Origin of the sequence: Pseudoalteromonas sp. Cn5-37, from assembly GCF_021532495.1 — a bacterium.
Taxonomy (GTDB): domain Bacteria; phylum Pseudomonadota; class Gammaproteobacteria; order Enterobacterales; family Alteromonadaceae; genus Pseudoalteromonas; species Pseudoalteromonas simplex.
The window spans coordinates 1-44,430 of the sequence record NZ_JAKGBA010000027.1; the positions used below are offsets into that span (position 1 = coordinate 1).

Below are 44,430 nucleotides of genomic sequence, written 5' to 3' on the forward strand. Positions count from 1 at the left end.
ACAATCGCCAACTGGTTGAAGCGATGATCAAAGTGAAGGCGCTAAATAAGATCAACACCCTTGGTCTGCCTAAATATCAGTAAGTTAAGTGAGTTTATTAGAGAGCTGCATTTGATCAACAAGGCCCACAGGTACGTGAATCGTGGCCGTATGGGCTCTCAAATTAGTAGCCAAGATATGCTCAATAAATTTGACAGCCAAGATAACTAACCGTGAGTTTTAAACATGATAGACACCAACCATCAAGAGATTGCTAAACCACTCGCGCAAAAGATTATGTTATTCGCTAATAAAGCGGGTGATATTACCTCTCATACGCCAGAGCTCACATTGCACATTCGTAACGCACCAACCGACCCCTTGCATTGTATTTACACATTAAGCCTTGCAGTGGTGCTACAAGGTGCAAAAATGCTTTCAGTCGAAAACAGTGTACTGCCCTGCTCTGGTGGGCAAACCATGTTAACAACTTTCGACTTACCTGTGGTATCCCATGTGACCGAAGCAACACGCCACCAGCCATTTGTTGCCATGGTGCTAAAGCTTGATTACAACTTAATTTTGCAAACGGCCGCAGAACTTAAGCTGCCAAAACAATCACGCAACGAAACGTTTGCGCCGATTTCTATTCATAATATCGATGCAGGACTCACTGATGCACTCACTCGGTTATTTGAGCTTGAATATAACCCTGCACTTCGCGACGGCTTACAGCCATTACTCATGAAAGAAATTGTTATTCGCCTTTTACAGGGACCTCACGGGCCTCACCTTAGAAAACTGGCATCAGAGGGGTCACCAAGTAGTCATATTGTCAGAGTTGTGAGCTGGCTTAAAACCAACTTTATGCGCCCAGTACAAATTGACGAGTTAGCAAAACAAGCGCATATGAGCTCATCAACATTTCGCCAGCACTTTAAAACCATTACTGGCACCAGCCCATTGCAGTATTTAAAAACCTTACGCTTACAAGAGGCTCGCGATCAAATGCTGATCAATGGTCTTGATGCTGGTCAAGCAAGTGGTGTGGTTGGTTACGAAAGCCCTTCGCAATTTAGTCGCGAGTACAGCCGTTTATTTGGCCTGCCACCGCAAAAAGATATGCAAAGGCTAAGGCAACAACAGTTATAAGAGATAATTGCGCTAAGTATGACTTAGCGCATCTTCAATTAAGCTTTATTAAATGGATTACGGGTATCTTGGTCGGCATCTAGATTACGCATTAAGATTGCGTGATCTAAATCGATATCTTCTGGCAGAGGGATTTTAACAATATGGCCCGAACCTTTTGCATCGCTAATGGCTTCGCCTTTTTTGTTTTCCATAAAATCTAGCTTGAAGTTAATATTCCCTTTTGGCGTCATAAGCTCAAGTGAATGACCAGTACAGAACTTATTCTTCACATCAATTTCAACTAAGCCATTATCGTTGCGGCCTAATACTTCACCCACAAACTGCTGTTTATCTGACACCGAATGACCATACTCATAGTTTTGATAGTCTTGATGTGCGTGGCGCTTTAAAAATCCTTCTGTATAGCCTCGGTGCGCTAAGTTTTCGAGGGTTTTAAATAAGTTTGCGTCAAATGGACGACCAGCAACGGCATCATCAATGGCTTTACGATACACTTGCGCAGTACGTGCAACATAGTAGAAAGACTTAGTGCGGCCTTCAATTTTTAAACTATGCACGCCCATTTTCGTTAGTTGATCAACATATTGAACTGCACGTAAATCTTTTGAGTTCATTATGTAAGTACCATGCTCGTCTTCAAAAGCAGGCATATACTCACCAGGACGGCCCTGCTCTTCAAGCATAAATACTTCGTTACTTGGGGCACCATCTCCTAGAGTTGGGATCACCGCTTTAGGGTCGATTTTATGTACCATTTCGCCGGTTTCATTTTCAGTGCCCGGTTTCACATCGTAGTTCCACCGACATGCATTAGTGCACGTTCCTTGGTTTGGATCGCGTTTATTAATATAACCCGATAACAAACAACGGCCAGAATACGCCATGCAAAGCGCACCGTGAACAAACACTTCAAGTTCTGTATTTGGGCATAGCCCACGAATTTCAGCGATTTCTTCAAGGGATAATTCGCGCGATAAAATGACTCGTTCAATACCCTGCTGAGCCCAAAAGTTCACTGTGGCATAGTTCACCGCATTGGCCTGCACAGATAAGTGAATTGGCATATCTGGCCATTTTTCACGCACTAACATGATAAGCCCAGGATCAGACATGATCAGGGCATCTGGCTGCATCTCAATAACTGGCTCAATGTCGCGTAAGTACGATTTTACCTTGGCATTGTGAGGAGCAATGTTCGACACCACATACAATTTTTTATTTTGCGCATGGGCTTCGTTAATACCGATTTGCAGGTTATCTAGGTCAAACTCATTGTTACGAACACGAAGGCTATAACGAGGTTGGCCAGCGTAAACGGCATCTGCACCATAAGCAAAGGCATAACGCATATTCTTTAAACTACCCGCAGGTGATAACAACTCAGGCGTAAAAGGACGAGGGGTCAAAATAGGTGACGACATGAAAGCTCCACACATCGAACCGAGTACAAGTCGGTTGCATGAATTAATACGATAATGAAGCGCGGCAGTATAATAACCTGCCCAGTAATTTTATTGATCTAGATCATGCTTGATAGAAACTTAGCAAACCAACTGTGAGCCTATAAAAAGAAAAAAGGTGACCAATCCAATGGCCACCTTTTTAGATCAAACTCAATTAACTATCCAGGGTAATTGGTTTGGAATTGCTAATGTTAACAGCCCAAAAAGCTACAACATATATTCTTTAATAATTATGTAGTTATATTATATGCTAAATGTGATTTTTTGATTACAAAAACTACAACAACAGCACTTCTTCAGTTTCAAGCGCAAAGGTTTTGCCGTTTGCAAAACGAATAGCGATTTAAAAAATATGACTACTTCCAACTTCAGGAGCTTGGTTAGGTTTAGTTCAATAAATATAGGGGCTGTAATGGGTAATACGCTTGCGAAGTCCTCTACACAGGCATAGTTGCCATCACTGTAATAATCAAAATCATTAACAAACACTTCTGTGATATCACACACGCTATGTATACTCGTAACCACGCTGAGTTCATTGTGGAAACAAGTGCTTAACTGTAAAAGGTGTTCGCATTTCATACTCATTTCGCTGAACATTTTTAGATTCATGAAAATGCCATCAAATGACTATTTAATTAAATTAGGAATTTTCACGTAAAGCGCGTATAATTCGCGCCCGTTAATATTTAACCTTTTAAATTTAAAATTATTGGAGCATAAAGATGGCTTTAGAGCGTACTTTTTCAATCGTAAAACCTGATGCAGTTGCTAAAAACCACATCGGTGCTATCTACAACCGTTTCGAAACTGCTGGTCTTAAAATCGTTGCAGCTAAAATGGTTCACCTTTCAAAAGAAAAAGCTGAAGGTTTCTACGCTGAGCACAGCGAGCGTCCTTTCTTCGGTGCTTTAGTTGAGTTCATGACATCTGGTCCAGTAATGGTTACTGTTCTTGAAGGTGAGAACGCAGTACTTAAAAACCGTGAAATCATGGGTGCTACTAACCCTGCTGAAGCACTAGCTGGTACTTTACGTGCTGACTACGCAGACAGCATCGACGAAAATGCTGTTCACGGTTCTGACGCTGTTGAATCAGCTGCACGTGAAATCGCATACTTCTTCGCTGACGAAGAAATCTGCCCACGTACTCGTTAATTTCGAGTTCACAGCTAAGTCTGTGATGCAGAAGAAAAAGGGCTTTCGGGCCCTTTTTTAGTCATTAGCTAAGCTTATTGTAAATATGTTTAGCTAATGACTAAGTCGATTAAATAATGTACAATCGCGCACCCGAACTACTTACCACCGTCACTGATTGAGGTTGTTTCATGACCACTGAAAAAAAGATTAATTTATTAGATTTAAACCGAGATGCAATGCGTGAGCTTTTTGTATCATTCGGTGAAAAGCCATTCCGTGGCGATCAGGTGATGAAATGGATTTATCATTTTGGTGTAGACAATTTTGACGACATGACAAACGTCAACAAAAAGCTAAAAGAAAAACTAAAAGCTGAATGTGAAATTGTTGCTCCTGAAATCTCAGTTAAACAAGTAGCGACTGATGGCACTATTAAATACGCCCTGATGCTACAAGGTGGCCAAGAAGTAGAAGCTGTTTGGATCCCAGAAAAAGACCGTGCAACTTTATGTGTTTCATCACAGGTAGGTTGTGCCCTTGAATGTACCTTCTGCTCTACGGCTCAACAAGGCTTTAACCGTAACTTAGCGGTGTCTGAGATCATCGGCCAAGTTTGGCGTGTCGCGAAAGATATTGGTTTAGACGGCGACAGTACTAAGCGCCCTGTAACTAACGTTGTAATGATGGGTATGGGTGAGCCATTACTTAACCTTAAAAACGTCGTACCAGCAATGGAACTTATGATGGACGATTGGGGTTTTGGTTTATCAAAACGTCGCGTTACATTAAGTACCTCAGGTGTGGTTCCTGCGCTTGATCTATTAAAAGAGAAGATTGACGTAGCATTGGCTATTTCACTGCATGCGCCAAACAATGAGCTGCGAGATGTACTAGTACCAATTAATAAAAAGTACCCAATTGAAGAGTTTTTAGCCGCATGTCGTCGATATATCGATGGTTCTAAAGCAAACAAAGATGTGACTATCGAATACGTTATGCTACAAGGTGTGAACGACAGTACCGATCAAGCCCACGAATTGGTTAAAACACTTAAAGGTACACCTTCAAAAGTGAACCTGATCCCGTTTAATCCATTCCCGGGTAATGAATATGGCCGTTCGAGTAACAGCCGTATCGACCGCTTCTCTAAAGTATTACAAGCAGCAGGTATTACCTGTATCGTTCGCCGTACTCGTGGTGATGATATTGATGCAGCTTGTGGTCAATTAGTGGGTGATGTCGTTGACCGTACTAAACGTTTAGCGAAAAAGAAAATGCGCGAAGATAACGCAATTGCGGTAAACATTCACCAAGCATAAGCGTAACTTTTGAAGTTAAGCCTTTGTGGCAAACTCGTTATTTTTAAAATAATAGATGCAACACAAAGGCTTTTCGGTAAGATAGGCATACGGAATCAAAGAAGAGATTAGGTAATGCGTTCTATACTTGCCATTACTGTTAGTGCATTTGCATTAACAGGGTGTGTTACAGAAAACAGCTACGAAGGTAGCGACAGACCCGTTGTTGAAAAACAAGTTAACAATACCGGTGCTGCCCGTACCCGTATCGCCCTTGCGTTACAGTACTTAAAAACAGGCAATAACTCACAAGCAAAATATAATTTAGAACGCGCTGCAGATTTTGCACCTGACCTCCCTGAAGTTCATTACTCTTTAGCTTATTACTATCAACAAGTTGATGAACCAGAACTTGCCGATAAAGCCTATCAGCGCGCATTAAAAATTGCCCCTAATGATCCAAACACCTTAAACAATTATGGTGTATTTTTGTGTGGCATTGGTGAGTATGACCGCGCTGCAGAAGAGCTTCTTAAAGCGATTTCAATTCCTAGCTATATCCGTGTAGCTGAAAGTTACGAAAACTTAGCTTTATGTGCGATTGAATTTGATGACTTCGAAAATGCGGAAAAATACCTAAAATCAGCACTTAATCACAGCTCGCAGCGCCCTTCTTCAATGATAAGCTTGGCTGGTTTGTATTACGCAAAAAGCGATCTACATAAAGCTGAAGATATTATTGAAAAATACGAATCAACAGGCCGCGTAACACCTCGTGCACTTATGCTCAGCTATCTTATCCAGCAACGTATGGGACACATAGAAAAAGCCGAAGCAACTGCAGGTATCATTTTACAAACTTACCCCGGCTCAAACGAAGCTAAAGCCATTTCTTCTGGGCAGGTTAAACGTTCAGAGTTTGAAATATTACGAGAAAAATATCGTCAAGCTCAACTCGAAGAGCTCCAGATTTCAAGCGATAACTCATCGGTTAGCAAGGACCAACCAAAGATCCGAATCGTAAAAAGAAAAGCCCCAACAAAGGCGAATGAAACAGTAATTGTAGATAAGACAGATGTACAAACTTCTAATGCAAAAGAAGTATATGCTACGAATCAGCAAAAGTCAGAAGTGCCTGCAATTAATGAACAAGAAACTGTCGAATCAACCCAATCTGTTGCAAACATGCCAGCCCTAGTTGTAGAGCAAGCAAAGATTCAGCCCGAAGCTTCGGGTTTTAAGACTGAATCGTCAAAAAAAATAGCATCAACTGCAACTAAGCCTGTCGATACTGAAGCTGTTGTTAATGCGCTTGCGATAAAAACACCAGAACAAAAGAAAAGTATATCAACACCTAAAGCTGCTAACGATGAAGTCACTATTGTATCTTTTGGGGCACCCACATCTCCTGAGATTAAGCAACAAACTTCAACTTCTGCAAAAGCTGTCAGCAAAAATGAAAGCACAGTGATATTTTATCAGCCTGAAAAAGATGAAAATGTCTTTAGCGAAGAATCCAACTATGCAGGCCAAACGAGTCAAACCTCGTACTCAGTGACTTCTGAACAAATACAATTACCCATGCTCAACCCACGTGTACCTGCGCTGAATATCCCCTACCATATTATTGAAAATGGTGAAAACCTATTTAGCATTTCAGTGCGATACAATGTTAAACTACAGAAGATTTTGCTGTGGAATGGCTTAAAAGAATCGGATCGCGTACAAAACGGTACTCGCATCTATTTAAATGATCCGAATATTTATCACGACATTAATGCTGGTGATACTTTGTACGACATTGCCACGCAGCATAGCGTATTAATCGATCAATTAATGCGCTGGAACAAATTGAGCCCAGATGTTGCCCTTAAGCCTGGGCATAGACTTTTATTGGTAGATCCAGACTCATACGCATTATGAATGAAGAAAACAATTTAGAACAACCACAAGAAACGCTCGGCCAGGCGCTAAAAAAACGCCGCGAAGATGCAGGAATGAGCCTTGAGCAGCTTGCTGGTGCATTAAAATTATCAGTTTTACAATTACAACGATTAGAAAACGACGAACATGAGTTACTAGGCCCTGCAACCTTCGTAAAAGGTTATATCAGAAGCTATTGTCGCGAGCTAAAAATAGATAGCCAAGCCATGCTTGAATTGTTACCTGAGCATGTTGAGCCAGCTAAAAAATCTAATATGCAGAGCTTCTCTCGTCGCACCGAAAAAGAAGCAAACGATAGCCGTTTAATGCTGTTCAGTTATTTTATTTTAGCTGTCATTATAGGCTCATCGGTCGTTTGGTGGTGGCAAAATAGTAATCAAAGTATCGAAGAGCCGGTAACAACGACGATGCCAAATCAGCTTGAAAGTAATGAGCTAACCACTAATATGGCAGACGAAGCGCCAGTTGAAGAAACAGTTCAATTGCCTACAGAAGACAAAGAAGTTATTGAGCCACAAGAAACTGTGCCAATAACTAACAACGAAGCAGCAAATCAGGCTGCATCACAAAGCCAATTAACTGCTCAGCCGCAAACCAAAAAAGCTGATCCTGAGCACAGCGAAGTGGTGATGCACTTCAATGAAGATAGCTGGGTAGAAATTCACGATGGCAACGGCGATCGTATTGCTTTTGGTGTTAAAAAAGCAGGTTACGTGATGACAGTAACCGGCCCACAGCCATTTAGTGTGGTACTCGGCAAACACCAAGTAGTCGATATTACTTTTCAAGGTCAAGCTGTCGATACCTCACATTTTGCCAAAAATCGCTTAGCTAAATTTACTTTACCGTTATCAGAGTAACCGCAATGTTTTCAGAATCTCCTATTAAACGTAGAAAATCGACCCGTATTAACGTAGGTAATGTGCCAATTGGTGATGGTGCACCAATTGCCGTTCAGTCGATGACTAACACCAACACCCTAGATATCGATGCAACGGTTGCACAAATTCAAGCTATTCAAGATGCCGGCGCCGACATTGTGCGTGTGTCTGTACCAACCATGGAAGCAGCTGAAGCATTTAAAAGCATTAAAGAACAAGTCACAATTCCACTAGTAACAGATATTCACTTTGATTACCGTATTGCGTTAAAAGTGGCTCAGTATGGTGCGGATTGTTTGCGTATTAACCCGGGTAACATCGGTAGCGAAGAGCGTATTCGTGCCGTTGTAGACTCAGCCCGTGAGCATAACATCCCTATTCGTATTGGTGTTAATGGCGGTTCATTAGAGCGCGACTTACAAGAAAAATACGGTGAACCAACGCCAGAAGCTTTACTTGAATCAGCTATGCGCCACGTTGAGATCTTACAACGTTTAGACTTTGACCAATTTAAAGTATCCGTTAAAGCGTCAGATGTATTTTTAGCGGTTGGTGCATATCGTTTACTTGCCAAAGAAATCGACCAGCCTCTGCATTTAGGTATTACCGAAGCAGGCGGCATGCGCTCAGGTTCTGTTAAATCGGCTGTTGGTTTAGGTATGCTACTTGCCGAAGGCATTGGTGACACATTACGCGTATCACTTGCTGCCGATCCGGTACAAGAGATCAAAGTGGGTTTTGATATTTTAAAATCATTACGCATTCGCTCACGCGGCATTAACTTTATTGCCTGCCCTAGCTGCTCACGCCAAGAGTTTGATGTGGTAAGCACCATGAACCAACTTGAAGAGCGCCTTGAAGACGTGGTTGAGCCTATGTCAGTGTCGGTGATTGGTTGTGTAGTAAATGGTCCTGGCGAAGCGCTGGTTAGTGATATCGGCCTTGCTGGTGCGAACCGTCGCTCTGGCTTATATATCAATGGTGAGCGCCAAAAAGCACGTATCGATAACGATAATATTGTTGACCAACTTGAAGGCTATGTGCGTGACTTTATCGCTAAAAAAGAGAAAGAAACGCCAATCGACATCAAAATCGTTGAATAATTCGCATATACTCGGCAAACCCTTGGGTTTGCCGTTTACCTTTAGAGCCCAAACGGTATAATAGCGGGTCAATTTTTAGTTTTTCTTGAGGCGCGATTTTTTCAGCGCACGTACAGTATTTAGGATTTATCAGTGGCAAAACAAATTCAGGCAGTTCGTGGTATGAACGATTGTCTGCCAGGCGATACGCAAATTTGGCAGAAAGTAGAAGACATTTTACGTGAAACAGTTTCATCGTTTGGTTATCAAGAAATTCGTTTTCCAATTGTTGAATCAACCGACCTATTCAAACGCTCTATCGGTGAAGTAACCGATATCGTCGAAAAAGAAATGTACACCTTTGCAGACCGTAATGGCGATAACTTAACTCTTCGCCCTGAAGGTACCGCAGTGTGTGTACGTGCAGGTAATCAAAACGGTTTACTGTATAACCAAGAACAACGTTTATGGTACATGGGCCCGATGTTCCGTCACGAGCGTCCACAAAAAGGCCGTTACCGTCAATTCCACCAATTTGGTTTAGAAACATTCGGCATTGCCACTGCTGATATTGATGCAGAAGTTATTTTGCTGACAGCCCAATTATGGAAAGAGTTTGGTATCAGTGAGCACGTTCGTCTTGAGCTTAACTCATTGGGTTCAAATGAAGCGCGTGCAGACTACCGTGATGCACTTGTTGCTTACTTAGAGCAACACGTCGATGTACTTGATGAAGACTCTAAGCGTCGTATGCACACCAACCCTTTACGTGTGTTAGATAGCAAAAACCCTGATGTACAAGCCATTTTAACTGATGCGCCTAAACTATCTGAGCACTTAGATGCTGAATCAAAAGAACATTTTGAAAATTTATGTGAACGTTTAGACGCTGCTGGCGTCGAATACACGGTAAATGAAAAGCTTGTACGTGGCCTTGACTATTACAACCGCACCGTTTTTGAGTGGGTAACCGATAGCCTAGGCGCACAAGGAACCGTTTGTGCCGGTGGTCGTTACGATGGCCTAGTTGAACAACTTGGCGGTAAAGCAACACCAGCGGTAGGTTTTGCAATGGGTCTTGAGCGTTTAGTGTTATTACTTCAAGCACTAGAAAGTGTAGGTGACATCCGCCGTAGTGCTGATGTATATTTGGCAGCCATGGGCGATAAAGCCAGCATTCAAGCGCCTATCATTGCCGCTCAGTTACGTAAAGATGTTGCAGGTCTTCGTGTTATGGTGCACGCAGGCGGTGGCAACTTTAAAAAGCAATTAAAACGCGCAGATAAAAGCGATGCGCTAGTCGCAGTTATTATCGGCGAAGATGAATTAGAACAAGGCGTTGTGACTATTAAGTACTTACGTGAGCGTAAAGAACAAGTCACCTTAAAACTAGAAGAAGCGAAAACGCTACTAGCTGAACTTATTTAAGCCCAGCTAGCAACAGAGGTAAGCATGGAAATTTATTCAACAGAAGAACAACAAGAAGAAGCGATCAAACGCTTTTTCCGTGAAAATGGTTTAGCACTTGCAATTGGTATTGTTGCAGGTTTAGGTGGTTTATATGGTTGGAAAGCTTATAACCAAAACCAAATCACCACAGCTGAGAAAGCATCTGACTCTTTCACACAACTTGTTGAAAGCGGTGCCGTGCTAGAAAAAGCGGATACGTTTATTAAAGAAAATAACGAGTCAAGCTACAGCACGCTAACAGCATTTGTTGCGGCAAAAGAAGCCGTAGAAAAGAATGACCTTGATGCGGCAAGCGAAAAGCTTAACTGGATCATCACCAACGAGCAAAACCCTGAGCTTAAAGCAACGGCAACAACGCGCCTTGCTCGTGTTCACCTTGCGCAAAAGCAATATGAGCAAGCGTTAACAACGCTAAACGCCCAGCTTCCAGCATCATTTACTGCTGCAGTCGCTGAATTAAAAGGCGATGTTTATGCTGCACAAGGCGATAAAGCAGAAGCACGCAGCCAATACCAAGCTGCTGCGGATAATGGCGGCCTTGAAAACAACCCGTTATTACAAATTAAACTTGATGACTTAGCACAAACTAGCCCAGCGGCGTAAGGGGTTAAGATGAAGAAGTTAACAGCGGCAACACTTGCTCTGTGTATCGCAACCCTAACTGGGTGTTCGTCAAGTGATGACGAAGAAGAACTGGTACTGCCTGAAATTGTTAATCAGTTTGAGACAGACGTAGTATGGCAAGAATCAATTGGTGACGGTGTTCAGCATTATTTCTCGCGCTTAACGCCGGCTATTCATAACGATGTTGTGTATGTAGCAAACCGCGAAGGTGAAGTTGAAGCCTTATCGCTTGAAAATGGCGATACGCTATGGCAAACCGATGTGCGTGAAAACCCTGCCTTTTGGCCTTGGGAAACCACAGAAAGTGCCAAGTTATCGGGTGGTATATTACAAGCTTACGGCAAAATTTTTGTTGGTTCTGAGCATGGTTACTTAACCGCGCTAGACCGTGAAACAGGTGAAATTGTTTGGCGTAAAACGATGCCTGGCGAAGTACTTGCTAAACCTGCTGCAGGCGACGGCTTAATTTTTGTAAACCTAGGCTCTGGTAAATTATTAGCAGTGCACCCAGATACAGGTGAAGAACGTTGGCGCTTCGAACAAGAAGTACCACCACTGACATTACGTGGTCAAAGTTCACCAACTGTGGCAAACGGCGGTGTATTACTAGGTCTTGAAACAGGTAAACTGAGCGTATTAATTTCAGAAAACGGCTACTCTGCATGGAATGCTGAAATTGCCTCTCCAAAGGGTGCATCTGAGTTTGAACGTTTAGTTGATGTAGATACACAAGCATTAATTAGCGGCCCATACGCCTATGCAATCGCTTATAATGGTAACTTAGCAGCCGTTGATATTCGTTCAGGTAATGTTGTTTGGAAACGTGAATATAGCAGCTACCGTGATTTATCGATGGATAGCCAGTCTATCTATGTTGTTGATAGCGATGGTGTTATTTACGGTCTAGATAAAACATCAGGTATTGAGCGCTGGAGCCAACCAGCACTGCGCGGCTGGTACTTAACAGGCCCGACTGTGGCTGGTAAATATTTAGCACTAGGTGACCAAGAAGGTAACCTACACTGGTTAGACAAAGAAACGGGCGAGCTTGTATCGCGCGAAGACTTTGACAGCTCAGGTTTCTTTATTGAGCCTGTTGTTGCCGGTGACAAATTAATTTTATACACCCGAGATGGTGAAGTTAGCGCGGTTAAAATTCCAAACTAACTTACTAATAGTAAACGTTATTTTTCTAAGGCTTCGCTTGGCGAAGCCTTTTGTTGTTTTTTTAAGAGGTAGTTTATGCTTCCCGTGATCGCTCTTGTTGGGCGACCCAATGTGGGCAAATCCACATTATTTAACCGTTTAACACGTACTCGTGACGCCCTCGTAGCCGACTTTCCAGGCTTAACACGAGATAGAAAATATGGCCAAGCTGATTACGATGGCTATGAATTTATCGTGGTAGACACGGGTGGTATTGACGGTTCTGAGCAAGGTATCGAAACTGAAATGGCTGAGCAATCGCTTCTGGCAATTGAAGAAGCCGATATCGTGTTATTTTTAGTTGATGCCCGCGCAGGTATGACCGCCGCTGACCAAGCAATTGCGAATCACCTTCGTAAACAACAAAAGAAATGTTTTGTTGTGGCAAACAAAGTCGATGGTATTGATGCAGACTCGTACTGTGCTGAGTTCTACCAGTTAAGCTTAGGTGACGTACATCACATTGCAGCGGCTCACGGCCGTGGTATCACGCAGCTACTTGAAACAACTTTACAGCCAGTCATTGCCGAACTTGCAGGCGAAGCTGAAGAGCTTGAAGAAAGTGATGACGAATTAGTTGATCTTTACAGCGAAGATGAAGAAGGCGAAGACAACCAGCAAGCCTTTGCTGATAAGCCAGTAAAGCTTGCAATTATCGGTCGTCCTAACGTTGGTAAGTCAACACTTACAAACCGTATCTTAGGCGAAGAACGTGTAATCGTTTACGATATGCCGGGTACAACCCGTGATTCTATCTATATTCCGATGACACGTAACGACAAAGAGTACATTCTTATTGATACCGCAGGTGTTCGTAAACGTAAGAAAGTAAGCGATGTTGTAGAAAAATTCTCTGTGATCAAAACCCTTAAAGCGATTGAAGATGCTAACGTGGTATTGCTTGTGGTTGATGCGCGCGAAGGTATTTCTGATCAAGATTTGAGCTTACTAGGTTTTGCCTTAAACGCAGGTCGTTCATTGGTTGTGGCTGTTAACAAATGGGACGGCCTAGACGATTACGTTAAAGAACGTATTAAGTCAGAACTTGACCGTCGTTTAGGTTTCATCGATTTCGCACGTTTACACTTTATCTCTGCTTTACATGGCACCGGTGTGGGTCATTTATTTGAATCAGTAGACGAAGCGTACGAATCAGCCACTAAACGTATTAGCACAGCGATGCTGCGTCGTATCATGGATATGGCACAGGCCGATCACCAACCGCCACTTGTTCGCGGTCGTCGTGTAAAACTTAAATATGCTCACGCAGGTGGTTATAACCCTCCACGTATCGTGATCCACGGTAACCAAGTTCATGACTTACCAGATAGCTACAAGCGCTACCTAATGAACTACTACCGTAAAGCATTAGGTATTATGGGCACGCCAATCAAAATTGAATTTAGAGAAGGCGACAACCCGTACGCGGGTCGCACTAATAAAGTGACTTTATCGCAAAAACGTAAGATTCGTGCATTTGCGAAGGAAAACCGCAACAAGTCTTAGTTACTACGACTAAGCTTTAAGTATTGCAAAAACCTTGTAAGTATGACTTACAAGGTTTTTTTATTGCTGAAACTATGCTTTATTTAATAAACGAATAATAAATAGAGCAGCATAAATGGACTTTTTAAGTCAGGTTATTTACGTCGATAACGTAGAAGAAGTACTCGACTTTTACTATCAAGCATTTGGTTTAAATACCAACCATATCAGTGACGATGCCGAATACGGTGAGCTTGTTACAGGTTCCGTTAAACTTGCCTTTGCGACCCACCCGCATGCGCAAGCATATTTCAAGCAAGGGTATATTCGCGCCCACCCTAAGCAGCCTGCTCTTGGTTTTGAGCTAAGATTCAGCTGCCATAATTTAGTCGAAAGTTACGATAAAGCTGTGCTTGCTGGCGCTGAGCCATTGTGCCCGCCAACTAAAAAAGACGCCCAGCATTATGCGTATGTTCGGGCTATTGAGGGCACTTTAGTGTGTTTAGTAGAAGATTAGCTTTTTGTAAGGTCCGTTTTTGTTAGGTCAGTATGCAGCTCAAGGGTTAACTCGCGTAATAACTCGATTCGCTCCAAACTCATATTTGAGCGTGACATTAACTTAGCCGTTAATTCTTCAGCATCAACTTTAAGTTGCACTCAATGTAATGAACGATTACGGCCGTATTCCTGTATGTGGCATGATCTCAGGTTACAATAACGACACTGCACAGCCAGGGCCAAGCAACCTCTTTTATATCAACTCGAAAAAGCTCACCATGCAAGGCTTTATCGTGATTGATTATTTTGATCAGTTCCCTGAGTTTATTGAACAAATGGGCGCGTGGATCGGCGAAGGTAAAGTTAAATCTGAAGAAACGGTATACCACGGCATCGAAAACGCCGTTGATGCATTTCTTGGTCTATTCGAAGGTAGAAATAAAGGAAAAATGCTGGTTAAGCTTTAACGCTTAATAACTAATTAAGCCTGTATCTTATTTGGTACAGGCTTCAAATTAAGCAAGTTTAAAAAATACGATTGCCGATACAAGCACCAACCCCACATAGGAAAGAAACAAAATCCCAGCTTGGCGATGTTTTTTTGCATTCGCTCGCACAGTTTCGTTCTCCGTGGAATTTAAAAGTGCTAAGCCCTTTTTAGATACGAACACCATAGGTACTTTTAAAAATCGCGGCGCACCTAGTTGTTGCCACAGTTCCGGCTCTATAGTTTTAACCGATTGATAGTATTTATACTCAGCTCTTGCAGCATTAACAGCGCCCACACTGAAACCAATATTATTGTTATTAGCATAGGTTACCTGATCAATTTATTTAGTTAGGTTTAAAGTGTATGCCATCAAACAAAATTCACAACCCGCTAATTTACTTACTCTGCCCTGTAAAGCGAACTACCATATTGATTCCTGAGCAAATGACCTTTGCTTAACCCTGCTTCAAATAGTGTCATAATTAAACCAACAAAAGGTACAAACCAAATTAAGCAATTCCAGCCTGACTTTCCAATATCGTGCCAGCGTTTGACTTGAGAAGCCATTAGTGGCCATTGAAATAAAATAAATATGCCAATAAATAAAAATATATCAACTAGAGCAATTATTTGGATCACAAGATAAAACCCATGCACGAACCAAAACTGTTTTCGATTTAGGCGACCATGAAAAGAGAACATCACATCAAAAAACTCTAAATCTCGAGGTTTCGAGAGATAGACAGGTTTGCGAGTGAGCTCAGCTTCAGGCGTTTTATATAAATTATCAGTCATTCAAAATCGATAAATATGCAAGTTCTGCTAGTTTTTCTAAAGGTGACGTTGCATTAGACTCAGGCTTTTTAGCATGGACTGAGTAGCGCCTTTTTGGGATTTTAACTTGAATAAAACCATGGTTATTGGCCATATCAATACGTAGCATTTCACGCTCTTTTGGCGTTAAATGATTTTCATGTATTTTTTCAAGCTCACCGTGATCAAGCCAAATAGCAGCACAGTTTGGACATTCGTCTATTTCAACCACTTTTAGTGGGGTGAAAAAGCGTCGCATCATCACCACGTCTGGGCACTTCGGGCAATTAATTCGCTTTGCTAAATCAACGCATTCTGTTGGCAGTGTTTGTAAATGAGCCACCAGTACTTGCGCTGGTTTTAAACTTGGATCGCTAAAGTGGAATATTTGTCGATTATCAAAAAATACACCACCGCTTTTTGATAAATACACGTTAACATCGCCAATGCTCACTGCTTCAAGTGCTGTTTTAGTACGCGGGCAAAACATAGACCTTCCTTGTTTTAAATTTAACTTAGCGCTTTTGTAATTATCGGTTTAAGCGGCTCAGGTAAGCTGATGTTACCAGCTAACACAAATTCATGTGCTTCGTTTGACATTTTTTGCCAAGTTTTACGAATAATACCCAACCATTTTTGCTCATCGTAATCAGGCTTGCTAGTTGCAAAATCAAGCATGTAATGCTCAATAAATACAAGGCTTGCGATATCTTCAATCAATTGGCTATCAGGGTTTCGCTTTATATTCTTTTTAGCCACGGCTGCGTATACGCGCTCACATTCACCCGTTGAGTAACCAGCGGTTTTCATAAGGGCTGTTACACGCTCGGCATGAAAATCATATAAAGCAGTGCGCCATTGATAATAACCTTGCTTACCCACAGGGAAGTTACTGCGAGGAGAGCGCCAGCGTTCAATATGTTGGCCCCGTGCAGCAATATGCATTAGTTCATCGGCTTGCGGATTAAAACGGTTAAGCATATCGGTCATACGCATTGAATATAAAGATTCTTTAGCTAACGCTTGCCCAGCATGCTTAACACGATTGGGATCTGCAGCATTCGCTGCATCTATGGCTTCTATAACAGTTTGAGACATATAACATTCTCTAAGTGGTTTATAGCCATGATTATAATGAGCAACAACTACTTTAGCTACTTTGCTCAAGCAAACAACTCTATTACAAACGAGTAAGGTCCATCGCGATGCTGTGCTTAGGCTTTTCAATCATTCGAAGTAACTCTTTGCCGTTAGAGCTTACAATAAACGTTGGGGTATAACGAAGGTCGTACTGCTTAGCTAAACCATCAGGGTCAAGCTTATCGTAACCAACCGCAATTAATTGGAGTGATTTCAGCTTTACACCCGAACCATCAAGTAACTTTAGTAAACGAGGCACTTCACGCTTAGAGTCATGACACCACGTACCTAAAAATACTAATACTTGTTTACCACTGAGCGTTTTAATCGTGTTTAAATCATCCTCAGATGGTGAATAGTTTTTATACTCTTTAGCAAAAGCAGGATACTGTGCGAGTAAATCCTCAGCGGTAATTTCCCCACTGTACGGCGACGTCGTTGCAAATGTGAATGATGAGAATAATAAGGTAACGAAATAAATAACTTTTTTCATTGTGAGTGCTCTTTGTTCTAATTAACTCACAATAACCAAATTATCGAAAACACTCCAGCATTACAATTGCGAGTTTGCACATACTTACTTTCTATGAGGTGCTTTAGATAAACTCGCAATGCTGTGAATAAGCCATTAAAATACGCTTTTATAATTAACCATGGTGCCATTTATGTCTTTTCCTCCTTGCCCACAATGTAACTCTGAATACGTGTATGAAGATCAAAACAGTTTAGTTTGCCCAGAGTGTGCTCACGAGTGGGACCCCAATGCGGTTGATACCGATGATGTGATCAATGTGAAAGATGCTAATGGCACTTTATTGGCTGATGGCGACAAAGTGACTGTTGCGAAAGATTTAAAAATTAAAGGCAGCTCGCAAGTTATTAAAATTGGCACCAAAGCCGTGATCCGCCGTGTGCTAGATAAAAAAGACCACGAATTAGACTGTAAAGTCGATGGCGTTGGTGAAATGATGGTAACCGCTAAGTTTGTTAAAAAAGCTTAAAGAAGTATAGTAAGTAAATCGACTAACCAGATTTACTTACTAACATTAGTAAAGTTACTTCTTTGTCACCACGCCTTCAGGTATGTGTAAAGTACGTTGTGGGAAAGGAATTGTCAGGCCAGCTTTCTCGATTGACTCTTTGACACGTTTGTTTAAATCCCAATAGGTTTGCCAATAGTCTTCATTTTTAGCCCATGCTCTTAGCTGAATATTCACCGAGCTCTCAGCCATGGCTGTCACCATCACTTGCGCCGCCGGTTCACTAAGTAAACGGCTTTCGTTCGCGGCAATATCTTTTAGCACCGCAAAGCCATCATCGATTGAATCGGCATATGAAATACCCACAACAATATCCATTCGGCGTTTGCCATTTCGGGTGAAATTTTTAATATTGTTACCCCACACTATGCCATTAGGTGACGCAATATAAAGACCATCAATCGTTTGAAAAACACTGGTGAATAGGTTTACCTCAGAGACAGTACCTTGCATCGAGCCTATCTCAACAAAGTCACCAACTTTAAATGGCCTTAATATAAGCAACATCATGCCCGCTGCAATATTACTTAAGGTGTCTTTAAGGGCTAAACCTATCGCCAAACCTGCTGCCCCCATTAGGGCAATAAGGCTTGCCGTATTCACGCCAAAGATATCTAAAATAAATACCCCGCCAATAATATACACCACATAGCCTGCCACAGACGACAAAATAGGCAGCAAGGTATTATCAACTTTTTTAAGCGTCGCGTTGGAGTTTTTTATAGCCTTTTTCACTGACTTAGCAAGCACTGCACTGGCAATTAAAATAACAATTGCGAGTATCAATTTATACCCTAGCGCTATGATTGTTTCTGAGTTATTGAGCCAAAATTCATTGAGGGTTTGTTTCATAAAAATCCTTGATTTTTTTTAAATTCGAAATTGCATTTATTGATAAATTGAAAATAAAAGCCATGCGTTATAGGCAATAAAAATCAGTAATAAACCAATACCTTCAGCGCGATTTACCCTGCCAATACCTCGGTGCCCATAAGCAAAAATTAATAAAAAAATTGAAAGAGAGAGCATCGCCAGCCAATCTCGCGATAATAGATCCGGTGAAAGGTTAACAGCTGGCGCTATCATCCCTGCAATACCTGTGACGGCCAAGATATTAAATATGTTTGAGCCAATCACATTACCAATGGCAATGTCGTGTTCACCTTTTCTGGCTGCGGCAATTGAAGCTGCAAGTTCAGGGAGCGAAGTGCCAAGTGCCACAATTGTGAGACCGATAATGAGGTCGCTAATACCCATAATCTCAGCAATACTGACTGCCCCCCATACCAATAGCCTTGAGCTAATAATGAGTACAACAAGCCCAACTACCAGCCAAACAATAGCTGCTTTAAGTGACATTGTTTGCACGTTAAGTTCTTGCTCAACATCTGTTGCTAAGCTGTCATTTTTGCTTTTAAGGCCAGAATAAATACTCCACCCCATAAAACTAAAAAATCCAAGTAACAATACACCTGCGTCAAAACGTGATAAGCCACCATCAACAATCAGTAATGCAAATAGCACACTCACCACAAGCAATAATGGGAGTTCTTTTTTAACGATATTAGAGTGAACAGCAATCGGGGCAATCAGCGCTGTTATCCCTAGTATAAGCCCAATATTGACAATGTTTGACCCCAGCGCATTACCTAAAGCAAGCTCTGGGCTGCCATCAGCAGCAGCCATGGCCGATACCAACATCTCAGGAGCTGACGTACCAAACCCAACCACAATCATACCAATGAGTAAACTAGGCATACCTGCATATTTTGCGCTTACAGCTGCACCATCAACAAAGCGATCGGCGCTCCAAATCAGCAATACAAAACCAACTAAAATGGCAAGGATAAATAAGGTCATAGTGCTCTCCAACAGAAGGGTTGCAAAGCAAAATGTGATAAATAAACCGATTTAAGAGGACAGAAATAACCATATAAATGGTCTAGAAATGTAACAAGCACGAGACGGTTCCTTAGGGCGAAGAACTATAAGACACGCATCAAGGTCGCCCATTGAACCCAATACGTGCCTTAGGTCTTGTCAATCCGGCTTGCGGACATGAACGCCACGAACATTGGTTCGGAGACTGTTGACGTTCATCTTAATCTAAGAGACTACTCCCCTAAGGTTAGGTAAAGACTATATAACTAAAAGTCATACAATTAAAGCTCTATTTGTTCCTTTTTTACTTGTTATTTAGAAGCTCAAATGTTCTACAACAATCCCTGTAACTTCACAATGTTCACAGCTCTTCAAGAGTGTAACTTGCATAGTTTGGTTCAAACATCATTGCCATCCTTGCTTTGGGTTATTAATTCTTTGGGTACTCAGTGCTTTAGATATAATGTACCATTTTGCTTTATTTGCAAAAGCCATTGATCAAACAAATTGTTCGCGATACTCAGCTCTTCATCTGAAAGTGTCGGGTATTGTCTTTGCTCAAACCACGCATAACGATTATACACATCGTTATTTTGCGTGATTTCCATGATGAGTCGATTTATAGCGTAGGCTTTTGCTGCACTATGCTCACCAACTTGTTCGCTGTAATACATGCTCGCTAAACTCATCAGCGCTTGTTCACTGCCCTGCTTCGCAGCTTGCTCTAAAAATACGGTTTTACGCTCTTTAAAACCATCACGATTTTTGATGAACTCGGCACGTGACAACTTCTCAGGAAATTGCGACTTCATGTAAAATTCGGGAGTTAGCCCAGCAAACGTTTGCTGCGCAAAGGCAGAGCCCTGTTCTGCTGCCATTGCCAAATAACGGTAAAAAGACCGCCGCGTTGCTAAATCAACCCCTTCGCAATACTCATATTTTTCTAAAACACGGTTTTGCGTATCACCAGCATCGCTAAACTCATAGCTTTCGGCTAATGTTGCCTCAAGCGCCTCAGCATCTAAAGGAGCATTAAAACAATACTTAAGATTTTGTGCGATGAGATAGTTAGCCTCAGCATCACCTTGCTTAGCGCGTTGCTTTAGCTCAGTAAAATGGTCAATAAACACACCATCAAAACGCCATTTCGGTGCATTTTTGATAATAAATTCACGGCTATCATTGGCTTCACTCACTTGCTCAGCAGATTCATCAGCTAACAAACTCGTATCAGGCTTTGTGGCTGATATGTTTACTTGTGCCTCAACGTGCTGCGAAGCTGTTGTATCATTTGATGACTCTGAATTGGTTGCAAAGATTGCAGCTTCTCGTGAAGAATATATATAAATAACGAACAACAATACCAAAACCACAATTAAAAATGGCTTTACTCCTTGCCTAACAAAAGCATACCCAGACATAACAACCTACTTATTATTTTTGTTGCTCAGTAAGTTACAAGAAAACAGTGATGAAAGCGAAACTTAACTGCGGTTTCGCTTTGTTTGCATTAAACAAGCAATAACAATAAAACTAATCCCAACTAATTGCTGCCCATTTACCGGGCTATCTAGAATGGTTAACTGAAGAAGGTATGAAAACACCACTGACGTATAAATCAGCGGCGCTAGTTCAGAGCCGGTAGTAACTAGTTTATATGCAGAGCTTCTAAAGTATTGCGTAGCACTACTAAATACCGCTAATAACACTAATAAGCCTAATAATAACCAAGCACTCTCAAACACCAAGCTGCCTGCTGCGAGCTCAGCATTTAGCCCTCCAACAAACAGCGGCAGAATAAAAAATAGCGTACTGAATAGTGCTGCAATTAAAAAGCAAAAACCATTGGCAACCAGAACCGGGGTTTTCTCTTTACTAATTTGAAATAAACACAATTGCGAACAAGCATTAAAAAAGCCAGCCGCCAGACCAATTAATAGCTCCCAACGTAACGTAACCCCTTGGTCGGTCATACTTTGAATGATCAACCCTATCATCATTAACAATATAGTCGGCACGACAAATAAGTCGATTTCTCGCTTATACACCACACTTTCAAGCAGTGGCATAAACAAAGGCCCAGTGCTAAACAACACAACCGCCTCAATTAACGTAAGTTTGTAAAGCCCCAAAATAAAAAAACCTTGGCACAAGGTGATAAAAATAGCGCGTAGCATCACATTTTTTAATGCAGAAAAGCTAACATAATGCCAAAACCGTGCTCGCGCTGTTGCTAACATTAAACAACCAGGTAATAGCAACCTTAAAAATAACAGTAAAATAATTGGCAACATGGGGGTTAACAGCTGGGTAACCAGTCCATTCAGTGCTAGAGTGAGGGTAGACAACAGCATTAAGGCACTAGAGCGATGACTAATATTCATTTACATTGTTTATAAAGCGAGTAGATGACACTCACGATACGCTCTGCTGACATTATAAAAAAGCGAATAAAATCGCATTAATATGTAAGAAAAACTAACATATGAAACACAATATCCCGCTCAAATCCTTATACAGTTTCATTGCTGTTGCAGAGACTGGCAGCATGGTTAAAGCCGCAGATTCAATTCACGTTAGTCACTCGGCTATCAGCCAAGCGATCAAGTCTCTTGAACAACAGCTTGAGGTAAAACTGTTCGATAGGGTTGGCAGACAAGTGTATTTAAATGATGCTGGAAAACTATATTATCAGCGCGTTTCGCCCGCCGTTCAGGCCATTATTTCGGCAAGCGAAGAAGTTAAAAATAAAGACAAAGATCATCATTCTATTTCACTCAACATGGTGAACTCTTTGGCATTACATTGGTGGATACCCCGGGTTGATAAGCTACAAAATAGTTATGCTGAATTAGATATTCGCTTATCAAACTTTGTTGGTGATGTTGACCTCGAAAGGCGCAACATCGACATGGCTATTTTTCAGGGCGATCCGCAAAACTGGCAAAAGTACCACTGTGAGAAATTAGCAGATGATGAGCTTGTTTTAGTTTGCAGCCCGTCATTATTAAAGTCAGAAACTACAAACAACATCAATGAACTATTAAACCGCTTTCCAGCCATCCAGGTACTCAATGCCCGCAGAAACAATAACTGGCAGATTTGGGCAGATCATAACCACATTGCCTGCCCTAAAGCACAAAAAAACCGCTCTTTTGAAACCACAGCTCAAGCATTGCAAGCTGTAACAAGAGAACTTGGCCTACTGGTTACCCATAAGCAATTTGTTTTAGAAAAGCTCGAATATGGCGAATTAGTACAGCTAGGTAGTGCAGTAATCCATCCACAGCAGTCATTTTTCTATGCCTGCAAAGCTGACAAATTAAAACATACCAGCATTCAACAATTGATCGCATGGCTAAAAAATGAATTTGTAGCGAGTTAGCAAGTGAGCAAGTGAGCAAGTGAGCAAGTGAGCAAGTGAGCAAAATTGTAGCAGCGATTTTATATCGCGTAGATATAATTGCTTTTACATTTAATAATTTGTCTACACCAACAATAAAGACCAATTAAAAACTATCTTATTTAAATCTAGTTATATGCCAAAACGTGATTAGCTTAACTTATCTTTATACTCACACATGCCTTTTAAAGCATGGTCGATTAAGGTTTTTATGTTCATAAGCTCAGTGATTTTGGCGTCTATTTCTTTACTTTTTTCAATCAATTTGGTGGCCATGGCTTGCTGAGTTAAGTTGTTTTTGCCAAGTAGCTGCGTGAGATCTTTAATCTCTTTTAAAGTGAAGCCTAGGTTTTTAGCCATTGTGATCATGTTGAGCTGCTCAACTGTTTTCTCACTATAAATACGGTAGCCATTCACATCTCTTGAAGGTGGCGGGATCAACTGCTCTTTTTCATAAAAACGAATGGTGTCTTTTGTGAGGCCGGTTAATTGTGTAACTTGCTTGGTTTTCATAAAAACACGCTTGACTATAGAGTAAGCTCCACAGTTTATGCTCAACGCATTCTTCTATCAATACTAATATAAAAATGAATACATTGATTAGTACTACAACAGCCGATAACGTCACTTTAAATGGCACTCATTTTGCGGCCAACAACCCTAAAGCAACGGTGCTATTAAACCCCGGGACAGCAACAAAAACCACCTACTATTTACCGTTTGCGGAGTTCTTAGTCAGCCAAGGTTTCGATGTGGTTGTTTGGAATTACCGAGGCTTTTGCGAATCGAAAACAAGCCAGTTAAAAGGCTGTAGTTATCAATATTCAGACATTGGCCGCTTTGATATGCCTGCCATGATTGATAAAGCTAAAAGCATCAATTCGACTCTGCCACTTTATTGCGTTGGTCACAGTGCTGGCGGTCAGCAAATAGGTTTAGCTGCCAATTACCAAAAGCTTGATGCCCTTGTTGCTGTTGCTGTTTCTGCCGGATACTTTGGTTATATGCCAACTGGTTACCGTATTAAAGCTAACTTCTTCTTTCGTTTATTTTCACCGATTACGGGGGCATTATTTAAATACGTGCCCGCTAAAAAAATGAATTTTATGGAAGACTTACCCGTTGGGTTTACGCGTGAATGGTCGGCGTGGTGTAGAGAAAAGCAGTTGTTTTTCTCGAATAAGTTTTACGGTAAATCGATTGCCGAAGGTACCTATAAAAACTTTGATATTCCGACCTATGTCTTTACCGCTGACGACGATGAAATATGTACCGAGCAAAACGTACATAACTTTTGGCGCAATGTAACCAGCAAACACCCAATTGCTTTTAAGCGCTATCAATCTGCACAATTACCCGCTAAAAAAGTAGGCCACTTTGGCTATTTCAGAAAACATAATCAAGCAATTTGGCATGACATATTAACCGCGTTAAATGAGACTCATAATGCAAAACAAAGCAGTACTATTTAAACAACATGCTCGTTTACTCTTTATTGTGCTCGCGAACTTTCTCGCCAGTATTTTACATTATGTGCACAATATTATGTATTTTGAGCACTATCCTGAACCTGATTGGCTTGCAGCAAACGTGGTCGACTACTTTTGGTTTATCATGACTTTTGTTGGCTTATATGCGCTGCTCTGTTTAGCTAAACAACGCATTAAACACGCCATGTGGCTGCTCTATCTTTATACTGCGATGAACATGTTATCGGTACTGCATTATGCGGTTGATAGCGATAACGTTATGACAACCGCAATGCATGTATTAATTTGGCTAGAAACCGTTGTTGCTATTTGGCTCATTATTTTCGTTGCAAAAACACGCTTAGCAACAACCAACTAGCGGTCACTCTTGAGTCTTTTTAATTGACCTATTTTGCTTTTGAACAGTATTTACCATTTTTGAAAACGACCTCTGTTTTGTGATGCTCAACCACACGCCCTAAATGGCTGTTTCCAGCTCATCTAAACTCAACTGTTGTTGAAAGAAAGGTCGCATGCCTAATTCTATCAGTGATGGTGTTTGCATAGTGTTTACCAAAGCGTTGGATTATCGAGTGGTTTTAGGCAACTTGGCTTACCCGTTATTGGCAAAATTTCATCATCTAAAACCGGTTTAGTAAGCCAACCTTTTGGGTAAGATAAGTTATGAGGTGCTTGAATAATTTCTTCACTCACAACGGAAAACCCGACTTTTCCATAAAAGTTGATATCACCATAGGTCATCACTAGGCTGACATTTTGTTCAGCTAACTTATCGCAGCCAAATTGTATCAGCTTTTGTCCTATGCCTTGTCCCTGCCAATCCGTTGCCACTGCAACAGGTGAGAGTAAAAACACCTCTTTAGCGTGCGCAAACAGTAAACGCGACAGCACAATCGCGCCCACGATCCGTTGCTCATCTGTCGCGACAAACACATATAAATCAGTTGATGGAAATGGCTCAGCTAAAAAGTCAGTGACTAAACGGGCAACTTGCTCGCCTTCTTGTTTTGACTCTGATGCACTAAATGTTGCCAAGTAAAGCGCAATAATCTCGTTTTTTTGGCTCTGTTCGTAAATTGAAAAGTTCACTTAGACTCCTTAAGTTTTAACTAAATTTGTTTTGGTAATTTAGTCGATATAAGGGCGGTAATTACAATAAATAACAGTGAGATAGCTAAACAAGCTGCTAAGCCATAAAGTTGAAACACTAAGCCCGACAACACAGTGCCAATTAAGCGACCCATGGCATTAGCCATATAGTAAAACCCAACATCAAGTGATACGCCATCGGCGTCAGCCATGCTCACAATCAAGTAGCTGTGCAAAGATGAGTTAATCGCGAATAACACACCAAATAACATCAACCCGCCTATCAGCATTGGTTTTACAGCCCACTCAAAGCCAATAGCAAGGGCAATGGCTAAGGTGACTACAGCAAGCAAGGATGCCCACTTAACTGTTTCTGCGCTTGGTGATGTTTGCTTATTGAGCTTAATGATTTTAGGAGCAAAAGATTGCACAGCCCCATAACCAATGACCCAACTAGCTAAGAAGGCACCCACAGTCCAGTGATCCCAATCAAAGGCTTGTGATAAAAACACCGGAAGTGCAACTACAAACCAAACATCACGCGCACCAAACAAAAACAACCTCGCGGCCGACAAGATATTGATTGAACTACTCTTTGAAAATATCTCGTTAAACTTAGGTTTGTTTTTAGCTTTGCCTAAATCATTTTTAATTGCATAAATACTAAAACACCACACCACCAGCAAGGTGGCAGCCATGGTTAGCATTGCGCCTTTAAACGACATTAATGTCAGTAGTAAGCCACCTAAAAAGAAGCCCACACCTTTTAATGCGTTTTTAGAGCCTGTTAGTATCGCTACCCATTTAAACAAGGTGCCTTCTTGGCCACTAGCAACCAGCATTTTAATTGAGCTTTTAGCGCTCATTTTATTGAGATCTTTTGCAATGCCCGACAGTGCTTGCGCCAGCATCACATAGGTAACACTCAGCCATTCAGGGGGGACTGCCAACATGAACAAGGCTGCAACCTGTATGGCAAGGCCAATGTTCATGGTCTTGTTTAAACCAAGCCTTGCGCCTAAATAGCCGCCCACTAAGTTAGTGACAACACCAAAAATCTCATAAAACAAAAACAGCATGGCAATACTCAAAGGCGAGTAGCCAAGCGCATGAAAATGCAGTACCACCAACATTCTCAATGCGCCATCTGTTAGCGTAAATGCCCAGTAATTCCCGGTGACAATTAAGTACTGCTTTATATCAGCGGGAAGATTAGCCAAACGCGTCATTACTTTTAACCTTGTAGTGATCGCGCAACTTTACGGGCAAGTTCGGCGGTGCGGTTTGCATAACCCCATTCGTTATCGTACCAAACATACAGCTTAACTTGAGTCTCGTTGACAACCATGGTTGATAACGCATCAACAATGCTTGAGCGTGGATCAGTTTTGTAATCGATAGAAACAAGTGGCTTTTCTTCATAGCCCAAAATGCCTTTTAGCTCGCCCTCTGCGGCTTCTTGCATCCATTGGTTAATTTGCTCAGCAGTGGTCGGCTTTTCAACTTCAAACACACAGTCAGTGATTGATGCATTTGCTAATGGCACACGAACTGCGTGGCCGTTTAATTTGCCTTTAAGTTCAGGGAAAATATGTGTAATCGCCGTTGCAGAGCCGGTTGTAGTTGGAATTAAGCTCATGCCACATGCGCGAGCACGGCGTAAATCTTTATGCGGCGCATCTAAGATAGTTTGCGTGTTAGTGATATCGTGAATGGTCGTCATTGAACCATGTTTGATACCAATTTTTTCTTGCAATACTTTAACCACAGGCGCTAAACAGTTGGTAGTGCATGATGCCGCAGTCACAATATCGTGCTGCTGTACATCATATAAATCATCGTTTACACCCATTACAACGTTCAACACGCCGTCTTCTTTTACAGGCGCAGTGACAACAACTTTTTTCACACCTTGATCAAGGTAGGCTTGCAGTAATTCGGTTTTTTTCATTTTACCTGAGGCTTCAATAACGATATCGCAACCAGACCAATCAGTGTCTGCAATCGCTTTATTTTGCGTAACGTTAATTTCGTGGCCATCGATAATCACAGCATTGTCGTTACTTTCAACCTCATGAAGCCAAATACCGTGTACCGAATCATACTTTAGTAAGTGAGCCAGTGTAGCTGCATCACCCGCTGGGTCATTAATTTGCACAAACTCAACGTCGTCCCATGCAAACGCTGCTCTTAGCGATAAACGACCCATACGGCCAAAACCATTAATGCCTACTTTAATTGCCATTGTTAAGCTCCTACTTTTTGAAAATTGTCGAAAAATGAACGTTGTACTGGGTTATGCAAAGATTTAGGGCGAATAGCCTGCACTTGAGTAACTATGTCATTTTTAGCATAGCCAAGCTCATGCATTAATAAACCAATAACTAAGCCTGTACGGCCTGAGCCGCCTTTACAATGTACAGCCACGCTACCACCACTTTTTATGATGGCAAGAATGTCTTTAAGGTGTTTGTTGAAAGCGAGACTAAACGCTTCGTTTGGCGCGTCATCATCCAAAATAGGTAACTGAAACCAGCTAAGGCCGGCTTGCTCACATTCGATTGCAAGCTGCTGCGCCCCATTTTTAACAAGCTCTTCATCGTACATTAGCGTAATAATGGCTTTTGCACCTGCCGCTTTTAACTCAGCAACAGAGTGTGATAAGCCAACGCCTTTTGTGCCAGGGCAAGGGGTAAAAATAAATGCCCCAGTTTCTAGCTGTAAAATATCAAATGGATGTGATTGCATTATGATTCCCCAATTACTCTTTAAACCAATGTGTTGTTTTATTAACGATTGCAACCAACGACAGCATCACAGGTACTTCGACCAACACCCCAACAACGGTTGCTAATGCTGCACCCGAGTGCAAACCAAATAATGAAATAGCCACTGCGACCGCTAACTCAAAAAAATTAGAAGTACCAATTAAACATGCAGGCCCTGCAATGTTGTGCTTAAGCCTGAGCTTTAACGCAATGAAATAAGTGATTACAAAAATACCGTAGGTTTGCAAAACAAGCGGAATGGCAATCAGTACAATGTTAAGCGGTTGGGCTAAAATCGTGTTGGCCTGAAACCCAAATAGCAAGACCACAGTGGCCAGTAAACCAATAACTGAGTAAGGTTTAACTTTCTCTAAAAATGACTGCACAGCAGCTTCATTTTGCGCTGAATTATTAAGAGCTTTTCGTGTTAATACACCAGCAATAAGTGGCAGTAATACATACAACACAACCGAAATCATCAGTGTAAGCCAAGGCACATGAATATCAGATACACCCAGCAATAACCCCGCAATAGGTGCAAAAGCAAAAATCATAATGATGTCGTTCACAGATACTTGCACTAAGGTATAATTTGCATCGCCTTTGGTTAGTTGTGACCACACAAACACCATTGCCGTACAAGGTGCAACACCGAGTAAAATCATCCCTGCAATATATTCTTGCGCCGTTTCAGGGCTAACAAAATCAGCAAATAACCCTTCAAAAAATAACCAACCTAACGCGGCCATTGAAAACGGTTTGATAAGCCAGTTAATGATTAGAGTGAGCATCAGCCCTTTTGGATTCTTACCGACTTCTTTAATCGTTGAAAAATCAACTTGCACCATCATCGGGTAGATCATTACCCAAATAAACAGTGCAACAACAATGTTTACATGCGCCACTTCGGCTTTCGCTATTAGCTCAAATAAAGGCGGAAACATCACCCCTAGCGCCACACCAATGGCGATAGCAGCAGCAACCCATACAGATAAATATCGTTCAAAAACACCCATTTTTAGTCCTTAATTGCAGCAACGAGCAACACGGGTTGGGCGATCATCGCCCATCGCATTTAGCCTTGCTAACTCGTTTTCTATGAAATTTGGTTCGTTTACCACGGTCGAGGTAATTGTTTGTTTCATCCACATAGGTAAAGTCGGGTTTAAAGAGTAAAACACCCACTGCTGGTGTTTTCTATCCGACAAAATGCCCTGCTTTTTAAGTTGCGCTAAATGCCTTGAAACCTTTGGTTGGCTCTGCTCGTTAAGTGCCGTCATTAGTTCGCATACGCAAACCTCTTGCTCAACAGCGATAAGCAATAAGCTTTTTAAACGAATATCATCTGCAAGCGCTTTATAAAATGTAGTTGGCGAAATCGATACTGGTTTTTCTTTGTTATGGGATTGCACAAACTGCTTAATTCGCTCATTGATCTCTTGCAAGGTTTTTTCAAAGGCATGAGGTTCAGGGCGAGTTTTTGGATCAACAAAGTCCCAGCCTAAACAATGTGTGCCATCAACACGATTTGCACATTCTTTAGCTGCCTTGTCGCACAATGTAATGACATAATCAAAATGCAGGTTAGTTACATCATTTAAGTGCTTTGAGTGTAAGTCATCGGTTTTTAGGCCAAAATGCTCAATCGTAGCAAGCGTACGAGGGTCTACCGCATAAGGTTCTGTGCCCGCACTAAATACCTCAAACTCACCTTTACCATGATGTTTAAGCAATGCTTCAGCCATAATTGAACGGGCTGAATTTTCTGTACATAAAAAGAGGACTTTCACGGCTTACTCCATAACAATTTCATTATATAATATTTTTGTTATATACCATTTGCAAGCTGAATTTTATAAATGGCGCGTTTTGCAATAACGATGGCGCGATCTGATGTCATGTGGCACCAAAAGATGGCCTACCATGCATATAACAAAACAACAGCTCAAATTAATGGAGTACAAACATGACATCAACAGCATTGATCACTGGCGCCTCAAACGGGATTGGTTTAGAACTTGCGCATATTCACGCACAGCATGGCGATAATTTAGTGCTGGTAGCTCGTTCAAAAGACAAACTGAATGATCTTAAACAACAGCTTGAATCAAAACACAACGTAAAGGTTACGGTTATTGCTGCCGATTTATCTAAGCCAGATTCAGCTGAGTATGTTTTTACACGTACTGAGGCACTTGGTTTGCACATAGATATTTTGGTGAATAATGCCGGCATTGGCGGACATGGCAAGTTTCATGAGCGTGATCTCAGTGCAGAACAAACGATGATGCAACTTAATATTGTGACATTAACAGACCTAAGCCACTATTACTTACAAGGCATGGTTGAGCGAAATCGTGGCAAAATTTTAAATATTTCGTCTACAGCTTCCTTTATGCCCGGCCCACTGCAAGCGGTATATTATGCAACGAAAGCGTTTGTGACTTCATTCAGTCAAGCAATTGCAGAAGAAGTAAAAGATAAAAACATTACGGTCACCGCGTTATGCCCAGGAACAGTAGCAACAGGCTTTGTTGAAGCAGGTGATCTACAAGGGGTAGATGCTTGGAAGAATGCTAAATCAGCGCATTCTGTGGCACTGTGTGGTTACAAGGCAATGCAAAAAGGTCAGTTAATTGCTTTTAATGAAGCGCCGCTTAAATTTATGCTCAATTGGGTGATCCCTTTATTGCCTCGCAAAACTGTGTTAAAAATTTCTCGTCAGTTTATGGAAAAAAGCGGAAACTAATATGAAACGAGCCAGCAAGTTTTTGATCCCTCCCAACTGGCAAGTATTACTCAATGATTTAGAAATCAACCTAGAAGAGGCACTGGCTTATGCCCAGTTGCCTTCAGGTTTATTCTCTCAAGATAAAGTATACTTAACGCCCGCTCAATACTTCCAATTATGGCAGGGTGTAGAGACAGCAGCAAACGGCATTGAGTTACCCTTAAAACTTGCCGAAGTCATGACAATAGAATCATTTGACGTACCAATTTTTGCCGCGATTTGTAGCCCAAACTTAAATGCTGCTTTAGCGAGGTTACAACAGTACAAACCACTAATTGGCCCTATGGAGCTAGCACTTGAAATTACCAACACTCATACAAAAGCCCAAGTAAGCTGTTATGGTTTTATTGATACGCTGCCCAAGTGCTACAGCTTGGCAGAGCTGGTATTTTTTACACAACTCACTCGCCTTGCTACTCGAAAACAAATTAACCCTGTTACGGTTATTGTGCCAGAGCTACCTGAAAAGCTCATGGAATACGAAGCCTACTTTGGTTGCCCGCTGAGAGTGGGGAATACCCCTAGCGTGACATTTTTAGCAGAAGATGCAAAAGCGCCATTTTTAACTAGTAATCAAGTAATGTTGTCGTGCTTTGAGGGAGATTTAAAACGTAAGCTGCAAGATGTTATCAGCGAACAAAGCCTTACTGACAAGGTATCAAGTATTTTGTTTAAATCCCTACCTCAAGGGCAAAGTAACATTGAACATGTTGCCTCAGAGCTAGCACTCAGCAAACGCTCTCTACAACGAAAACTAACAGCTGAAAAGCAAAGTTATCAAAAAGTCTTACAACAAGTACGAGAAGACCTTGCGCAGCACTACTTAATGCAAACTGAGTTACCAATTATCGAAATCGCCTTTTTACTCGGTTTTAGCGAAACAAATTCGTTTGTTCGCGCTTACATTAGCTGGACGGGCGTTTCTCCCGCCCATAAGCGCACACAAGTGAGACACTAGTTTTTTTGTTAAGCCAACTAAAAGCCTAGCTAAAGGCTGCTTAACAATAGCAGCCTTACTGGACACACCATAACCGATACGTAAAAGCTAATGTTTCTGCTTTAAATCTCTCCCAAATTCAGTTTCTGTTTTAACTGGATTGCAACGCGTTATAACTTCAGTTTTGCCAACTTTTTCAGGTTCATCAGAGCTATAAATCGTGGTGTTATAGCTTCGATCTATTTCCCCTGGGCAGTGATGATCTGCGATTACTACATCCTCAAACTCACCCGTTTGCTGCTGTGAGGCGCAACCAGATAAAAGTAGTGCAATAAAGGTTACTGTGTATTTCATAACAAATCCTCTGTAAAAGTACGGGGCTGATTTTTTGGCACATTGTCTTGGCGTAACATCCATTTTGCTATGTCATCTTTACGCATAAACTTAACCCCTTTGTGCTGCTTTGCATAGGTTATAAAGTCGTCCAACGCTTTCACTCTGGCGGGAGTGCCCGCTAATCTATCGTGAGCACTGATAGACATCATCCTTCTACGTTGTTTGCCTTCTTTGTAGAGCACATCAAACTCGTCTTTAAGCTCTTGTAAATATGCCTTACCAGTCATGGCTGTGCTGCCAGTGTAACGAACTATATCGTTGTTTCTAAACGTGTATGGAACAACAACAATGTCGTCACTTCCAACAGGTGTTAGCGATGGCTCATCACGAGATAAATCGTCTATGTGGTAAATAAAACCTAATTCTTTAAGAATTTTGAGGGTATTTTTTGAATGCCTCATCCAAAAAGCGTTAAAGCCCACAGGCCGCTGCCCTGTTACTTTTTCAATGATATTTGCACTTTTTATGTATGACTGTCGCTCTTGCTCTTCACTCATAGAGTATTGAGGGGTCCATGTTTGTCCGTGCCCTGATGCTTCATGCCCGCGTTGAACCACTTCTTTTGCTAACTCAGGGTTTAACTCAACAGCTCTGCCAACCATGTGAGAGGTGACTTTAATATCATGCTTATCCCATAAATCTAGCAGCCTAGGAATGCCCTCGTTCATGCCGTATTGGTACCAAGAAGGCGAAATGGTGTCAGGATACCCAACCTCTTGCGGTGGAAACGGGCCCGGATCTGATTGGTCTTGCGCTGTGGCCTCAAACTGCATCGAAATAGAGATCACAAGTTGAGCATCATCAGGCCAAAATGCAGATGTTGCCTCCTTAGCCTGAGCAACACCTAAGCAACTTAAAACAAATACCGACGCAATTAAAATTGGCTTTAAAAATTTCATCATTTATTCCCCCTGAAATACTGGATAGTCTGTGTAACCTTGCTCATCACCACCAAATAAAGTAGTAGGATCTGATATTTCATTTAGAGGTAAATTGTGCTCTAAGCGATAAGGTAAATCTGGATTTGCAATAAACTTTCTGCCAAATGCAACATAGTCAACTAAGCCTTCACCAATGAGTTTATCGGCCTTTGCTAATGTGTAGTTTCCTGCCACCACAATTTTTCCATTAAAGATTTCACGTAATTTAACTCTAAACTCATCGGTTACGAGGGGAGCATCATCCCAATCAGCTTCCGCTAAATGCAGATAAGCAATGCCAAGTTCATCAAACTTTTTAGCTAAATATAGAATGACATCGATTGCTTGCGGATCATCCATGCCTCTTTGTGTAATAAAAGGTGCTAATCGAATAGCCGTTTTTTCTGGGCCGATAGCTTGACTAATTGCAGTAATGATTTGCAGCGCGAACTTTGCTCTATTTTCAATATTACCACCGTATTCGTCACTACGTTTATTTGATGTTTGTCTTAGAAATTGATCAATTAAATAGCCATTACCTGCATGTACCTCAACGCCATCAAACCCTGCTTCAATCGCATTTAAAGCAGCTTGTTTATAGTCTTGAACGATGCCCTTTATTTCATTGGTCGATAATTCACGTGGTGTAGGACAATCAAGCATTTGGCCTTCGCCATTTTCATCAACCACCCACACTTGCGCATTTGGGGCAATAGCACTTGGCGCAACCGGCAAGCCGTCTGGATGAAAGACACTATGCGACATTCTGCCAACATGCCATAACTGAGAAAAAATGAGTCCATTGTGCTGATGAACGGCTTGCGTTACTTTGCGCCATCCGTTGATTTGCTCTTCAGTATAAATCCCGGGGGTAAATGAGTAGCCCTTTCCTTGTGCAGAAATTTGCGTCGCCTCTGATACTATAAAACCCGCACTGGCTCGTTGCGCATAATATTCTGCCATTAGACTTGTCGGAATATCACCTGGTTGAGCCGTACGTGAACGGGTCATAGGAGCCATTACTATTTTATTTGCGGTTTTATGATGACCAATTTGGTCTGGATTAAATACTCTATTTTTCATGTGTGTACCTTTTAAATAAGCTCGCTGCGTTTAAATAAAATTTCTATTTTTAAGCCATCAGGCCCTTGAATAAACACTTGATGCTCATTCGCTGCCGGCACTTCCCGCTCAACGAATGGTATTGAAGTTGCTTTTAGCCGTGCTTTAACTTCTTGATAATCAGTTGCAAAGAAAGCAAGGTGGTCAACCGTTGATAAGCCAACTGCTTCTGTTGATACCGAAGCTTGGCTTAAGTAATCAGATTGCGATTCATTTATGCCAAACTTAGCTGCTATATGAATGCATGGCGTATCCAAGTCGTCATATAACCAAACACCATCAAAACCAAATGCTGGCCTTGGCCCCTTTTTAAGGCCTAACGACGACTCTAAAAACTGAGCCATGTGCTGGATATTCGTTGCTAAAAGCAGAGCGTGATTAAGCTGCATTTCTATCTCCTTCAAGTGATGAAATGAGTTTAACTATTTTGACTAAATTTATAATTAGCCTTAGAGTTAAATCAGTATTCATTAAAACTGAAGAATAATGTCAAAAATTGATGATATGGCGCTTTTTGTTCACGTTGTAAAAGCGGGAGGGTTAGCCGCTGCGGGAAGAAAATTGGGGCTTTCGCCTGCAAGCATGACAGCACGAATTAATAAAATTGAGCAAAATTACGATACGCGATTATTAACGCGTAATACGCGCAGTATTGCCTTAACAGATGCAGGCGAACGTTTTTATAGTGGCTGTTTAAGAGTATTAGCAGAAGTCGAAAATACTGAAAACATACTTCAAGAGTCACAGCAAAGCCTAAGAGGCCAGCTAAAACTCTCTGCAACATCTGACTTTGGTCGCCAGTTTGTTGCACCCGCATTAGCAGAATTCATCAATAATCACCCAAATGTTAAACCGCATTTAGTACTGACAGATGGGGTCACCAATATTGTTGAGGAAGGTATTGATCTGGCATTTAGATTCGGCAATTTGCCTGATAGTAACTTGATTAGCCGCCCGCTATGTAATAACCGCCGTGTGCTATGCGCCTCACCTAGCTATATAAAATCGTTTGGCTTGCCAAGGCATCCCGAAGATTTAAAAAATCATCGTTGCCTTGTACTTGAGCGACTTGGGCAACCGCTAAATGACTGGCATTTTGAGGTAGATAACACGCACTTTTCTATTAAAGTAGCTCCCCACCTTTCATGCTCAGACGGTGAGGTGATCAGACGCTGGGCAAATCAAGGCCATGGCATAGCCTTAAAATCATACATTGATATCAAAAATGACCTCAAAACAGGCGACCTTATTTTGATACTAGATGAGTATGTTCGAGGCTTTAGCCACAGCGATAAAAAAAGTGTCGGCCTACAGGTGATATATCCGAGCAGGCAATTTCAACCTCGGCAAGTGAAAGCGTTTATAGAGTTTTTTGAGTGTTGGTTTAAAAATAAGTAAGCCGCCCAACAAAGTATGAGCGGCTTGGGTATTTATTAATTAACCACCAAATTGAATTCGCATGCCTGCATTAACGGTAAAACCGTCATTTCGAGACCATATATCAGTTGTCCAGCGTCCACTTGCAGCTTGCTCAGGCAAGGTGAGCGGATGTTCTTTTGTTTGACGAACGTTAAGTAAGTTCTCTGCGTTTACAAACCAGCTTACGTTACCCGTGGTTATTTGACCTAACAACCCCAAATGCCAATATGGTTTGCTTCGTTCAAGGTAAGGGTTGTCTTCAAGACGCTGAGTACCAGTATAATAGGCTTCAAAACCAACTAGATGACTGCCATGCTCCTCCCACATTACAACAAGTCCAGCCGAGTGCTCTGGTGTTAGTGTGAGTTTTTCGCGACCATCCCCTGCCTGATTTTGCTTCGTTGCATCGGTATATAAATAGCTGCCGGTAAACTTAATATCATGCCAGCGATAGCGCATTAAAAACTCTGCGCCTCTGATTTGTGTTTGCCCTTGGCTGTTTACAAGTCGAACGGCTTTTTCACTGCCAACTTGAGAGGATTCAAGCTCTGTAACATGCTCAATATTTGATGAAAATAACGTTATGCTGGTTTCTAAATCACCAGCAATGTAGCTAATATCGAATGAAGCTGTATCTGCTTGCTCTGCTTGTAAGTCATCAATGGGCTCAAGCTGTGATAAACCGACCTCATCAATCTCTTCAATAAAAGGGGTTGGTGCAAAATACCCTTTACCGTATGCACCTCTAAATAGCCAGTTTTCTGGATTATAGAGTACAGAAAGTCGGGGACTAAATTGATTGCCATACTCACTGTGATCATCTGCACGAGCACTCACTGACATTGATAAATCATCCGTTGCTTGGTAATCAATTTGTGAAAACAGTCCTGGCACCTCATAACGATAATCAAACGCCGAAAATGTCTGTGAGGAAAACTGCTCTGTTTGATAAGCAACACCTACCAACCAAGCAGTATTGTGCAAATAACCTGACACACTCGACTCAAGTAAATAACTATTATGCTTATCTTGTTCAAATACCTGACCGTACTGGTGATCATGATCTTGTTCCATTACTGAGCCACGAACATTTAAATCAAGTTCTTCAGCTAATGCTTGATCATAAACAAAACCTAAGTCTGTTCTGAGTGTATCTTGCTGCTGCACAAATGGCAGACCATCAGGCATTAAAGCCCCAGCTTCAGTGCCACCTTTACGCTTTTCTTTCATCCCTCCAAGAGTTAAGTAGAGGTTTTCTCCATTTTCGCCTTGATAGTAAAGCCTAGGCCTTGCAGTGACCCGTTCATACTGTGCCATATCTATCCAACCATCATCATCCAGATCCTGTTTTGCTTGATGATGAATGCCCGCCGTCAAAGAGCTTGCGAACGACTCATTGATCGGGGCCGATAAATAGGTTGTTACATCTTGGCCATCTTTAGATGTCGCATTAAGCAATACCTCGCCGCCAAACTCGTCGGCAGGTGTTCGCGAAATTAAGTTAATTACACCACCAAGTGCTGAACCACCATATAAAGATGAGGCAGAACCTTTAATTATCTCAACATTTGCAAGATCAGTAGGTGGAATTTGTAAAAGGCCAATCGCAGCCGTTTGCCCACCATAAAGTGGCAAGCCATCGCTTAGTAACTGGGTATATCGACCATACAAACCTTGCAAACGAATATTCGCGCTGCCTAGTGACGGTGATGTTGTTTGCACCCTAACCCCCCCTGTTTCAGCAACTAACATCGAAATATTTCCAGGCCGCATTAATGCCTTTTCTTGAACTTCTTCACCGTTAATAATCTCAGTGCGAGTAGCTGACTCTGTCACAATACGCCCTAAACGTGACGCTCTGACCTGAATTCGCTCGATACTTTTTTCTTCATGATGATGTTCATCTTCATGTGCACTTGTATAACCAGCCGATGGCAATAGCAGTGTAACCGCGGCTAATTTAAATAGTCTTTGACGCATTTTTACCTCTTAGAATGCTTATTGTAATGACAAATAAATTTTCATTAACCAGCACCTATAGGCGAGCAAATGCCAACTTATAGGTTTTGGTTAAGAGGTAAAAATGGGTGGGCGATATAATTGCCGTGCAATTAAGTTGGGGGGGTGTTGCTGATCAATGAACCGAAAACCAGCAAAATAGGGCAACTTAATTTTTTTAACTTCAAGGTCTAAATACAAGATTGGTGAGCATAAACTTGCTATGCAAGAACACCCTAATTCACAGCAATCGATATTGCAGCAATCATTAGTTTCACTCAGGCTGATTTGGATGGTTGCGCTATCAAGTGCAGCGAGCTGATAAATATCTTCACTTTCACAAGGTAACTCAGACGGCGACGCAATAACCTGCCCTACAAAAGAGAGCAAAACACACATTATCACCAACCAAGTTGAACAAAGCTTAGACATTTAATTTAAATCTGAAATAAGTTACGGGTCATTGTAACACTCATTGCGCTTATTTTGCTTGTAATGTTAAGTAATCACTCATCACTTTTTCAAGCTGGGCATAGTCTTTTTGCTGAGTAACAGCTCCTGCTACCACCACCTGCGTCGTTGGTTCATACATCACCAAAGTGCCCCAAAAGCCACCATGTTGATAAACCAAAGTGCCGTTATATTCTTTTGCAAATACACCTAAACGATAAGGGCTACCTGCAGGTAAGCCTTTATTAGAGAGCATCAGTTTGAGCGTTTCTGGGTGTTTGAAGACCTTACCTGAAAATAAAGCCTGATAAAATTTAGCCATACCGATTGGACTGGCAACAAGCCCACCGCCACCATATAAATCGACAGTTGGACTCCAATTAAAGGTGTCGGTGCCGTGCAAGTATTGATGCACGCGTCGCGAATCATCCACAGCAACTGAATCACCACGTTCCCAGACCACATTTTCGATATGATTTTTGTCAAAACCTAAGTACTTTCGAACCGCTTCAGGCAAGGGTAAATCTGTCACTCTTTCAATAATATGGCCGAGTAACACATATCCGGTATCTGAATATGAAAAAAGCTCGCCAGGTTTGCCAACTGGGTCGCCCCACTCTACACACCCTTTAATTTGCTCGCGCATCGTAATATCTTGCTGCGGATTTGCCATTATGCCAGCTAAATACTGATCGCTTTGAGCGTGATCGTATAGCCCTGCTGTATGACTCAGCACTTGCTTAAGCGTCATTTTATCAAGGACATAGCCATCGCTTTCAAGAAGCGCAAAAAAGTCGTCAGAAATTAACTTATCAAGTGTTGTATCAAGATTTAATTTACCTTCTTCATGCAAACGTAGCACCGTTGCTGCAGTGAAGGTTTTAGTCACGCTGGCAATTCTAAATAAACTGTTGGGGTTAATAACTTGCGGCGCATTTTCTTTACTTTGCTTTACCGTTGAAAAAGTATGTCCATCATCAACAATCACATGAAGTGCAAAACCTGTAAGGGGAGCTTGTTGGTGTGCATTGAGAACTTGGCCCATTAAAGCGTGGTGAGTTTCGAGTGGCTTTGTAGGCTCAGCAGTCACTGGCAAAGCCAACATTGATAGAGCAACAAATAAAGAGCTTAGCGTTTTTTTACTTGCTAGAGAGCACCGACGATCCATAACAGGTTCCTTAAAAAATGAATCCTTTATTAGCGCCTAAAGCCAAAATAAGCGCGCAGTTAAGCAGCCTAATTACTACTTAACTGACATTAACAAACCGTTTTTGCGTTGTCGAATTAATAAGTTAACACTATTTTGTAAGCATATTCACAGCCATAATAACCAACAGCCCAGCAAATATTTTTTTAATAGTAGAGACGGGTAAATGATGCGTTGCTTTTGCACCTAATGGTGCGGTAAACCACGAAGTACACACAATGCCAAACAAGGCTGGCAAATAAACAAATCCAGCAAAGCCCTCTTTTAATGTAAAGTACTGACTGCCTGAGCTGATGTAACCCACAGAGCCAAATAGCGCAATGACAATACCGCACGCCGAAGCACAGCCAATGGCTTTTTTCATATCAACCGAGAAAAACGTCAGTAGCGGCACAAGTACCGCACCACCGCCAATACCTATCATGGCAGATAGACCCCCTGTGATGGATGTATAAAGTGTCAAAAGGCCTTTATTAGGTAGCGTTCGTGATGTTTGGCTGTCGTTTTTACTGCTGAAAATCATTTTTAATGCAATAAGCACCACACTCACAGCGAATACAATTCGCACCACATTTGCGGGTAATAGCGAAGCCAAAAAGCCACTGATAAGTGCGCCTAGTGCAACACCTGTCATTACCCACGGAGCCAATTGCCAAGGCACATTACCATTTTTGTGGTGAGCGATAGCTGATGACGTTGAAGTAAAAAGAATTGAGGCGAGCGATGTAGCAATCGCCACCAGCACCACTTGCTCTGCGGGTAACACCTGAAAATACAGCAAGATCATGCTTAATATAGGCACGATCACTAGGCCTCCACCAATTCCTAACAGCCCAGCTAAAAAGCCAACCCCGCTACCAAGTATGGCGCAAGCGATAATAAGCACGATTAATTCATTCATTGTATTTGTCTGTGTTGTTGATTTGTGAAACCGAGTATAACAACAATAAAGTACGGGGTTGCTCTCAAAAGTCCTGTTAACTAGTGAATATTACTCACGTTTTATATGAAATTACTGCAACTTCAACATATGACTTTAGAAATCTAGACGTCCAAAATAACTTTAAAGCATTTTTTCATTCCCAGTTGCTGTTTTTAGAACTAAGACAACAAAGCAGCATGAATCTGCCTCATGTTTTACCTGAAATAAAAACGTTTTTCTTCATGATAGTAAGAACGTATAAATTTATTAGCGCTGCAGAGCAACCTAAGGTTAATGACCTAGCGATTTAAGGAAGGTGAGCAGCAATCATTTATCTCAGGACTTTTGGATACATTGCCATGAACAACGATTTCAGATTTACAATTAAAAGTATTTGCCTCGACGAAAATTATCATCCGTCAAATAGCACACGACTTACCACAAACTTTGCGAACCTAGCTCGCGGTGAAAGTCGCCAGCAGAATTTACGTAACGCCTTAAAAATGATTGATAGTCGCTTTAATGCGCTAGCAAACTGGGATAACCCGCAAGGCAACCGCTACTCAGTAGAGCTTGAGATCATTTCTGTTGATTTAGAAATTGCACAAAGCGCAGAGGCATTCCCGTCAATTGAAGTACTAAAAACGAATATCATTGATCACCAAACTAATGAACGTATCGAAGGTATTGTTGGTAATAACTTTTCATCTTACGTGCGCGATTATGATTTTAGCGTCCTGCTGCTTGATCATAACAAAGCAAAAAGCGAATTTAGCATTCCCGAAAACTTTGGTGACTTACACGGTAAACTATTTAAATACTTTATTGACTCAGAAACTTACAAACAGCACTTTAAAAAGCCACCGGTTATTTGTTTAAGCGTGTCTGATAACAAAACGTACCACCGCACAGAAAACCAACACCCAATTTTAGGTGTTGAGTACCAACCAAATGAGTCCTCATTAACCGAGCAATACTTTAAAAAAATGGGCTTGCAGGTGCGCTATTTTATGCCACCAAACACAGTTGCTCCGCTGGCGTTTTATTTCTTTGGTGACTTGCTGAACGATTACACCAACTTAGAGTTGATCAGCACGATTAGCACTATGGAAACATTCCAAAAAATCTACCGTCCAGAAATTTATAACGCCAATGCCGTGGCGGGTAGTTGCTATCAACCCAATTTAAGAAACGCCGATCACTCTATTACGCAAATTGTTTACGACCGTGAAGAGCGCAGTCAACTAGCGATTGCACAAGGTAAATTTACAGAGCAACACTTTATTAAGCCTTATCAATCAGTACTTGAAAAATGGTCTGCCAACTACGCAATTTAATGAGATTAAAAATGAAAAAATTATTACCAACATCAACAGCTGGCAGCTTACCAAAACCAGCTTGGCTTGCTGAGCCTGAAACCTTATGGTCACCTTGGAAATTGCAAGGAACAGAACTTATTGACGGCAAACAAGACGCACTGCGTGTTGCCTTACAAGAGCAGCAACAAGCTGGCGTTGATATCGTGAGCGACGGCGAGCAAACCCGCCAACACTTTGTAACGACCTTTATCGAACACTTAAATGGCGTTGATTTTGAGAACCGTAAAACAGTGACCATTCGTAATCGTTACGAAGCCAGTGTACCAAGTGTGATTGGCCCGGTATCACGCAGCAAACCCGTGTTTGTTGAAGACGCCAAGTTTTTACGTTCGCAAACCAAGCAACCTATAAAATGGGCGTTGCCAGGGCCTATGACCATGATTGACACCTTGTATGACGCCCACTATCAAAGCCGTGAACAACTAGCATGGGAATTTGCCAAAATCCTCAATCAAGAGGCGAAAGAACTCGAAGCTGCGGGTGTTGATATTATTCAATTTGATGAGCCTGCGTTTAATGTGTTTTTCGATGATGTTAATGACTGGGGCATTAAGTGCCTCGAAAGAGCAATCGAAGGCTTAAAATGCGAAACCGCCGTGCACATTTGCTACGGCTATGGCATCAAAGCCAACACTGATTGGAAACAAACACTGGGCAATGAATGGCGTCAATATGAAGAAGTATTCCCAAAACTTCAAAAATCGAATATCGATATTATTTCACTTGAGTGCCACAACTCTCGCGTGCCCATTGAGCTATTAGCACTCATACGTGGAAAAAAAGTGATGGTTGGCGCCATTGATGTAGCGAGCAATGAAATTGAAACCCCTGAAGAGGTCGCACACACATTACGCGAAGCTCTGAAATACGTTGATGCCAACAAGCTTTACCCATGCACAAACTGCGGTATGGCTCCCCTCCCTCGCCACATAGCAAGCGCCAAACTCAGTGCGCTAAGTAAAGGTGCAGAGATTGTAAGAGGCGAGGTTTTAGGGGCGAGAAGCTAGGTTCTAGAGGTAGTTAGCGAGTTACTAGGTGAAAGAGGAAAGTTGCGAGGTGCGAGGTTCGAGAGGCGAGGTGCGCATCTCCCTCGAGCCTTGTCGCCATAAATAGCGACCTACATGGTAGGTCGGGCTTTAGCCCGTCAGATTTTAAATTTAGTCTGAACCTGCTTGTGTAGCAGCGATTTCACATCGCGTTTTACCTCACCCATCACCCCTCGTTTCTCGTTTCTCGTTTCTCGTTTCTCGTTTCTCGTAAAAATTTATCAATGCCACAGCATAAAGCCGCTGCTACAACGTAGGCGTGAAACGTGTATCGCGCATCCTATCCTCTATCAACTAACTACTGCCCACCCCCTAATACTATTAAATCAACCCATTCAGAAAGAGTTAATCCAAAAGATGCAAAATTGGATTGGCTAAATTAATTACTTTTTGCTAGTTTTATTTGTACCCAATGGAAGGGCAAAGATTAAAGGATTAATATGAACGAATTTGATATTTTCATCAGAAATATTGTCTTAGATTGTATTCGCGAACAAGGCACCTGCAGTGATATTTGCGAAGAAGACGAACAGTTAACTTTTTATGTTGATATTGAAAACCACGATAACGTGATATCGCGCAAACAGTTTAAAGTGACTTATCCTATTAGCTACTCTATTCAATCGGCACTCAAGCATGAAACTGATCTGCTTAGATATTTAGACTCTGGCGAAATCAGAACGCCCTTTACAACTGATATTATCGAAGTACTCAAATCTGAGTTACAGGCCTTTATGTTCAGCAACAAACCACGTGGTGAATATCATATTTGCTAATTCTTGATTTATAGCCTGGTGACAAATTATCAGGCTATAACTCAATTAGCTCACCATTATAAATACTGTAGCGTAACGTGGTTTTCTTGCTGGGGCAGCAACGAGGATCATTTTCATCATATGTACGTAATTGTATGACAAGCTCTTCGCCTACCTTATTTGTACTTTCTACAACTCCGTTAAAAGAAATAGACGACAACTCGTTATAACCGTCATTTTGAACCTCAATAAGAGTCAGCTTCTCTAACCAAACATTGCCTGATTGATAAGTCCAAAATATAGAGACTCTGCCATCAATATGCTCATAAAAACGCTTTAACCGGCCAACTTCATCATCAGAGACTAACTCTGGAAAATGATCTTTATATTGGTTTTGAATAAACGCATCAACTTGCTGCTGTATTTGCTGCTCGGTGGCATACCCTGTTAAAGATACAAATAGTGCTATTAAACCAAAACTTTTCAACCCAAACCGAGAGTTCTTTAATCTATATTTTTTAAATGAGCTCATAATTCACTCTATTGATTTATACACTTTTTGATAAAAATAGACTTAATTTGTTTGATAATAAAAGCTTGTCTCAGAGAGTGGTTTTATTACGCGCGAATTCAACCCCGAAGTGCACCACTCGCTAAATTAGGCCGCATTGCGTAATTCGTTAAACACAACGACAGGCTGTTTGTAACCTAGGCACTTTCTAGGTCTGGCGTTTAGCGCACGTTCTATAT

Annotated in this window: 47 protein-coding genes; 22 read left to right on the forward strand and 25 right to left on the reverse strand. The window is 41.6% G+C overall.

What is annotated here, in order from left to right:
- Positions 1-225: 225 nt before the first annotated feature.
- Positions 226-1,131 carry an AraC family transcriptional regulator gene (locus tag L1266_RS18680; RefSeq protein WP_235378103.1) on the forward strand — a complete coding sequence of 302 codons (906 nt, stop codon included), beginning with the start codon at positions 226-228 and terminating at the stop codon, positions 1,129-1,131.
- 38 nt (positions 1,132-1,169) lie between these two features.
- Here L1266_RS18680 and trhP read toward each other — a convergent pair whose 3' ends face one another.
- Positions 1,170-2,555, reverse strand: coding sequence for a prephenate-dependent tRNA uridine(34) hydroxylase TrhP (gene trhP / locus L1266_RS18685; protein ID WP_235378104.1), 1,386 nt, complete (start codon positions 2,553-2,555; stop codon positions 1,170-1,172).
- 767 nt (positions 2,556-3,322) lie between these two features.
- Here trhP and ndk point away from each other — a divergent pair.
- From ndk to L1266_RS18740, 11 genes are all read left to right on the forward strand, one after another.
- The gene (ndk, locus tag L1266_RS18690) at positions 3,323-3,754 is read left to right on the forward strand and encodes a nucleoside-diphosphate kinase (protein ID WP_036972405.1); all 432 of its coding nucleotides are present in this window, start codon (positions 3,323-3,325) and stop codon (positions 3,752-3,754) included.
- A 170-nt stretch (positions 3,755-3,924) separates the two neighbouring features.
- A complete protein-coding gene (locus L1266_RS18695; RefSeq protein WP_054553528.1) occupies positions 3,925-5,055 on the forward strand; it encodes a bifunctional tRNA (adenosine(37)-C2)-methyltransferase TrmG/ribosomal RNA large subunit methyltransferase RlmN in 1,131 nt (376 codons plus the stop codon).
- 114 nt (positions 5,056-5,169) lie between these two features.
- Positions 5,170-6,957 (forward strand): type IV pilus biogenesis/stability protein PilW, encoded by a 1,788-nt coding sequence (gene pilW, locus L1266_RS18700; protein WP_235378105.1) that lies wholly within the window; start codon positions 5,170-5,172, stop codon positions 6,955-6,957.
- Complete coding sequence (locus L1266_RS18705) at positions 6,954-7,838, forward strand: RodZ domain-containing protein (RefSeq protein WP_235378106.1); 885 nt, start codon at positions 6,954-6,956, stop codon at positions 7,836-7,838. Before pilW ends, L1266_RS18705 begins: the two co-directional genes overlap by 4 nt.
- Before the next feature lie 5 nt (positions 7,839-7,843).
- Positions 7,844-8,962, forward strand: a complete 1,119-nt coding sequence (ispG, locus tag L1266_RS18710) for a flavodoxin-dependent (E)-4-hydroxy-3-methylbut-2-enyl-diphosphate synthase (RefSeq protein ID WP_054553525.1) — start codon at positions 7,844-7,846, stop codon at positions 8,960-8,962.
- A gap of 132 nt (positions 8,963-9,094) precedes the next feature.
- A complete protein-coding gene (gene hisS / locus L1266_RS18715; protein ID WP_058584526.1) occupies positions 9,095-10,369 on the forward strand; it encodes a histidine--tRNA ligase in 1,275 nt (424 codons plus the stop codon).
- Positions 10,370-10,393: 24 nt separating this feature from the next.
- On the forward strand, positions 10,394-11,014 hold the full coding sequence (locus L1266_RS18720) for a YfgM family protein (RefSeq protein WP_187489352.1): 621 nt from the start codon (positions 10,394-10,396) through the stop codon (positions 11,012-11,014).
- A 9-nt stretch (positions 11,015-11,023) separates the two neighbouring features.
- A complete protein-coding gene (gene bamB / locus L1266_RS18725) occupies positions 11,024-12,202 on the forward strand; it encodes an outer membrane protein assembly factor BamB (RefSeq protein ID WP_235378107.1) in 1,179 nt (392 codons plus the stop codon).
- A 75-nt stretch (positions 12,203-12,277) separates the two neighbouring features.
- Positions 12,278-13,747 (forward strand): ribosome biogenesis GTPase Der, encoded by a 1,470-nt coding sequence (der, locus tag L1266_RS18730; protein WP_054553521.1) that lies wholly within the window; start codon positions 12,278-12,280, stop codon positions 13,745-13,747.
- 115 nt (positions 13,748-13,862) lie between these two features.
- A complete protein-coding gene (locus tag L1266_RS18735; protein ID WP_054553520.1) occupies positions 13,863-14,243 on the forward strand; it encodes a VOC family protein in 381 nt (126 codons plus the stop codon).
- Positions 14,244-14,391: 148 nt separating this feature from the next.
- On the forward strand, positions 14,392-14,691 hold the full coding sequence (locus L1266_RS18740) for a hypothetical protein (protein ID WP_235378108.1): 300 nt from the start codon (positions 14,392-14,394) through the stop codon (positions 14,689-14,691).
- A 48-nt stretch (positions 14,692-14,739) separates the two neighbouring features.
- On the opposite strand, the gene L1266_RS18745 is transcribed toward L1266_RS18740, so the two are convergent.
- The 5 genes from L1266_RS18745 to L1266_RS18765 all read right to left on the reverse strand — a co-directional run bounded on the left by L1266_RS18745 (position 14,740) and on the right by L1266_RS18765 (position 17,160).
- The gene (locus tag L1266_RS18745; protein WP_235378109.1) at positions 14,740-15,009 is read right to left on the reverse strand and encodes a hypothetical protein; all 270 of its coding nucleotides are present in this window, start codon (positions 15,007-15,009) and stop codon (positions 14,740-14,742) included.
- Positions 15,010-15,113: 104 nt separating this feature from the next.
- On the reverse strand, positions 15,114-15,509 hold the full coding sequence (locus L1266_RS18750) for a DUF805 domain-containing protein (RefSeq protein WP_235378110.1): 396 nt from the start codon (positions 15,507-15,509) through the stop codon (positions 15,114-15,116).
- Positions 15,502-16,017 carry a TFIIB-type zinc ribbon-containing protein gene (locus L1266_RS18755; protein WP_054553516.1) on the reverse strand — a complete coding sequence of 172 codons (516 nt, stop codon included), beginning with the start codon at positions 16,015-16,017 and terminating at the stop codon, positions 15,502-15,504. The genes L1266_RS18750 and L1266_RS18755 overlap by 8 nt, the downstream gene beginning before the upstream one ends.
- 20 nt (positions 16,018-16,037) lie before the next feature.
- A complete protein-coding gene (locus L1266_RS18760; protein ID WP_235378111.1) occupies positions 16,038-16,625 on the reverse strand; it encodes a DUF4202 domain-containing protein in 588 nt (195 codons plus the stop codon).
- Positions 16,626-16,707: 82 nt separating this feature from the next.
- Positions 16,708-17,160 (reverse strand): TlpA family protein disulfide reductase, encoded by a 453-nt coding sequence (locus tag L1266_RS18765; RefSeq protein ID WP_054553515.1) that lies wholly within the window; start codon positions 17,158-17,160, stop codon positions 16,708-16,710.
- A gap of 172 nt (positions 17,161-17,332) precedes the next feature.
- Between L1266_RS18765 and L1266_RS18770 the strand changes: the two genes are divergently transcribed.
- A complete protein-coding gene (locus L1266_RS18770) occupies positions 17,333-17,668 on the forward strand; it encodes a zinc ribbon domain-containing protein YjdM (protein WP_235378112.1) in 336 nt (111 codons plus the stop codon).
- Positions 17,669-17,722: 54 nt separating this feature from the next.
- On the opposite strand, the gene L1266_RS18775 is transcribed toward L1266_RS18770, so the two are convergent.
- From L1266_RS18775 to L1266_RS18790, 4 genes are all read right to left on the reverse strand, one after another.
- A complete protein-coding gene (locus L1266_RS18775; protein WP_054553513.1) occupies positions 17,723-18,559 on the reverse strand; it encodes a mechanosensitive ion channel family protein in 837 nt (278 codons plus the stop codon).
- 36 nt (positions 18,560-18,595) lie between these two features.
- A complete protein-coding gene (locus tag L1266_RS18780) occupies positions 18,596-19,567 on the reverse strand; it encodes a calcium/sodium antiporter (RefSeq protein ID WP_138617900.1) in 972 nt (323 codons plus the stop codon).
- A 467-nt stretch (positions 19,568-20,034) separates the two neighbouring features.
- Positions 20,035-21,009, reverse strand: coding sequence for a hypothetical protein (locus tag L1266_RS18785; protein ID WP_235378113.1), 975 nt, complete (start codon positions 21,007-21,009; stop codon positions 20,035-20,037).
- Between the two features lie 63 nt (positions 21,010-21,072).
- The gene (locus L1266_RS18790) at positions 21,073-21,972 is read right to left on the reverse strand and encodes an EamA family transporter (protein ID WP_235378114.1); all 900 of its coding nucleotides are present in this window, start codon (positions 21,970-21,972) and stop codon (positions 21,073-21,075) included.
- A gap of 101 nt (positions 21,973-22,073) precedes the next feature.
- On the opposite strand from L1266_RS18790, the gene L1266_RS18795 reads away from it, so the two are divergent.
- Positions 22,074-22,973 carry a LysR family transcriptional regulator gene (locus L1266_RS18795; RefSeq protein WP_235378115.1) on the forward strand — a complete coding sequence of 300 codons (900 nt, stop codon included), beginning with the start codon at positions 22,074-22,076 and terminating at the stop codon, positions 22,971-22,973.
- A gap of 168 nt (positions 22,974-23,141) precedes the next feature.
- Here the strand turns inward: L1266_RS18795 and L1266_RS18800 are convergent, their stop codons facing one another.
- Complete coding sequence (locus L1266_RS18800) at positions 23,142-23,504, reverse strand: MerR family transcriptional regulator (protein ID WP_194441229.1); 363 nt, start codon at positions 23,502-23,504, stop codon at positions 23,142-23,144.
- 74 nt (positions 23,505-23,578) lie between these two features.
- On the opposite strand from L1266_RS18800, the gene L1266_RS18805 reads away from it, so the two are divergent.
- Together L1266_RS18805 and L1266_RS18810 are read left to right on the forward strand one after the other, a co-directional pair.
- The gene (locus L1266_RS18805) at positions 23,579-24,463 is read left to right on the forward strand and encodes an alpha/beta hydrolase family protein (RefSeq protein ID WP_235378116.1); all 885 of its coding nucleotides are present in this window, start codon (positions 23,579-23,581) and stop codon (positions 24,461-24,463) included.
- Positions 24,438-24,839 carry a hypothetical protein gene (locus L1266_RS18810; protein ID WP_235378117.1) on the forward strand — a complete coding sequence of 134 codons (402 nt, stop codon included), beginning with the start codon at positions 24,438-24,440 and terminating at the stop codon, positions 24,837-24,839. The genes L1266_RS18805 and L1266_RS18810 overlap by 26 nt, the downstream gene beginning before the upstream one ends.
- 191 nt (positions 24,840-25,030) lie before the next feature.
- On the opposite strand, the gene L1266_RS18815 is transcribed toward L1266_RS18810, so the two are convergent.
- The 6 genes from L1266_RS18815 to L1266_RS18840 are packed head-to-tail and all read right to left on the reverse strand — an operon-like array spanning position 25,031 to position 30,128.
- Positions 25,031-25,570: a GNAT family N-acetyltransferase gene (locus tag L1266_RS18815; protein ID WP_235378118.1), complete on the reverse strand. Its 540-nt coding sequence runs from the start codon at positions 25,568-25,570 to the stop codon at positions 25,031-25,033.
- 20 nt (positions 25,571-25,590) lie between these two features.
- A complete protein-coding gene (gene arsJ / locus L1266_RS18820) occupies positions 25,591-26,799 on the reverse strand; it encodes an organoarsenical effux MFS transporter ArsJ (RefSeq protein WP_054553503.1) in 1,209 nt (402 codons plus the stop codon).
- Between the two features lie 5 nt (positions 26,800-26,804).
- Positions 26,805-27,815, reverse strand: coding sequence for an ArsJ-associated glyceraldehyde-3-phosphate dehydrogenase (locus L1266_RS18825; protein ID WP_235378119.1), 1,011 nt, complete (start codon positions 27,813-27,815; stop codon positions 26,805-26,807).
- A gap of 2 nt (positions 27,816-27,817) precedes the next feature.
- Complete coding sequence (locus tag L1266_RS18830; RefSeq protein WP_235378120.1) at positions 27,818-28,318, reverse strand: phosphatase domain-containing putative toxin; 501 nt, start codon at positions 28,316-28,318, stop codon at positions 27,818-27,820.
- Positions 28,319-28,331: 13 nt separating this feature from the next.
- Positions 28,332-29,354, reverse strand: a complete 1,023-nt coding sequence (gene arsB / locus L1266_RS18835; protein WP_054553500.1) for an ACR3 family arsenite efflux transporter — start codon at positions 29,352-29,354, stop codon at positions 28,332-28,334.
- Positions 29,355-29,363: 9 nt separating this feature from the next.
- Positions 29,364-30,128 (reverse strand): metalloregulator ArsR/SmtB family transcription factor, encoded by a 765-nt coding sequence (locus L1266_RS18840; protein ID WP_054553499.1) that lies wholly within the window; start codon positions 30,126-30,128, stop codon positions 29,364-29,366.
- 176 nt (positions 30,129-30,304) lie between these two features.
- Between L1266_RS18840 and L1266_RS18845 the strand changes: the two genes are divergently transcribed.
- Together L1266_RS18845 and L1266_RS18850 are read left to right on the forward strand one after the other, a co-directional pair.
- Positions 30,305-31,087, forward strand: a complete 783-nt coding sequence (locus L1266_RS18845) for an SDR family NAD(P)-dependent oxidoreductase (protein WP_199528783.1) — start codon at positions 30,305-30,307, stop codon at positions 31,085-31,087.
- 1 nt (position 31,088) lies between these two features.
- Positions 31,089-32,087 carry an AraC family transcriptional regulator gene (locus L1266_RS18850; RefSeq protein ID WP_235378121.1) on the forward strand — a complete coding sequence of 333 codons (999 nt, stop codon included), beginning with the start codon at positions 31,089-31,091 and terminating at the stop codon, positions 32,085-32,087.
- Between the two features lie 87 nt (positions 32,088-32,174).
- On the opposite strand, the gene L1266_RS18855 is transcribed toward L1266_RS18850, so the two are convergent.
- Genes L1266_RS18855 through L1266_RS18870 form a run of 4 tightly spaced genes read right to left on the reverse strand, consistent with a single transcriptional unit; the run spans position 32,175 to position 34,893 of the window.
- Complete coding sequence (locus L1266_RS18855) at positions 32,175-32,420, reverse strand: hypothetical protein (protein ID WP_235378122.1); 246 nt, start codon at positions 32,418-32,420, stop codon at positions 32,175-32,177.
- Positions 32,417-33,364 (reverse strand): polysaccharide deacetylase family protein, encoded by a 948-nt coding sequence (locus L1266_RS18860; protein ID WP_138617926.1) that lies wholly within the window; start codon positions 33,362-33,364, stop codon positions 32,417-32,419. Before L1266_RS18860 ends, L1266_RS18855 begins: the two co-directional genes overlap by 4 nt.
- On the reverse strand, positions 33,365-34,465 hold the full coding sequence (locus L1266_RS18865; protein ID WP_138617928.1) for an alkene reductase: 1,101 nt from the start codon (positions 34,463-34,465) through the stop codon (positions 33,365-33,367). It lies immediately after the preceding gene.
- Between the two features lie 11 nt (positions 34,466-34,476).
- A complete protein-coding gene (locus tag L1266_RS18870) occupies positions 34,477-34,893 on the reverse strand; it encodes a lactoylglutathione lyase (RefSeq protein WP_138617930.1) in 417 nt (138 codons plus the stop codon).
- A 97-nt stretch (positions 34,894-34,990) separates the two neighbouring features.
- Between L1266_RS18870 and L1266_RS18875 the strand changes: the two genes are divergently transcribed.
- On the forward strand, positions 34,991-35,902 hold the full coding sequence (locus L1266_RS18875) for a LysR family transcriptional regulator (protein WP_171043833.1): 912 nt from the start codon (positions 34,991-34,993) through the stop codon (positions 35,900-35,902).
- Positions 35,903-35,941: 39 nt separating this feature from the next.
- On the opposite strand, the gene L1266_RS18880 is transcribed toward L1266_RS18875, so the two are convergent.
- From L1266_RS18880 to L1266_RS18890, 3 genes are all read right to left on the reverse strand, one after another.
- Positions 35,942-37,903 (reverse strand): TonB-dependent receptor plug domain-containing protein, encoded by a 1,962-nt coding sequence (locus L1266_RS18880; protein WP_235378123.1) that lies wholly within the window; start codon positions 37,901-37,903, stop codon positions 35,942-35,944.
- A gap of 499 nt (positions 37,904-38,402) precedes the next feature.
- Positions 38,403-39,539: a serine hydrolase domain-containing protein gene (locus L1266_RS18885; RefSeq protein ID WP_235378124.1), complete on the reverse strand. Its 1,137-nt coding sequence runs from the start codon at positions 39,537-39,539 to the stop codon at positions 38,403-38,405.
- A 130-nt stretch (positions 39,540-39,669) separates the two neighbouring features.
- Complete coding sequence (locus L1266_RS18890; RefSeq protein WP_187489903.1) at positions 39,670-40,479, reverse strand: sulfite exporter TauE/SafE family protein; 810 nt, start codon at positions 40,477-40,479, stop codon at positions 39,670-39,672.
- Positions 40,480-40,859: 380 nt separating this feature from the next.
- Here L1266_RS18890 and L1266_RS18895 point away from each other — a divergent pair, with 380 nt between their 5' ends.
- From L1266_RS18895 to L1266_RS18905, 3 genes are all read left to right on the forward strand, one after another.
- Positions 40,860-41,837, forward strand: coding sequence for a DUF1852 domain-containing protein (locus L1266_RS18895; protein WP_054553489.1), 978 nt, complete (start codon positions 40,860-40,862; stop codon positions 41,835-41,837).
- Positions 41,838-41,848: 11 nt separating this feature from the next.
- On the forward strand, positions 41,849-42,886 hold the full coding sequence (locus L1266_RS18900; RefSeq protein ID WP_054553488.1) for a methionine synthase: 1,038 nt from the start codon (positions 41,849-41,851) through the stop codon (positions 42,884-42,886).
- A gap of 479 nt (positions 42,887-43,365) precedes the next feature.
- Complete coding sequence (locus L1266_RS18905) at positions 43,366-43,701, forward strand: hypothetical protein (RefSeq protein ID WP_054553487.1); 336 nt, start codon at positions 43,366-43,368, stop codon at positions 43,699-43,701.
- 34 nt (positions 43,702-43,735) lie between these two features.
- Here L1266_RS18905 and L1266_RS18910 read toward each other — a convergent pair whose 3' ends face one another.
- On the reverse strand, positions 43,736-44,212 hold the full coding sequence (locus L1266_RS18910) for a hypothetical protein (protein WP_054553486.1): 477 nt from the start codon (positions 44,210-44,212) through the stop codon (positions 43,736-43,738).
- Positions 44,213-44,430 lie beyond the last annotated feature (218 nt).

Coding starts and splice junctions, on each gene's coding strand:
- L1266_RS18680 (WP_235378103.1), top strand. CDS start 226: ATGATAGACACCAACCATCAAGAGATTGCTAAACCACTCGCGCAAAAG.
- trhP (WP_235378104.1), bottom strand. CDS start 2,555: ATGTCGTCACCTATTTTGACCCCTCGTCCTTTTACGCCTGAGTTGTTA.
- ndk (WP_036972405.1), top strand. CDS start 3,323: ATGGCTTTAGAGCGTACTTTTTCAATCGTAAAACCTGATGCAGTTGCT.
- L1266_RS18695 (WP_054553528.1), top strand. CDS start 3,925: ATGACCACTGAAAAAAAGATTAATTTATTAGATTTAAACCGAGATGCA.
- pilW (WP_235378105.1), top strand. CDS start 5,170: ATGCGTTCTATACTTGCCATTACTGTTAGTGCATTTGCATTAACAGGG.
- L1266_RS18705 (WP_235378106.1), top strand. CDS start 6,954: ATGAATGAAGAAAACAATTTAGAACAACCACAAGAAACGCTCGGCCAG.
- ispG (WP_054553525.1), top strand. CDS start 7,844: ATGTTTTCAGAATCTCCTATTAAACGTAGAAAATCGACCCGTATTAAC.
- L1266_RS18720 (WP_187489352.1), top strand. CDS start 10,394: ATGGAAATTTATTCAACAGAAGAACAACAAGAAGAAGCGATCAAACGC.
- bamB (WP_235378107.1), top strand. CDS start 11,024: ATGAAGAAGTTAACAGCGGCAACACTTGCTCTGTGTATCGCAACCCTA.
- der (WP_054553521.1), top strand. CDS start 12,278: ATGCTTCCCGTGATCGCTCTTGTTGGGCGACCCAATGTGGGCAAATCC.
- L1266_RS18735 (WP_054553520.1), top strand. CDS start 13,863: ATGGACTTTTTAAGTCAGGTTATTTACGTCGATAACGTAGAAGAAGTA.
- L1266_RS18740 (WP_235378108.1), top strand. CDS start 14,392: ATGAACGATTACGGCCGTATTCCTGTATGTGGCATGATCTCAGGTTAC.
- L1266_RS18750 (WP_235378110.1), bottom strand. CDS start 15,509: ATGACTGATAATTTATATAAAACGCCTGAAGCTGAGCTCACTCGCAAA.
- L1266_RS18755 (WP_054553516.1), bottom strand. CDS start 16,017: ATGTTTTGCCCGCGTACTAAAACAGCACTTGAAGCAGTGAGCATTGGC.
- L1266_RS18760 (WP_235378111.1), bottom strand. CDS start 16,625: ATGTCTCAAACTGTTATAGAAGCCATAGATGCAGCGAATGCTGCAGAT.
- L1266_RS18765 (WP_054553515.1), bottom strand. CDS start 17,160: ATGAAAAAAGTTATTTATTTCGTTACCTTATTATTCTCATCATTCACA.
- L1266_RS18770 (WP_235378112.1), top strand. CDS start 17,333: ATGTCTTTTCCTCCTTGCCCACAATGTAACTCTGAATACGTGTATGAA.
- L1266_RS18775 (WP_054553513.1), bottom strand. CDS start 18,559: ATGAAACAAACCCTCAATGAATTTTGGCTCAATAACTCAGAAACAATC.
- L1266_RS18780 (WP_138617900.1), bottom strand. CDS start 19,567: ATGACCTTATTTATCCTTGCCATTTTAGTTGGTTTTGTATTGCTGATT.
- L1266_RS18785 (WP_235378113.1), bottom strand. CDS start 21,009: ATGTCTGGGTATGCTTTTGTTAGGCAAGGAGTAAAGCCATTTTTAATT.
- L1266_RS18790 (WP_235378114.1), bottom strand. CDS start 21,972: ATGAATATTAGTCATCGCTCTAGTGCCTTAATGCTGTTGTCTACCCTC.
- L1266_RS18795 (WP_235378115.1), top strand. CDS start 22,074: ATGAAACACAATATCCCGCTCAAATCCTTATACAGTTTCATTGCTGTT.
- L1266_RS18800 (WP_194441229.1), bottom strand. CDS start 23,504: ATGAAAACCAAGCAAGTTACACAATTAACCGGCCTCACAAAAGACACC.
- L1266_RS18805 (WP_235378116.1), top strand. CDS start 23,579: ATGAATACATTGATTAGTACTACAACAGCCGATAACGTCACTTTAAAT.
- L1266_RS18810 (WP_235378117.1), top strand. CDS start 24,438: ATGCAAAACAAAGCAGTACTATTTAAACAACATGCTCGTTTACTCTTT.
- arsJ (WP_054553503.1), bottom strand. CDS start 26,799: ATGACGCGTTTGGCTAATCTTCCCGCTGATATAAAGCAGTACTTAATT.
- L1266_RS18825 (WP_235378119.1), bottom strand. CDS start 27,815: ATGGCAATTAAAGTAGGCATTAATGGTTTTGGCCGTATGGGTCGTTTA.
- L1266_RS18830 (WP_235378120.1), bottom strand. CDS start 28,318: ATGCAATCACATCCATTTGATATTTTACAGCTAGAAACTGGGGCATTT.
- arsB (WP_054553500.1), bottom strand. CDS start 29,354: ATGGGTGTTTTTGAACGATATTTATCTGTATGGGTTGCTGCTGCTATC.
- L1266_RS18845 (WP_199528783.1), top strand. CDS start 30,305: ATGACATCAACAGCATTGATCACTGGCGCCTCAAACGGGATTGGTTTA.
- L1266_RS18850 (WP_235378121.1), top strand. CDS start 31,089: ATGAAACGAGCCAGCAAGTTTTTGATCCCTCCCAACTGGCAAGTATTA.
- L1266_RS18855 (WP_235378122.1), bottom strand. CDS start 32,420: ATGAAATACACAGTAACCTTTATTGCACTACTTTTATCTGGTTGCGCC.
- L1266_RS18860 (WP_138617926.1), bottom strand. CDS start 33,364: ATGATGAAATTTTTAAAGCCAATTTTAATTGCGTCGGTATTTGTTTTA.
- L1266_RS18865 (WP_138617928.1), bottom strand. CDS start 34,465: ATGAAAAATAGAGTATTTAATCCAGACCAAATTGGTCATCATAAAACC.
- L1266_RS18870 (WP_138617930.1), bottom strand. CDS start 34,893: ATGCAGCTTAATCACGCTCTGCTTTTAGCAACGAATATCCAGCACATG.
- L1266_RS18875 (WP_171043833.1), top strand. CDS start 34,991: ATGTCAAAAATTGATGATATGGCGCTTTTTGTTCACGTTGTAAAAGCG.
- L1266_RS18880 (WP_235378123.1), bottom strand. CDS start 37,903: ATGCGTCAAAGACTATTTAAATTAGCCGCGGTTACACTGCTATTGCCA.
- L1266_RS18885 (WP_235378124.1), bottom strand. CDS start 39,539: ATGGATCGTCGGTGCTCTCTAGCAAGTAAAAAAACGCTAAGCTCTTTA.
- L1266_RS18890 (WP_187489903.1), bottom strand. CDS start 40,479: ATGAATGAATTAATCGTGCTTATTATCGCTTGCGCCATACTTGGTAGC.
- L1266_RS18895 (WP_054553489.1), top strand. CDS start 40,860: ATGAACAACGATTTCAGATTTACAATTAAAAGTATTTGCCTCGACGAA.
- L1266_RS18900 (WP_054553488.1), top strand. CDS start 41,849: ATGAAAAAATTATTACCAACATCAACAGCTGGCAGCTTACCAAAACCA.
- L1266_RS18905 (WP_054553487.1), top strand. CDS start 43,366: ATGAACGAATTTGATATTTTCATCAGAAATATTGTCTTAGATTGTATT.
- L1266_RS18910 (WP_054553486.1), bottom strand. CDS start 44,212: ATGAGCTCATTTAAAAAATATAGATTAAAGAACTCTCGGTTTGGGTTG.